At 37.1% G+C, this 57671-nt stretch carries 51 protein-coding genes and 1 other annotated feature (2 of these 52 only partly in view); of the genes, 44 read left to right on the top strand and 7 right to left on the bottom strand.

The features are described 5' to 3' along the window. The 7 genes from IGJ93_RS10475 to IGJ93_RS10445 all read left to right on the top strand — a co-directional run. Positions 1–927, top strand: the 3' portion of a protein-coding gene (locus IGJ93_RS10475; protein ID WP_067482684.1) for a PTS sugar transporter subunit IIC. 417 nt of this gene lie to the left of the window's left edge; 927 of the gene's 1344 nt are visible here — the last part of the coding sequence; the start codon falls outside the window, past its left edge; it ends in the stop codon at positions 925–927. A gap of 70 nt (positions 928–997) precedes the next feature. Continuing rightward, positions 998–1261 (top strand): hypothetical protein, encoded by a 264-nt coding sequence (locus IGJ93_RS10470; protein WP_067482682.1) that lies wholly within the window; start codon positions 998–1000, stop codon positions 1259–1261. Next, positions 1258–2346: a DUF871 domain-containing protein gene (locus IGJ93_RS10465; protein ID WP_071868833.1), complete on the top strand. Its 1089-nt coding sequence runs from the start codon at positions 1258–1260 to the stop codon at positions 2344–2346. The genes IGJ93_RS10470 and IGJ93_RS10465 overlap by 4 nt, the downstream gene beginning before the upstream one ends. A gap of 9 nt (positions 2347–2355) precedes the next feature. Then, positions 2356–3468: an amidohydrolase/deacetylase family metallohydrolase gene (locus tag IGJ93_RS10460; RefSeq protein WP_067482678.1), complete on the top strand. Its 1113-nt coding sequence runs from the start codon at positions 2356–2358 to the stop codon at positions 3466–3468. Continuing rightward, positions 3452–4546 (top strand): DgaE family pyridoxal phosphate-dependent ammonia lyase, encoded by a 1095-nt coding sequence (locus IGJ93_RS10455; protein WP_067482676.1) that lies wholly within the window; start codon positions 3452–3454, stop codon positions 4544–4546. Before IGJ93_RS10460 ends, IGJ93_RS10455 begins: the two co-directional genes overlap by 17 nt. A 24-nt stretch (positions 4547–4570) precedes the next feature. Continuing rightward, on the top strand, positions 4571–5311 hold the full coding sequence (gene dagF / locus IGJ93_RS10450) for a 2-dehydro-3-deoxy-phosphogluconate aldolase (RefSeq protein WP_071868834.1): 741 nt from the start codon (positions 4571–4573) through the stop codon (positions 5309–5311). Between the two features lie 10 nt (positions 5312–5321). Continuing rightward, positions 5322–6329 carry a sugar kinase gene (locus IGJ93_RS10445; RefSeq protein ID WP_067483112.1) on the top strand — a complete coding sequence of 336 codons (1008 nt, stop codon included), beginning with the start codon at positions 5322–5324 and terminating at the stop codon, positions 6327–6329. Positions 6330–6911: 582 nt separating this feature from the next. Here the strand turns inward: IGJ93_RS10445 and IGJ93_RS10440 are convergent. Next, on the bottom strand, positions 6912–7682 hold the full coding sequence (locus IGJ93_RS10440) for a hypothetical protein (protein WP_075491997.1): 771 nt from the start codon (positions 7680–7682) through the stop codon (positions 6912–6914). A 158-nt stretch (positions 7683–7840) separates the two neighbouring features. Between IGJ93_RS10440 and IGJ93_RS10435 the strand changes: the two genes are divergently transcribed. Then, positions 7841–8452 (top strand): metallophosphoesterase family protein, encoded by a 612-nt coding sequence (locus tag IGJ93_RS10435; protein WP_071868836.1) that lies wholly within the window; start codon positions 7841–7843, stop codon positions 8450–8452. A gap of 185 nt (positions 8453–8637) precedes the next feature. Continuing rightward, entirely contained in the window at positions 8638–9759 is a 1122-nt protein-coding gene (mnmA, locus tag IGJ93_RS10430) for a tRNA 2-thiouridine(34) synthase MnmA (protein ID WP_067482668.1), read from the top strand. A gap of 480 nt (positions 9760–10239) precedes the next feature. On the opposite strand, the gene IGJ93_RS10425 is transcribed toward mnmA, so the two are convergent. Beyond that, positions 10240–11538, bottom strand: a complete 1299-nt coding sequence (locus IGJ93_RS10425; protein ID WP_071868837.1) for a multidrug efflux MFS transporter — start codon at positions 11536–11538, stop codon at positions 10240–10242. A gap of 151 nt (positions 11539–11689) precedes the next feature. On the opposite strand from IGJ93_RS10425, the gene IGJ93_RS10420 reads away from it, so the two are divergent. The 3 genes from IGJ93_RS10420 to IGJ93_RS10410 all read left to right on the top strand — a co-directional run bounded on the left by IGJ93_RS10420 (position 11690) and on the right by IGJ93_RS10410 (position 14783). Then, positions 11690–12271, top strand: a complete 582-nt coding sequence (locus IGJ93_RS10420) for a TetR/AcrR family transcriptional regulator (RefSeq protein WP_071868838.1) — start codon at positions 11690–11692, stop codon at positions 12269–12271. Between the two features lie 129 nt (positions 12272–12400). Beyond that, a complete protein-coding gene (locus tag IGJ93_RS10415; RefSeq protein WP_067482663.1) occupies positions 12401–12778 on the top strand; it encodes a DUF1033 family protein in 378 nt (125 codons plus the stop codon). After that, entirely contained in the window at positions 12711–14783 is a 2073-nt protein-coding gene (locus tag IGJ93_RS10410; protein ID WP_285701583.1) for a DNA topoisomerase III, read from the top strand. Before IGJ93_RS10415 ends, IGJ93_RS10410 begins: the two co-directional genes overlap by 68 nt. Positions 14784–15622: 839 nt before the next feature. Here IGJ93_RS10410 and IGJ93_RS10405 read toward each other — a convergent pair. Continuing rightward, a complete protein-coding gene (locus tag IGJ93_RS10405; protein WP_095803803.1) occupies positions 15623–16108 on the bottom strand; it encodes a prolyl-tRNA synthetase associated domain-containing protein in 486 nt (161 codons plus the stop codon). A gap of 93 nt (positions 16109–16201) precedes the next feature. Next, positions 16202–16435, top strand: a binding site (T-box leader). A 157-nt stretch (positions 16436–16592) separates the two neighbouring features. Between IGJ93_RS10405 and IGJ93_RS10400 the strand changes: the two genes are divergently transcribed. The 19 genes from IGJ93_RS10400 to IGJ93_RS10310 all read left to right on the top strand — a co-directional run bounded on the left by IGJ93_RS10400 (position 16593) and on the right by IGJ93_RS10310 (position 37695). Next, complete coding sequence (locus IGJ93_RS10400) at positions 16593–17234, top strand: amino acid ABC transporter permease (protein WP_067482655.1); 642 nt, start codon at positions 16593–16595, stop codon at positions 17232–17234. Positions 17235–17245: 11 nt separating this feature from the next. Then, on the top strand, positions 17246–17881 hold the full coding sequence (locus IGJ93_RS10395) for an amino acid ABC transporter ATP-binding protein (protein ID WP_067482653.1): 636 nt from the start codon (positions 17246–17248) through the stop codon (positions 17879–17881). Positions 17882–17901: 20 nt separating this feature from the next. Then, positions 17902–18714 (top strand): amino acid ABC transporter substrate-binding protein, encoded by an 813-nt coding sequence (locus IGJ93_RS10390; protein ID WP_285701580.1) that lies wholly within the window; start codon positions 17902–17904, stop codon positions 18712–18714. A gap of 227 nt (positions 18715–18941) precedes the next feature. Continuing rightward, positions 18942–20264 (top strand): C39 family peptidase, encoded by a 1323-nt coding sequence (locus tag IGJ93_RS10385; protein ID WP_285701578.1) that lies wholly within the window; start codon positions 18942–18944, stop codon positions 20262–20264. A gap of 367 nt (positions 20265–20631) precedes the next feature. Continuing rightward, positions 20632–23403: a sigma 54-interacting transcriptional regulator gene (locus tag IGJ93_RS10380; protein WP_285701576.1), complete on the top strand. Its 2772-nt coding sequence runs from the start codon at positions 20632–20634 to the stop codon at positions 23401–23403. A gap of 78 nt (positions 23404–23481) precedes the next feature. Beyond that, positions 23482–23898: a PTS sugar transporter subunit IIA gene (locus IGJ93_RS10375; RefSeq protein ID WP_071868844.1), complete on the top strand. Its 417-nt coding sequence runs from the start codon at positions 23482–23484 to the stop codon at positions 23896–23898. A 26-nt stretch (positions 23899–23924) separates the two neighbouring features. After that, complete coding sequence (locus IGJ93_RS10370; RefSeq protein ID WP_071868845.1) at positions 23925–24395, top strand: PTS sugar transporter subunit IIB; 471 nt, start codon at positions 23925–23927, stop codon at positions 24393–24395. 18 nt (positions 24396–24413) lie between these two features. Beyond that, a complete protein-coding gene (locus tag IGJ93_RS10365; RefSeq protein WP_086270720.1) occupies positions 24414–25199 on the top strand; it encodes a PTS mannose/fructose/sorbose/N-acetylgalactosamine transporter subunit IIC in 786 nt (261 codons plus the stop codon). Next, positions 25186–26010 carry a PTS system mannose/fructose/sorbose family transporter subunit IID gene (locus tag IGJ93_RS10360; RefSeq protein WP_373270170.1) on the top strand — a complete coding sequence of 275 codons (825 nt, stop codon included), beginning with the start codon at positions 25186–25188 and terminating at the stop codon, positions 26008–26010. Before IGJ93_RS10365 ends, IGJ93_RS10360 begins: the two co-directional genes overlap by 14 nt. Positions 26011–26025: 15 nt before the next feature. After that, complete coding sequence (locus IGJ93_RS10355) at positions 26026–27099, top strand: SIS domain-containing protein (protein ID WP_071868847.1); 1074 nt, start codon at positions 26026–26028, stop codon at positions 27097–27099. Between the two features lie 2 nt (positions 27100–27101). After that, positions 27102–28106 (top strand): SIS domain-containing protein, encoded by a 1005-nt coding sequence (locus IGJ93_RS10350; RefSeq protein WP_430596937.1) that lies wholly within the window; start codon positions 27102–27104, stop codon positions 28104–28106. 749 nt (positions 28107–28855) lie between these two features. Then, positions 28856–30049: an MFS transporter gene (locus tag IGJ93_RS10345; protein WP_067482647.1), complete on the top strand. Its 1194-nt coding sequence runs from the start codon at positions 28856–28858 to the stop codon at positions 30047–30049. A gap of 654 nt (positions 30050–30703) precedes the next feature. Further along, a complete protein-coding gene (locus IGJ93_RS10340) occupies positions 30704–30916 on the top strand; it encodes a hypothetical protein (protein WP_071868849.1) in 213 nt (70 codons plus the stop codon). A gap of 33 nt (positions 30917–30949) precedes the next feature. Further along, positions 30950–31228, top strand: a complete 279-nt coding sequence (locus tag IGJ93_RS10335; RefSeq protein ID WP_071868850.1) for an LPXTG cell wall anchor domain-containing protein — start codon at positions 30950–30952, stop codon at positions 31226–31228. Next, entirely contained in the window at positions 31228–31905 is a 678-nt protein-coding gene (locus IGJ93_RS10330) for a WxL domain-containing protein (protein ID WP_270346532.1), read from the top strand. Before IGJ93_RS10335 ends, IGJ93_RS10330 begins: the two co-directional genes overlap by 1 nt. 89 nt (positions 31906–31994) lie before the next feature. Further along, positions 31995–32660 carry a WxL domain-containing protein gene (locus tag IGJ93_RS10325; protein WP_218657927.1) on the top strand — a complete coding sequence of 222 codons (666 nt, stop codon included), beginning with the start codon at positions 31995–31997 and terminating at the stop codon, positions 32658–32660. 104 nt (positions 32661–32764) lie between these two features. Continuing rightward, positions 32765–33763 carry a DUF916 and DUF3324 domain-containing protein gene (locus IGJ93_RS10320; RefSeq protein ID WP_270492840.1) on the top strand — a complete coding sequence of 333 codons (999 nt, stop codon included), beginning with the start codon at positions 32765–32767 and terminating at the stop codon, positions 33761–33763. 8 nt (positions 33764–33771) lie between these two features. Next, positions 33772–34929 carry a leucine-rich repeat domain-containing protein gene (locus tag IGJ93_RS10315; protein ID WP_071868854.1) on the top strand — a complete coding sequence of 386 codons (1158 nt, stop codon included), beginning with the start codon at positions 33772–33774 and terminating at the stop codon, positions 34927–34929. Positions 34930–35028: 99 nt separating this feature from the next. Beyond that, positions 35029–37695 (top strand): non-contractile tail sheath protein, encoded by a 2667-nt coding sequence (locus tag IGJ93_RS10310; protein ID WP_176694889.1) that lies wholly within the window; start codon positions 35029–35031, stop codon positions 37693–37695. A gap of 753 nt (positions 37696–38448) precedes the next feature. On the opposite strand, the gene IGJ93_RS10305 is transcribed toward IGJ93_RS10310, so the two are convergent. Beyond that, positions 38449–39648 (bottom strand): amidohydrolase family protein, encoded by a 1200-nt coding sequence (locus tag IGJ93_RS10305; protein WP_075491668.1) that lies wholly within the window; start codon positions 39646–39648, stop codon positions 38449–38451. 408 nt (positions 39649–40056) lie between these two features. On the opposite strand from IGJ93_RS10305, the gene IGJ93_RS10300 reads away from it, so the two are divergent. The 7 genes from IGJ93_RS10300 to IGJ93_RS10270 all read left to right on the top strand — a co-directional run bounded on the left by IGJ93_RS10300 (position 40057) and on the right by IGJ93_RS10270 (position 50233). Beyond that, entirely contained in the window at positions 40057–41385 is a 1329-nt protein-coding gene (locus tag IGJ93_RS10300) for a Y-family DNA polymerase (RefSeq protein ID WP_071868858.1), read from the top strand. Then, on the top strand, positions 41378–41728 hold the full coding sequence (locus IGJ93_RS10295; RefSeq protein ID WP_067482603.1) for a hypothetical protein: 351 nt from the start codon (positions 41378–41380) through the stop codon (positions 41726–41728). The genes IGJ93_RS10300 and IGJ93_RS10295 overlap by 8 nt, the downstream gene beginning before the upstream one ends. 416 nt (positions 41729–42144) lie before the next feature. Beyond that, the gene (locus tag IGJ93_RS10290; RefSeq protein WP_071868860.1) at positions 42145–43584 is read left to right on the top strand and encodes a glycoside hydrolase family 1 protein; all 1440 of its coding nucleotides are present in this window, start codon (positions 42145–42147) and stop codon (positions 43582–43584) included. 259 nt (positions 43585–43843) lie between these two features. Next, the gene (locus IGJ93_RS10285) at positions 43844–46288 is read left to right on the top strand and encodes a DNA translocase FtsK (RefSeq protein WP_067482599.1); all 2445 of its coding nucleotides are present in this window, start codon (positions 43844–43846) and stop codon (positions 46286–46288) included. 191 nt (positions 46289–46479) lie between these two features. Then, positions 46480–47556: a 23S rRNA (adenine(2503)-C(2))-methyltransferase RlmN gene (rlmN, locus tag IGJ93_RS10280; protein ID WP_067482596.1), complete on the top strand. Its 1077-nt coding sequence runs from the start codon at positions 46480–46482 to the stop codon at positions 47554–47556. A gap of 145 nt (positions 47557–47701) precedes the next feature. Beyond that, positions 47702–48247, top strand: a complete 546-nt coding sequence (gene aac(6') / locus IGJ93_RS10275) for an aminoglycoside N-acetyltransferase AAC(6')-Ii (RefSeq protein ID WP_067482595.1) — start codon at positions 47702–47704, stop codon at positions 48245–48247. A gap of 321 nt (positions 48248–48568) precedes the next feature. Next, complete coding sequence (locus IGJ93_RS10270) at positions 48569–50233, top strand: peptide ABC transporter substrate-binding protein (protein ID WP_067482593.1); 1665 nt, start codon at positions 48569–48571, stop codon at positions 50231–50233. Positions 50234–50316: 83 nt separating this feature from the next. Here the strand turns inward: IGJ93_RS10270 and IGJ93_RS10265 are convergent, their stop codons facing one another. Then, entirely contained in the window at positions 50317–50661 is a 345-nt protein-coding gene (locus IGJ93_RS10265; RefSeq protein WP_067482591.1) for a DUF3899 domain-containing protein, read from the bottom strand. An 84-nt stretch (positions 50662–50745) separates the two neighbouring features. On the opposite strand from IGJ93_RS10265, the gene opp3b reads away from it, so the two are divergent. From opp3b to IGJ93_RS10240, 5 genes are read left to right on the top strand one after another with little or no spacing between them, the layout of a single operon-like run. Next, on the top strand, positions 50746–51687 hold the full coding sequence (gene opp3b, locus IGJ93_RS10260) for an oligopeptide ABC transporter permease (protein WP_067482589.1): 942 nt from the start codon (positions 50746–50748) through the stop codon (positions 51685–51687). Continuing rightward, complete coding sequence (locus IGJ93_RS10255; RefSeq protein WP_067482587.1) at positions 51688–52731, top strand: ABC transporter permease; 1044 nt, start codon at positions 51688–51690, stop codon at positions 52729–52731. It abuts the gene before it with no gap. 5 nt (positions 52732–52736) lie between these two features. Further along, positions 52737–53813, top strand: coding sequence for an ABC transporter ATP-binding protein (locus IGJ93_RS10250; RefSeq protein WP_067482585.1), 1077 nt, complete (start codon positions 52737–52739; stop codon positions 53811–53813). Beyond that, positions 53788–54741, top strand: a complete 954-nt coding sequence (locus IGJ93_RS10245; RefSeq protein ID WP_067482583.1) for an ABC transporter ATP-binding protein — start codon at positions 53788–53790, stop codon at positions 54739–54741. The genes IGJ93_RS10250 and IGJ93_RS10245 overlap by 26 nt, the downstream gene beginning before the upstream one ends. A gap of 13 nt (positions 54742–54754) precedes the next feature. Then, complete coding sequence (locus tag IGJ93_RS10240) at positions 54755–55765, top strand: RNA-guided endonuclease TnpB family protein (protein WP_067482581.1); 1011 nt, start codon at positions 54755–54757, stop codon at positions 55763–55765. Between the two features lie 172 nt (positions 55766–55937). On the opposite strand, the gene IGJ93_RS10235 is transcribed toward IGJ93_RS10240, so the two are convergent. Next, positions 55938–56771 carry an NUDIX domain-containing protein gene (locus IGJ93_RS10235; protein ID WP_071868865.1) on the bottom strand — a complete coding sequence of 278 codons (834 nt, stop codon included), beginning with the start codon at positions 56769–56771 and terminating at the stop codon, positions 55938–55940. Between the two features lie 93 nt (positions 56772–56864). Continuing rightward, positions 56865–57143, bottom strand: a complete 279-nt coding sequence (locus IGJ93_RS10230; RefSeq protein WP_067482577.1) for a hypothetical protein — start codon at positions 57141–57143, stop codon at positions 56865–56867. 259 nt (positions 57144–57402) lie between these two features. Between IGJ93_RS10230 and metG the strand changes: the two genes are divergently transcribed. Then, a protein-coding gene (gene metG / locus IGJ93_RS10225; protein WP_071868866.1) for a methionine--tRNA ligase crosses the window boundary here: on the top strand, positions 57403–57671 show its start. The gene runs 1741 nt beyond the window's last position; only the first 269 of its 2010 coding nucleotides appear in the window; it begins with the start codon at positions 57403–57405; its stop codon lies off the right edge, out of view.

Genomic DNA, 57671 nt, shown 5'->3' with positions numbered 1-57671 from the left:
TCAGGGTCATTATTTGGTGCAATCGTAACTGCAATTATTTCTGTAGAAATTTATCGCTTTTTTATTGAAAAGAAAATTACCATCAAAATGCCAGATGGCGTGCCACCTGAAGTCACCAATTCATTTGTCGCTTTGATCCCAGGTGCAGTAATCTTGATTTTCTTCTGGGTTATTCGTCATATGCTAGGATTCGATTTGAATGGATTCTTAAGTCAAATTTTGATGCCTCTAAAAGGAATTTTAGCTGGAAATAGCTTGTTTGGTGGTTTACTAACTGTTTTCTTAATCTGCTTCTTCTGGGTTTTAGGGATTCATGGGCCAGCAATCATGGGACCTGTTATCCGTCCGTTTTGGGATATTTCAATTGCTGAAAACATTGATGCATTCAATGCTGGAGCAAGTGCACAAAACATGCCAAATATTTTCACAGAACAATTTTTACAATGGTTCATTTGGATTGGTGGCGCTGGAACAACCCTTGCTTTAGTCGTGTTGTTCATGTTCTCAAAATCAAAATATTTGAAGAGTTTAGGACGATTATCCATTCTCCCTGGCTTATTTAACATCAATGAACCAGTGATTTTCGGGGCTCCAATCGTGATGAATCCTGTTTTAGGTATTCCATTTATCGTAGCACCGTTGATTACAACAACTTTATCTTATGTCTTAACAATCAGCGGAGTTGTACCGATGATGGTCGCACGCTTACCATTTGCAATGCCTGCACCAATCGCTGCTTGGATGAGCACGAATTGGAGCGTAGCCGCAGGAATCTTAGTTGTGGTGAACTTCTTCATTACGTTAGGAATTTACTATCCATTCTTTAAAGTATTTGAAAAACAACAGCTAGCAAGAGAAGCTGAAGAACAGGCACAAGAACAAGCAACACAAGAAGTATTGAATACTGGGATCACGCAAGAACAATAAACAACGAAGGGCGGGATGCAGTCCTGCCCTTTATTGAATTGAATCAGTAAAAGTGAATGGTGGTGAAAAAATGGAACTGATCGTTGGCATAGTTGTGTTAATTGCAGCACATACTTATTTGGAAAAAAGAGGATTACCTCCAAAAATGGAGCAGATGAAATTACGTTATTTTCTAGTTATTGCAATCATTGGTATTTCAACTGTGATTATTTTGAGTGGACTTTTTGCTGGTTTACACCAACTTGTAGGAATTGTGACCATTCTTTTTGCCACAAGTATTGCTTATAAGTACCGAAAAAAATTTGAAAAAATGGAACGAGGAGAAGAAGTATGAAGAGAGTTTTAGGTATTTCAGTTTATCCAGACCACAGTGATAGTGAGACAGATCGTGCTTATATTGAACTGGCACATCGTTATGGTTTCCGTCGAATTTTTATGAGTATGTTAGAAATCAATGAAGATAGTGAAGTTGTCAAAGAAAAATTCAAAAATTTGATTTTTTTCGCCAAATCACTTGGTTACGAAACGATTTTAGATGTTGCACCAACGATTTTTGAACAGCTTGGCATTTCGTATGATGATTTGAGTTTTTTCAACGAATTAGGTGCGGATGGCATTCGTTTAGATTTAGGTTTTGATGGAAATAAGGAAGCAATGCTAACATACAATCCTTATGAATTAGCAATCGAATTAAATATGAGTAATGATGTTGCTTACTTAGATAACATTTTGACTTATCAAGCAAATACACCATTTTTATATGGTTGTCATAATTTTTATCCCCAAGAAGGCACGGCTTTACCTTTTGAATTTTTTGAAAAATGTAGCCAACGCTTTAAACGTCAAGGTATTCGCACAGCGGCATTCATTACTTCACAAGTTGGAGAAATTGGCCCTTGGGACATCAACGATGGGTTACCAACATTAGAAATGCATCGCCATTTACCTGTTGATGTTGCTGCAAAACATTTATTTGCGACAGACTTGATTGATGACGTTATTATCGGAAATGCATATGCTTCAGAAGAAGAGCTAGAAGCTTTAGGCAAGATTGATCGTTATCAAACTGTTTTTGCGATTGAATTTGTACCAGAAGTAAATGAAGTAGAGCGTCAAATCGTATTGAATGAGCAACATGTTCGTCGTGGAGATATTACCAACCAAGTGATTCGTTCAACTGAAGTACGAAAAAAATATAAAAATGTAGACAATCCTGTCCATGATGCAAGTTTTGAATTTCAGGTGGGTGACGTTGTGATTGGCAATGATCAATTTGGCAAATACAAAAATGAACTTCAAGTCGTTTTAGAGCCTCATAGTGATTCAAGAAAAAATAAAGTAGGAACAATTCGTGAAGAAGAGCTTATTTTATTGCCATTTATTCATCCTTGGTCAAAATTTAAATTTATTGAAAAGTAGGGTGTCGCCATGTTTGATTTAGTAATAAAAAATGCAAAAGAACTTAAAGGTCCGTCCTTTGAAATTGGTATTGAAAATGGGAAAATCAGCCAAATTGCACCCAAAATTACGGGAGAGACAAAAGAAACGTTGACCTTATCCTCACAGCAATATTTATCAGCTGGCTGGATTGATGATCATGTACATTGTTTTGAAGAAATGACGCTTTATTATGATTATCCGGATAAAATTGGCGTTGAAAAAGGTGTGACGACCGTTATTGATGCCGGAACAACTGGCGCAGAAAATATCGAAACGTTTTATCGTTACGCCAAGCAAGCAAAAACGAATGTCTATGCGCTACTGAATATCTCTAAATGGGGAATTGTCACGCAAGATGAGTTAGCTGATTTAAGTAAAGTGCAAGAAACATTAGTGAAACAAAAAATGAATGAACTTCCTGAATTCATTGTTGGAATCAAGGCACGAATGAGTAAAACTGTGGTAGGAAAAAATGGCATCACACCACTAGATTTAGCTAAAAAAATCCAAAATGAGAATCAGCATCTACCTTTAATGGTTCATATTGGTTCTGCGCCACCAGAATTAGCCGAAGTTTTAGCTAGAATGGAAAAGGGAGATGTCTTGACTCACTGTTTCAATGGAAAAAGTAATGGTATCCTTGATTCAGAAACAAATGAAATCAAATTGATTGCTAAAGAAGCCTTTGCGAAAGGAATCATTTTTGATATTGGTCATGGGACAGATAGTTTCAATTTTCATGTGGCAGAAGTCGCAAAACAAGCAAATATCAAAGCATCATCAATTAGTACGGATATCTATATTCGTAATCGTGAAAATGGACCAGTTTATGATTTAGCAACCACGATGGAAAAGTTACATGTCGTTGGTTATTCTTGGGAAGAAATTATTGAAAAAGTAACAAAGGCACCTGCGGAAAACTTTCATCTAGCCAATAAAGGGCAGTTGAAAGAACGATTTGATGCAGATTTAACGATTTTTGAATTTTTAGAAGAACCAAAAGTGTTAACAGATTCCAATGGTTTTACTCGGACGACGGATAGTCAGATCAAACCAGTCAAAACCATTATTGGAGGGGAAATTTATGACTGTCAGTTATGAAAAATTTCACTTAAAAGAAGTCATCAACGCTTCTGGAAAAATGACCATTCTAGGTGTATCAAAGGTTTCAGAAAAAGTGCTGGAAGCGCAGCGTTTTGGCGGTGAACACTTTTTTGAAATGAGTGAATTAGTGAAAGAAACAGGGAGCTACTTGGCTGGGCTACTTCAAGTCGAAGATACTCAAATCGTTTCGAGTGCCTCAGCTGGAATTGCACAGTCAGTTGCTGGCATTATTGGGCAAGGAAGTGCCTATCACGTGTATCACCCTTATACCAAAAAAATCACCAAGCGAGAAATCATTTTACCTAAGGGTCATAATGTGGATTATGGTACGCCTGTTGAAGTGATGGTTGAACAAGGTGGTGGACAAGTTGTCGAGGCAGGATATGCCAATATGTGTACACCTGATCACCTAGAAATGATGATTACGGAAGAAACAGCAGCAATTTTATATATTAAAAGTCATCACACCGTTCAAAAAAGTATGCTGAGTGTCCAAGAAGCTGCAGCAGTGGCACATCAACATGATCTTCCTTTAATTGTTGATGCAGCCGCAGAAGAAGATTTGTTTACTTATAGTCAACTTGGTGCCGACTTAGTAATTTACTCTGGCGCGAAAGCAATTGAAGGCCCTAGTGCTGGCTTAGTGATTGGCAAGAAAACGTATGTGGAATGGGTTCGTTTGCAAAGCAAAGGAATCGGACGTGCGATGAAAATCGGCAAAGATAATTTACTAGGCTTTACTCAAGCCGTTGAGGACTATTTACTTACAGGAAGTGAAACTGGGGAATCAATGAAAAAAAGATTACTTCCTTTTGTTGAGGCGATGAACCAACTACCAAATATTGAAGCAAAAATCGTGCAGGATGGTGCTGGTCGGGATATTTATCGGGCAAGCATCAAAGTTTCAGGTGAAAAGTCAGCTAAAGAAGTGATTACTGAGTTGAAAGAAAAAGATCCTGCCATCTATACAAGAGAATATCAGGCAAACAATGGTGTGATCGAATTTGATATTCGGTCAGTCACAGAAGCCGAAATGAAAAAAATTATTACACGATTAGCAGAAATTTTAAACTAAAACCAATTGATGAGGAGAATGAAGATGTCACTTAGTCCAAATTATTTAGCCGATCGAATTTGTCTAAACGTTTTAGCAAACTCTGTCGAAAATGCAAAAGCATGTTATGAAGCAGCCAATGGTCATATTGTTTTAGGTGTTCTTTCAAAAAATTACGAAACAGATGAAGCAGCAATTACTGATATGAAAAAATATCAAGAAGCAACGAATAATGCTTTGTCCGTTGGTTTGGGTGCGGGCGATCCCAATCAAAGCCAAATGGTCTCAAGACTGTCGGCTGTTTTGCAACCACAACATGTGAACCAAGTATTTACGGGAGTAGGTGCTTCACGAGCATTACTACAACAAGAAGAAACAGTTGTCAATGGTCTTGTGTCACCGACTGGAAAAGTGGGCTATGTCAATATCGCAACTGGGCCATTAAGTTCACAAGCACCTGCAGCTGAAGTACCAATTGAAACAGCTATTCAGTTGTTAAAAGACATGGGCGGGACATCCATTAAATATTTCCCTATGAAGGGACTTGCGCACAAAGAAGAATATCAAGCAGTCGCAAAAGCTTGTGCGGAATTCGCTTTTGCGTTGGAGCCAACTGGTGGCATTGATTTGGCGAATTTCGAAGAGATCGTGCAGATTGCCGTTGATGCTGGTGTGAAAAAAATCATTCCCCATGTTTATAGCTCAATTATTGATTCAGAAACAGGAGATACAAAAGTTGAAGATGTTAAAACGTTATTGGAAATGATGGAGAAGCTGGTGAAGTAAAGTGAAAAAAATGAAGATTGGTGCATATGGTGAAGTGATGTTACGCTTGACGCCCCCTGAACATTTGCAATTGGAACAAACACATACTTTGCGAATGGCGTATACGGGAACAGGTGTGAATCTGGTTGGAAATTTAGCACATTTTGAAATAGAAAGTTATCTGTTGACGGCGTTACCCGATAATCGTTTGGGGAAAGCTGCGTTAGCTAATTTAAAAAGTTTAGGTATTCAAACAGCGTATATCGTTCAACAACATCAACATATTGGTACGTACTTTGCGGAGATGGGATTTGGTGCAAGACCAACCGAAGTGACTTACCAAAACCGAAAAAGTAGTTCGTTTAGTTTGTCTCCAATCGAAGCTTATGACGTGAAACAATTCATTGAGCAAGTGGATATGCTTCATATCTGCGGAATTAGTTTAAGTTTGACTGAAATTACAGCACAAACGGCGATTACGTTGGCAAAAGAGGCACATGCTGCGGGGAAAATCGTTTGTTTTGATTTTAATTTTCGCCCAAGTTTAAACCAAGAACCAGGGAAAAAAGAGCAAATGAAACAGCGTTACGAAGAAATATTGCCTTATTGTACGATAGTTTTTGGTTCCACCCGAGATTTGGTGGAGTTGATGCAATGGAAAACAGAAGTCTCCGTTTCAGAAAATGAAACAGCCTTTATCCAATCCTTTTTAGCACATTATGATATTACGTGGTTTGCTGGTACAAAACGCCAAGTGATTAATCACGAAAAATTTTTGAGCGGTTATTTGATAACGCCGACAGACGCATTTGAAATACCCAAACAACGATTAGAGGTTTTAGATCGGATTGGTGCTGGAGATGCGTATGCCGCAGGAATCCTACTTGGTTTTGCAGAAGGCTGGTCATTGGAAGAAACTGTTGCATTTGCTATTGCCAATGCACGACTTGCGCATGCGATTCAAGGGGATGTACCATTGACAACGCGAAAACAAGTCAAGCAATTATTGGAACATCCAGACACAGATTTGATTCGTTAAGAAAAAGGCTGTGGCTCAAAGTGGTTAGCTTTAAGTAATAAGGAATTTTTTCTAAAAATAGTTTCTCATGTTTTTATGAAAAAAAGACTTATTACCGAAGAAGCTACTTTGTGAACACCGTGAATAAAAGCTGTGGCTCAAAACGCTCAGCTCTAATAAATAAGAATAAATTTTCAGAAATTGCTTCTAAAATTTTTGTGAAATTTATTCTTATTTTGAAGGAGTTACTTCTTGAGTACCGAGGAAAAGGTTGTGGCGCAAAACGTTTAGCTCCGACAAGATAGCGAGCTGGCACTCAAAATAGCCTTTCATATTTTGAAGTGGATGCAAGCTATTGCGAGGAGTTGTTTTGGGAACACCGAGGAAAAAAGGTTGTAGCTCCAAGCGGTCAGCTTCACGCAATAAGAAATTTTTCTAAAAATAGTTCCTCATATTTTTATGAAAAGAGGACTTGTTGCCGAAAAAGCTGATTTGGGAAATATCGCCTATTAAGAAACAGGAGCTATGACAATCATTTTGTCACAGCTCCTGTTTTACTATGTTTGATGCTACTTTTTTTTGTTTGAATTTTTTATCAATTAATTAGTCTACTCTAGTCCATTCATCTAGACTTTTCCCATTCTCATCCAGAATTTCAAGCCAACTGTTTGTCCCGCCAAAGTAAAGGAACAGACTCACTTCATTGACACTTTTCAAAATAATATCAGCAGTTGTTTTATTACCAGAAATGTTTTCTTGATGATCGGCACGTAATTTGTCACCATACTTTGCGGCGTAACTCACGGAACCGTCTTTATTAAGCGGAGCTTCCTCCATCATAATAGCGCCTTTTTTAACTAGCATTTCATTTCGACTTTTCCAATAAAGGGTGGCTTTACTGCCACGAAAATGAACAGTGAATGGAATCTCACTGACTTCTTTTGTCCAACGATGACGTGCTTTGGCTGGTTTCTTTTTCTTTGTTTCTGCTGGCAAGAAGAAGTAACCGATTGTTGTCAGTATACGCAAAAATTGTTCGCGTGTTTCCTCGATTTTCGGTAAAACATTTGTAGGGATCTGCTTGGCAATTTCTTCTGGTTTCGAAATGGTTAAGTTGTTTTCTTCTGCGAGTACTAAAAAGGAGTGACTTAAATAATTTGCTTCTATTTCCCAAGGGAGCGTTACCAAAATAAGCGTATCGAAGTCTTTAGGTACGGAATCAATTCCAACACAGTGGCGATTTTGGAAGTATAATTCAAAAGAGTTGTCCATAGGTTCTACTTTCTTAGTTGAAATGGTTAAGGTTCCTTGGCTCTCAGCTAACTCGATAATTGTTTGGTCTGGTTTGATTGTTCCAGTAAATGAGATTGTCATAATGTTTTCCCTTCTCTCTCGTTTAGTTTAAGCAATAGCTACGTTCAGTTTAGCATGAATGAAAAACAACTTCCCTTTATTTGGCTTTAACTTTAGTGATTTTAGCAAAAGAACGCTAAAATAAAGAGAACTTGATAAGTTTAGAAAGAGGCGAGAACATGAATTATTTTATTAGTGATCTTCATTTTTTTCATGAGGCTCTATTAGGACAAAATGATTTTGCTCCACGTTTATTTAAAACAGTTGATGAAATGAATGCTCAACTTATCGATAGCTGGAATGCTATTGTAAAAGAGCAAGATACCGTTTATCACTTAGGTGATCTTGCCATGCATCCTCAGTATGAAAAGGGGAGTCAGGAAATACTTGAACAAGTGAAACAACTAAATGGGGAAATCCATTTTATTAAAGGCAACCATGATAGCCGTGCCTTTTTTCGTTATTTAGAAAAAAATGATCCTGGAATGATGAATCAAGACAAGAAGTTTTATTTTCATGATGTCGGTGCAATCGTTAAATTTAATCACCATCAATATTACTTAACGCATTATCCTTTATTGTTGGGGCAAAATGATGCCGTTCGTAATTTGCACGGTCACATCCATAATTATAGTGTTCCAATCGGCAATGATGTAAATGTGGGTGTAGATGCGCCGGAAAGGAAATTATTAGCCAAAACCTTACCATTCGGATCGCCATTATCAGAAGCAAACATTGATGAAATTTTTCAAGCAAAGCAAGAAGAATTAGCAAAAATTAACCGATTATGAACAAACTTCATCTTATATAAAACGGTGATTTTTTGGTTATAAATTATTGAAATTATTTTTGGTAAAATCTTAAGAACAAAGAGATGAAATTTTCAAAAAAATGACGTATAATGGAAAGCACTGAAAAGTTGCGACCTTCAACTCGTAGATGTTTCAGAAAATCTAATTGAAATGATGGTGATAGTATGACAGACAACAGCAAAACACGCGTTGTCGTAGGGATGAGTGGCGGAGTTGACTCATCAGTAACAGCACTTTTACTAAAGGAACAAGGGTATGATGTCGTTGGTATCTTCATGAAAAATTGGGACGATACTGACGAAAATGGCGTATGTACAGCGACGGAAGACTACAAAGATGTTGCAAAAGTTGCAGCGCAAATTGGAATTCCTTATTACTCTGTGAATTTTGAAAAAGAATATTGGGATCGAGTGTTTGAATATTTCTTAGCAGAATACCGTGCAGGACGGACACCAAATCCAGATGTGATGTGTAATAAAGAAATCAAGTTTAAGGCATTTTTAGATTACGCAATGGATTTAGGTGCAGAATATGTAGCAACTGGGCATTATGCACAAGTTTCTCGTGATGAAAATGGTGTGGTTCACATGCTTCGTGGTGTGGACAATAACAAGGATCAAACCTATTTCTTGAGCCAATTGTCACAAGAACAATTAGCAAAAACAATGTTCCCACTAGGCGGTATGGAAAAATCAGAAGTACGTGCCATTGCTGAACGTGCTGGCTTAGCGACAGCAAAGAAAAAAGACTCAACTGGGATCTGTTTTATTGGAGAAAAGAATTTCAAACAATTTTTAAGCAATTACTTACCAGCAAAAAAAGGAAACATGGTGACGCTTGATGGTGAAGTCATGGGACAACATGCTGGTTTAATGTATTACACAATCGGTCAACGCCAAGGATTAGGAATTGGTGGTGGCGGAAAGACACAAGAACCATGGTTTGTTGTTGGAAAAGACTTAACAACAAACACGTTATATGTTGGACAAGGATTTAATCATCCTGCCTTGTATGCAACAAGTCTTGAAGCAAGTGAAATTCATTTCACAACCAACAATGAAATGCCGAAAGAATTCAAATGCACAGCGAAATTCCGTTATCGTCAACAAGATGTTCCTGTAACGGTTCGCTTACTTCCTGGAAATCGTGCAGAAGTCATTTTTGATGAACCAGTACGTGCGATCACACCAGGGCAAGCAGTTGTCTTTTATGATGGAATGGAATGTTTGGGTGGCGGTTTAATTGATAATGCCTTCCAAGAAGCAAAAGTGTTGCAATATATCTAAAGGTTGCGGCCCAAATCGTTTAACTCCGAGAAGATAAGGAGTGATGTTCAAAAACAGTTGCCATCGTTTGGAACAATCAAGAGTTATCACAAGGAGTTGATTTGAGAGCACCGAATATCAAAGGTTGCGGCCCAAATCGTTTAACTCCGAGAAGATAAGGAGTGATGTTCAAAAACAGTTGTCATCGTTTGGAACAATCAAGAGTTATCACAAGGAGTTGATTTGAGAGCACCGAATATCAAAGGTTGCAGCCCAAATCGTTTAACTCCGAGAAGATAAGGAATGATGTTCAAAAGCAGTTGTCATCGTTTAGAACAAACATTAATGATTATTTTAAGTAACGCAAGTAACAAAAAATAAATAAAAAAATAGCTGCTCCTAATTGGGAGTAGCTATTTTTTTATTTACTAGCAGATAAGTTAAGAGAAATTGGTGTAAAAAAGGCTGGCTGACATGGCAACCAACCTTTTCATTTTTTAGTTAATGTAATTGTTTTTTTTTCAAAGAATGCTCTGTTAATGCTGAATCATCTAAAGAAACTGACTTTTCAACAACGGGTTCATGGATTTCTTGTGTATTATGACGGACTAATAAAAAATTAACCATAACGAGTAACGAGGTTGAGAGAAACACGCCCCGATAACCAAAAGCACTTGAAACGCTTGAACCAATCATTGGACCAATCACATTCCCTGTCGCTTGGAAAGATTGATTGTAACTAAAAATTCTACCAGCAGCGTGATGTGGTGAATATTTCGTGATCAATGCTTGAACCGCTGGAAGAAGACAAGCATCCGAGATCCCAACTAAAAAACGCAAACCAGCAAGCTGCCAAACATTTGTGACAAATGCCATTGGAATATAAACTAAGACGGCAAAGCCTAAGCCGATTGCTAGAATTCGTTCACTACCGATTCGATCACCAAGCCGTCCAAAACGAGGTGCTGCAATCAAAGTTGCTATCCCAGGAATCGATGCAATAATTCCGCTAACTAAAGTCACGTCTCCATGTCCATTCAATAACTGACGAATATACAAACTAATGATTGGACTAATTGAATTATTAGATGCTTGGATAATCATTGTAGTGATAAACATTCCCAAGACAACTTGAGGATACTTAAGCTCTCGAAAAATTTGTTTAGCAGAAACCATGTTTTCTTTTTTCACAGGTATAAATTCTTCATGAACAAAAAATAGACTAAGTAGAAAAACCAAAAATAAAATAATTCCAGTAATGAAAAATGTTGGACGATAGCCAAAGGTTGAAGCAGAAATACCACCTAACAGCGGACCGAGTAATGTTCCAGTAACTGATCCAGTAGCCAGTGTTCCAAGAACTTGACCACTTTTTTCTTTAGGAGTACCTGTCGCAACGAGAGCGGTGGCATTACTGATGTAGCCCGAAAAGATACCTTGCAAAAGACGTAAGCCAACAAGTTGATAAACATTGCTGACGCAACCCATTAAGGCAATCACAACTGCCATCCCAAGAGAAGCACGTAACAGCATCAATTTTCGCCCTTTTTGATCGGCAAGTTTTCCCCACCATGGGGAGATAATCGTCGTTACCAAAAAAGTAGAAGAAAAGGTTAAGCCACTCCAAAAATTCAACTGAGCGGTACTATAATGACCTAACGTATCTATGTAAAGTGACATAAATGGCATGACCAGACTGAACCCAATACCAGCCATAAAAGTTCCAAACCATAAAACGAGTAGATTGCGTTCCCAAACTTCTCTTCTTCTAAATATTTTTCTTTTTATTTCCGTAGTCAAGCAAAATCCTTCTTTCTGAAAATTTTCATCTACAGTCGATTATTATAAACTACAACTTGTAGTTTATCAACAAAACTTCCTTTTTTATCCGAGTTTTTCATGTTAAACTATGAATGTTAAGGATTTTTTTACTTATGAGGAGATTAAAGAAATGAAAAAGAGAAATCTGTCTCAAGAAAAAATCATCGACTGTTTTCGTGAGTTAGCAGAAGAAATGGATGTGCAACAACTTACTTTTCAACATTTAGCAAAACGTTTAGACATCAAGTCGCCTTCACTCTATAACTATTTTAAAAATATTCGTGAGGTGAAAACGGCGTTGACTGCGCAGCTTTTACGTGAACTGAATGACCAATTGTTACGAGCATTAGTTGGGAAAAGTGGTGCTGAGGCACTCCGAATATACGCAAAAACTTATCAAGAATTTGCTTTTGCCAATCGCGCAGTCTATGAGTTATTGATTAGTATTCCCCACACGAATGAAGAAATTTTACTCGATGGGATCCATGAAACGAATCAAATCATCTTGCAGATTTTTGAAGTATTTGAATTAACAAATGAAGAAAAAGTTCATCGCAGCCGTGAGCTAAGAAGTCTGATCCATGGGTATTTATCTTTACGTTTTTTAGGCTATTTTACTCGTGAACCACAAGTGGATCCAGAAGAAAGCTATCGCTGGATGATTGAAGATTTTATTGCGACATTGTCATCTAAAAAAGGTTTGGATAAATGAAAATTAAAATAGATTGATTTTCGTAAGAGTGATTTCTTGCAACTTTTTTGAAAAGTGACTAAGATGTAGCTATTGTGAAACGAGCAGAACAAAATGCTTACGTCTAAGTTGAAAAGAGGGAACGCAAATATGTATCAAGTAATAACCATGTTTGGTGATAATGAGCCATGGTGGTTTTTCGAGAATTGGGAAGAAGATATTCAAGATGAGAAAATCTTTGATTCTTTTGAAGAAGCCAAAGCTGAGTATGAAAAACAATGGATCGCAATCCATCAAAAATATGAATATATCAATGCGAAGAGCAACTTTCTAAGCGCCTTTTGGAATGAAGGAGAAGAGCGCTGGTGTGAAGAATGTGATGATGATCTCCAACAATATAAAGGTTTAGCTTTATTAAAAGAAAATCAACCACTCAGCGTAGAAAGTGGAAAGGAATTTTATGAAACAACTAATTCTAGCGGAAAAACCAAGCGTTGCCAAAGACCTAAGCAAGGTGCTTGGAGCTAATCAAAAACATAAAAATTATTACGAAGGACCCAAGGTGATTGTGACCTGGGCCCTTGGTCATTTATTGGGACTGAAAATGCCAGAAGACTTGAACAAAGAATGGCAGAGTTGGCAGATGGAAACATTACCGATGATTCCCAAAAATCTAGGAATCAAACCACTACCAAAAACTGGGCATCAATTAAAGGCAATCAAGCAATTAGCAACCCGAAAAGATGTGGATGAAGTTGTCATTGCAACGGATGCTGGAAGAGAAGGCGAGTTAGTCGCGCGCTGGATTTTAGAATACGTACATTTTAATAAACCAGTAAAACGTTTATGGATTTCTTCTCAAACAGATAAAGCAATCAAAGATGGATTTAAGCACCTCAAGCCAGCCAAAGAATACGATGCACTTTATGCGTCTGCTTTGGCAAGAGCAAAAGCAGACTGGTTAGTCGGTTTAAATGTGACACGAGCATTGACGGTTAAATATCAGGATAATTTATCTGCAGGCCGTGTGCAAACACCAACTTTAGCTTTAGTACGTGATCAAGAAAAGAAGATTGAACAATTTCGACCACAGACTTATTTTACAATCCATTTAGCGGTTGCTAACGAACAAGCGAAAATGATTCAAAAAAATCAATTTGCGTTGAAAAAAATAGAAGAAGCACAAGCACTTGTGAAAACATTAAGTCAGTCGAATGGTACGGTAACAGAGATTCAAGAAAAGCTAAAGACTGAACCTGCTCCGTTGCCTTATGATTTGACAGAAATCCAGCGTGAAGCGAACCAACGACATGGTTATTCAGCGAAAAAAACATTAAGTTTAGTTCAAAGTTTGTATGAAACACACAAAATCGTGACTTATCCGCGTACAGATAGTAAGTATTTGACAAATGATATGAAAAGCACGATGAAAGAGCGTCTACAAGCTGTTAGTGATTTTGCACCAGAAGTGAAACTTTACTTGAAAAATGGCGCAGTGGTGAAACAAACAAAAGTTTTTCAAGATAGCAAAGTAACTGATCATCATGCGCTGTTACCAACGGAAAATCGTCCACGTTATGAAAAATTGAGCAACGAGGAACAAAAAATTTATCAAATGATCGTCACACGTTTCTTAACGTTATTTGCTGAACCACATAAAGTGAGCCAGACAAAAATCACCGTAAATTTTGGAAAAGAAATATTTGTTTTTCGTCAAAATCGAGTGGTTCAAGCTGGCTGGAAGAAATCAGCGGAAGAAACGGTTAACGAAGTTGAATGGAAAAAAGGGCAGCGCATTACGCCAAACTTTACTATCAAAAAAGAACTTTCTGCACCGCCAAAGCCATTAACTGAAGCAAGTTTACTTGGATTTATGGAGAAGTATAGTTTGGGCACACCAGCGACTCGTGCGGAGATTATTGAAAAATTGATTAAATCAGAATTAATGGAGCGGACACCAGCTGGTCTACAAGTTTCGCCGAAAGGTAAGCAATTACTTGAGTTAGTTAATCCTTCATTAGTTACACCGGAATTGACTGAAAGTTGGGAAAAAGATCTGGAAGCCATTGCCGCAGGAAAAAAACAGGCGGGTCAATTTTTACAAGGAATTGAAAAGGAAACGAAACGTTTAGTTCAAGAAATCAAAACAAGCAAGCAATCTTATCAAGATTTTTCAATTACACAAAAGAAATGTCCTGAATGTGGTTCAAATTTACGAGAAAAAAATACGCGTGACGGTAAAATCTATGTCTGTACGAATGCGGACTGTAGTTATCGTCGACGAAAAGATCCTAAGGTGTCGAACCATCGTTGCCCACAATGTCATCGAAAAATGGAAATCATTGAGGGGAAAAATGGCGCTTATTTCCGTTGTAAATATGATGGAACGACAGAAAAAATGTTAGGGAAAAAAGAGCAAAAGAAAAAGATGACGAAGCATGAAGAGCGTCGTCTGATGAAAAAATATTCACAGCCGGAAGAGCCGGAAGAAAGTCCTTTGGCAGCTGCTTTAAAAGCTGCGATGAAAGAGTAGTAGAAAAAGGATGTGGTGCAAAACGCTTAGCTCCGACAAGATAGTGAGCAAACACGCAAAATAGCTTTTCATATTTTGCCGTGGATGCAAATTATCTGGAGGAGTTGTTTTAGGAACACCGTGAATAAAGGATGTGGCGCAAAGCGTGTAGCTTCAAGCAATAAGGAGTTTTTTCTAAAAATAGTTTCTCATGTTTTTATGAAAAAAGACTTATTGCCGAAGAAGTTGTTTTGGGAACACCGTGAATAAAGGATGTGGCGCAAAGCGTGTAGCTTCAAGCAATAAGGAGTTTTTTCTAAAAATAGTTTCTCATGTTTTTATGAAAAAAAGACTTATTGCCGAAGAAGTTGCTTTGGGAACACCGTGAAAAAGGTTGTGAAAGAAGTGCGCTGCTCCAATAAACAAGAATAAATTTTCGAAAATTGCTTTTCAAATTTTTGTGAAATTTGGACTTATTTGGAAGGAGTTATTTCTTGAATAACGTGAATAAAGATTGTGGCGCAAAACGCTTAGCTCCGACAAGATAGTGAGCAAACACGCAAAATAGCTTTTCATATTTTGCCGTGGATGCAAACTATCTGGAGGAGTTGTTTTGGGAACACCGTGAATAGAGGTTGTGGCACAAAACGTCTTGCTTCAAACAAGTAAGAACACTTTTCTAAAAATAATAGCTCAAAATTAGTTAAACAACTAAAGAATAAAAGAAAATCAAAAAAGCCACGCAAACTTCTACATGAGAAGCTGCGTGGCTTTTTATAAGATTTCTGCTATTTTTCAGCAGATTGTTTGATATGAATAAAGAAAATTTGAACCAGACTTATTTACTTAATTTCAAATGCCTATAAACTTTCAAAAATTGGCGGATGATTTAAATACTTTAGAATTTTTTGGAAATCTACAAAATCGATAATTAATGTTGTTGTATTTATGTTTGGGTGAAAGCCAACTGTGTCTTTTTGGTCGATTGCCGCATCAATAACTACTTGAATTTGATTTTCGGTATCGTGCATAAGGGCTAAAGGCGTGAGGGTGCCAGCAGGAACGCCTAATAATTGGGTCATTTGTTCTTCTGATAAAAAAGAAAGACGCTTCTCGGCTAATTCATCGGCTAACTTTTTTAAATCAGCATGTTTTTCATCAGGCAAGATAACAAGATAAATTTGCTTGCCTTTTTTTGATTTCAACAATAAATTTTTAACTTGAGGACCAGGTAAATCAAATGTCAAATTTTTAACAGATGTAATTGCTGGATGGTCCACTTTTTGATAAGAAATTCCTAGGTGAGAAAGTAGCTCGTACGCTTCTTGTTCAGTTGCTTGTGGCATATTTCATTCGACCTCCTTCATTTATTTTTATTTTAACAGGTAAAAAAAATTTGACAAATGAAAATTAATCCTGTAAATTACACGTAAGTAAATGAAATGACATCGAAAAGAAGAGTAGCCATTAGCAGTTTTTAGAGAGTCTCTGGTTGGTGCGAAGAGATAGCAACTAATTGTGAAACACATCTTGGAGTCGGTTTTTTGAAATTGAGAAGTAGGAGAACCCGGGTAGCCCGTTATAGCTGCGGTCATTGTTTGATGACCAGATGAGGTTGGCTGACTGTGAAGTGCCAACAAAAAAAGGTGGAACCACGTTTATTCGTCCTTTGGTCATAATGACCAAAGGCTTTTTTTTTCACCAATTTCTGGAAACAAGACCGCTAGAGGTTTTTTCTGCAAGGAAAAAGCAAACAGAGGTGGAACCACGTGTAAACGTCCTCTTGGCATCAAGCCAAGAGGGCTTTTTTTATTTAAAGGAGGAAAAACAATGAAAGATTTAATTGAAGTTATGCCGCAATTATTAGTTGGAGCACTGACAACCTTGAAATTATTTTGTTTGACATTAGTCGGCTCACTACCACTCGGATTGATTTTAGCGTTAGGATTATCGCTCAACTTTAAGCCAATTCGTTATCTTCTTCAAACGTATGTCTGGGTTATGCGAGGAACACCATTACTTTTACAATTGATTTTTGTTTTTTATGGGTTACCAACGATTGGGATTGTCTTCGATCGTTTTGAAGCAGCTTTACTAGCTTTTGTATTAAATTATGCGGCATACTTTGCCGAAATCTTTCGCGGGGGAATCCAATCTATTCCACAAGGACAGTATGAAGCAGCACAAGTTTTACAATTTAGTCCTTTTCAAACAGTGACGAAAATCGTGATCCCACAGGTAATAAAAATTGTTCTTCCTTCTGTAGGAAATGAAGTCATCAATTTGGTGAAAGATTCTTCATTAGTTTATATTTTAGGTTTAGGGGACGTTATGCGTGCAGGAAAAATTGCCATGGAACGGGATGCTAGTTTATTACCATTACTAGGTGTGGCAGGAATTTATCTTGCACTGACAGGAATCTTGACATTGATTATGAAACAAGTAGAAGAGAAGTTGAACTATTATCGCTAGGAGGAAAAAAGATGATCGAATTAAAAAAAGTAAGTAAAACATTTGGTAAAAAACAAGTAATCAAAGAGTTAGATTTAGTCATTCCTGATGGTAAGACATTAGCTATCGTTGGTCCTTCTGGTGGTGGGAAGACAACCCTCCTTCGTGTATTAGCTGGACTTGAAAAAGCAGATAGTGGTGAGTTTTATTTAGATCAAGAACCATTTAACCCAGCGGAACTAAAAAATCGGGAACAAGTGGTAGGCGTTGTATTCCAAGATTTTCAATTATTCCCACATTTAAGTATTTTCGATAACATCACTTTAGCGCCTAAGAATGTGTTAAAACAGCCAAAAGAAGTGTATACCAAAAAGGCAAAAGAGCTGGCAGAGTCTTTAGGTATCAGTGATTTATTAGACAGCTATCCTTTCCAATTGTCAGGTGGGCAAAAGCAACGTGTTGCAATCGCACGCGCGTTAGCTATGAATCCCAGAGTGTTAGCTTACGATGAGCCAACAAGTGCACTAGACCCTGAGTTGCGTCAACAAGTTGAAAAGTTGATTGTATCTCTGAAAGAAGAAGGTGTAACTCAAATTATCGTGACCCATGATTTAGTTTTTGCAGAAAATGTGAGCGATCAGTTATTAAAAGTAACACCAAACCAGTAAAAGAAAGGGAGAAAAAATAGATGAAAAAATTTACTCAGGCATTATTTTTAGTTCTTTTTATTTTACTCGGACTTTCTGGTTGTGGACAAAAGCCAACAGAAGACAGTTGGGCGACAATCAATCAAGAAAAAGAAATCACGATTGGCTTAGACGATACGTTTGTTCCGATGGGGTTTCGTGATAAAGATGGTAAGTTAACTGGCTTTGATATCGAGTTAGCTAAAGCTGTGTTTAAAGAATATGGAATCAAGGTCAACTTTCAACCGATTGACTGGTCGATGAAGGAGTTTGAGTTGACTAATGGAACGATTGATCTGATTTGGAATGGCTATTCCAAAACCCCTGCACGTGAAAAAAAAGTACAGTTTACACAACCTTACATGGAAAACCTGCAAGTTTTAATAACGCCTAAAAGTTCTAAAATCACAAGTTTTGCAGACATGAAGGGGAAGATTCTAGGTGCTCAAAATGGTTCATCAGGTTACGATGTCTTTACGAAGCAACCGGAAGTCCTAAAAGATTATGTTAAAAACCAGGAAGCTGTTCTATATGATAGCTTTAATGAAGCATTGATTGATTTGAGAAGTGGTCGAATTGATGGTTTATTAATGGATCGTGTGTATGCAAATTATTATTTGAAACAAAAAAATCAATTGCAAGATTATCACATTTTAACTGGAGATTATGCAAGCGAGGATTTTGCAGTAGGGGCGAGAAAATCAGATCAGACATTAGTGACAAAAATCAATCAGGCGTTTGATCAACTAGAAGCCTCAGGTGAGTTTCAGAAACTGTCACAGCGATGGTTTGGGGAAGATGTGACGCCAAAATGACTAAATGAAAGATAGTTTAAGAAATCAGTAACGGGGTTTCTTGAGCTATTTTTTATTTAAGTAAGTAAATATAAAGAAACAGAAGAGAAGGTTACCCTATAAAAAAGGAACACTGGTATGTGAAGATAAGAGCAGGTATGCGTCCGTTTGGATCACTCATGTTTTTTTATAAATGTAAAAAAGAATGTTATCATAAATGAGACATATTTTTACGGAGGAACAGTTTAATGAAAAAGGGTGTAGGGTATTTAGTATGTGTGACGTTGCTGTCAACAATGATGTTAGCAACGACAAGTGTTCTTGCTGAAGAAACAATTGATACAACGACGAATACAACAATGAATAAGCAGACGATAATGTCTACTTATACGGAGGAACAAACGAAAAGTAGTACAGTTACAGAGGAACACCAAGTGAATGAAGAAGTACAGACAACTATTGTCAATGGGGAACAAGTAACTGTTGAACCACCAGTCAAAGAAGGTCAAGCTGAGGCAGAGGCAACGGAGGCACCAAAAGAAGAGTTGCAAGAAGGTGGATCAAGTCTTTATGCGCGAAGTGCGATTCAAAGTTCTGTTCAAACATTTCCGATGTATCGTTTATTCAATCCCTATAGTGGGGAACATTTTTACACAAGAGATACTGGTGAGCGTGATAAACTGAGAAAAATTGGCTGGAACTATGAAGGAGTCGGCTGGCAAGCGCCAACAACTGGTGCACCTGTTTATCGTTTGTACAACCGTTACAATGGGGAACATTTTTACACGCTAAATGCGAAAGAGCGCGACAATATCACTAAATATGGTTGGAAGTATGAAGGCATTGGTTGGTACTCTTACACTGGCACAAATGGAATCCCCGTTAGCCGTCTGTATAGTAAACGGGTCAACTTGCATCATTACACGCTAGACGAAAACGAGAAAAATGTGATTAGTAAACAAGGCTGGAACTATGAAGGTGTAGGTTGGTATGCGGTAGGGAATGGCCAACAAACGAATGATGACTATAAGCTTCTTGGTGTAAAAAATTACAATCAATACGCTTTAGGTGCCCCAAGCGGTTGTGAGGGTGCTTCATTACTGCAAGCTTTACAATACAAAGGAAAAATCACTAACTGGAGCTTAACTCAATTTTTAAATACGATTCCTAAATCTACAAATGGAAATCCAAATACTGGTTTTGTTGGCAGTCCTTTTGTAGAAAATTCTTGGACCTATTCCGCAATCTATCCTGCACCATTAACAACTTGGGGACAAAAGTATGGCAATGTTCAAAACATTTCTGGAAGTTCGATGAATATTCTTTTAAATGAAGTGAAAAGCGGGAACCCAGTTGTTGCTTGGGTAACGATTAATTTCCAACCAATACGCTGGGGTAACTGGAATTTTGGGGTAGCAGCCAATAATAATCACGCAGTAACACTCGATGGCTACAACAAGGGCAGTAATCAAGTTCATGTTTCTGATCCAATCAGTGGCTCATATTGGCTAAGCCGAACAACATTTGAGAATATTTACAATGCAAGAAAATATGCAGTAGTTGTAAAATAAGTAAAAGACAAGACAGGGACAAAATTAAAATCCAGCCGTTCTTAACACATTTTCCAATTTAAAAAACGCCTAAAATTATCGTTTTCAAAACGAATTTTGGGCGTTTTTCTATTTAGGTTACTTTTGTTCCAGTCCAATTCTTTTATGAATTAGCCACCTGATTGAAAATAAAAAAATGAAAATTAAAAGGCAATCTCTTGAAAATGAGCAGGAGAATGGTTATAGTTTGTGGATTTATTTCCAGAAGGGAATAGGAAGGTAACGCATTTGAAGCAACTAATATATGATAATTAGCTACTTTTCTAAAGAAAAACAAGGATTGACTTTGAAGGCTTTTTTTCTATTATAAAGAGAAGGGGGGGAGTACATGAAAGAAGAATTGTTGAATTATTTGAAGAACCAAACGGCATTTCTCAATTTGAATGATTTAAGTGATATCTTCACTGCTTCAAAGTTGGCTGAAATATTTAAAGTGAAACGAAATACAGTTAGCCAATATTTAAATCTTATGACAGAAACTGGTGAGTTAGTGAAGATAAATTCACGCCCAGTTTATTATTTTCACAAAGAAGCATTCGAAAAACAGTTTTTTACTTTGCACACAAACTATTATGAAAGCGCTAAACAAATTTTATCTGAGCAACCCTTGTTTGGTAAAAAACAAGATTTATTTTCTCTTCTAATCGGTCACGATAAGAGTTTGCATCAAGTAATTGAACAAATCAAAGCAGCGCTTAACTATCCTGATGGTGGATTACCTGTCCTGATTAATGGAGAAAGTGGTACAGGAAAAAGCTATTTGGTTAAATTGATTCATCATTACTGTATCCAAAATGATCTTATCGCAGAAGACGCACCTTTTGTGACATTGAATTGTGCACAATATGCGAATAATCCTGAACTTCTGACTAGTAATCTTTTTGGACATGTGAGAGGGGCTTATACTGGGGCGAATGACGATCGCAAAGGCGCATTTGAATTAGCAAATGGCGGGATTTTATTTTTAGATGAAGTGCATCGCTTGACTGCTGAAGGTCAAGAAAAATTATTTACTTATTTAGATCAGCATTTAATTTATCGAATGGGAGATACAAGTAATCCAATTAATGTTCAAACAAGGTTATTTTTTGCAACAACAGAAGAGCTAACTAGTAATTTCTTAAATACATTTATTCGGCGAATCCCGATCCAAGTGACAATTCCTTCACTACAACAGCGAGAGAAGAATGAACGAGTCGAGTTAATTTATTCTTTTCTGATTAATGAACAAACAAAAATCAAACGCGATCTTTTGATTAGTGGTCAAACACTTGAATTACTGGCTAATGGAAAATTTAAAGGGAATATTGGGGAATTAAAAAATATTATTAAGGTCATGGTGGCTAAAGCTTTCTCTGAATCGATGAAAGAACAGCCAATCAAATTGACCATTTATCAGCTACCAGAAAGATTGTTTTCGCAACATAGTTACAACTTACAAACATCATTTCCAGAAGAAATAGTCATTCATAGTGAATCTAAAGTAGAACATTTAATGATGCCAAATACGCATAATCAAAAAAAAGTGGATGACTTTTTATCAACTATCATTTTAGAATATCAAAAATCTAACGGGCATTTGAACGAGTGCCATTTAAAATTAAAAGAAATAGTTGATCGGTTATTTGACTATTTGCTATTTAAAACAGACCGTAACCAAAAACATGAGACATTGCTATACCTAACGCAATATGTTCGTGAAACTTTTCAACAAATGGAAAATGCTTATCAGATAAAGTTTAACGGAAATAGTGTATACGCAGTTGGCTATTATTTATTTCAACGTGGTGCTAGTCGTTGGATACCTGAGGATCGACAGATTATGGGATTAGTCTATCAACTGGAAGCACAGCTCTTGGAAGCCTATCCAGCAAGCTATCATTATGTTGAAAGAATCCTTGAGTTATGCAAACCAAAGGTCGATATTGAAGTATCAGTAATGGATCGAATCGTTCTGACCCTATATTTAAAAAAAGCAGATTGGACCAAAAAACAGGGAATACCGAAAGCAATTATTGTCGCCCATGGTTATGCGACAGCTAGTAGTATTGCAAATGTTGCGAACCGTTTTTTAGAACATAATATTTTTGAATCATTTGATATGTCTTTAGATGTAACGCCACAGCAAATTGCAGAAGAAATCCTAGTATACAGTGAAAACAATGATATTTCTAATGGACTAGTCATTTTAGTGGATATGGGCAGCCTCAAAGAGATCTATCAGTATTTTCCGAAGCAAATCAATGTACCAATTGTCATTATGAACAATGTGACAACGCCACTAGCGATTTTAGTAGGTGAAAACATTAAGAACCAACGAACTTTAAATGAAATTGCAAGTGAGTCTGTTGATAAAGTACATTTTGATTGGGAGATCATCTATCCAGAGGAAAATCGACCAAAAGCCTTGTTAACCACTTGTCAAACAGGTATCGGAACGGCAACTAAGATTAGTCAGTTATTAGAAAAAAGTTTACCTAATTCCTGCAAACTAAAAATTTTGCCACAAGAATATCGGATTTTAAATGAAAGAAAAGTAAATGAGATTGTTTTTTCTGTTTATGACGTCTTAGGGATTATTGGTACAGATGATCCAGCGATTGAAGGTGTAGCATACCTATCTTTAGAAGAACTGATTTCAGGAGATGAGCATCAGAAATTGAATGAGTGGCTAAGTCAAGTGATGACACCAGAAGAAAAGCAGATTTTTAATACAAACATCGTCCGCAATTTTTCATTAGAAAGAGTGATTGATTCAGTCACGATTCTTGATACGGATAAAGTGATGAGTGAAATTGATTTATTTATACGCGACCTGGAATTAGTTAACTTGATTCAGTTATCAAATGCAAAAAAATTAGCACTATATGTCCATGTTAGCTGTCTGATTGAGCGTTTGATTCGAAATATCCCAATCGAAACTTATGAAGGACCCTTGGTATTTGATCAGTGTCAAAAGGAACGCTTGAAGAGCCTTAAGAAAGCTTTTAGTGTCATTGAACGTGATTATAGTGTCGTGATTCCAGATTCTGAAGTTGCTTATATTTTTGATATCGTCTATAGAAACACGGACACCTCAATGAAAACTGAAGAATTTTAGAAAAGTAAGCAGTACGCCACTAAAGTTGGCACGCTGCTTGCTTTTATTTAACTGTAAAGGACGGAGAGGTGAACATTATTGAAAAGAAAGCTGATTTTAGCATCACATGGAAAGTTAGCATCGGGGATAAAATCTTCTTTGGATTTGATTTGTGGAGAAAAAGAAATTGAAACACTAGATTGCTACTTGAGTGAAGAGTTTAATTTAGAAAAAGAAGTCAAAAAAATAATGGAACGTCACCAAGATCATCAGTTAGTAGTTGTGACGGATTTATTTGGTGGGAGTGTGAACAATGAATTTTTAACGTATATTCAACAAGACAATTTTTATTTAGTTACAGGAATGAATTTACCTTTTTTAATTGAGTTAACTATGCAGTTTCAAATAACAGAATCACTCTCAAGTTTAATTAAAGAAACTTTAGAGAAAACGAAACAAACGATTCTGTTTTGTAATTCATTAATCAGCAACGAAGTAGAGGAAGAAGAGTTTTAAATCATTAAATAAATGGAGGAAAAATAATGATTTTATTAACAAGAGTGGATCACCGTTTATTACATGGACAAGTGGCATTTTCTTGGACACAAGGGTTGGGGGCAGATTGTATTTTGATTGCAAATGATGATGTACCAACAAATGAAATTCGGAAAACGACAATCAAGTTAGCTAAACCACAAGGAGTAAAGTTGGTTATCAAAAATATCGAAGATTCAATTTCAGCATTACAAAGTGGTGTGACAGATAAGTACAAACTTTTTATTGTAGTGGAGTCAATTGCTGATGCCAAGAAATTAGCAGAAGGCTATCCAGAAATCAAAAAAATCAATTTGGGTGGAATCAAAGCAAAAGAAGGAACGCGAAGTCTGGGTAAGGCAGTCAATGTTTTACCGGAAGAAGAAGATCTATTAGCAGAAATGGTCGATAAAGGAATCGAAGTAGAAATACGACAAGTACCATCTGATAAAAAAGTTATTGTTACTGAAGTTCTTTAAAAGAAAGGTTGAAGAAAAATGTTCATTCAAGCAATTTTACTCGGACTCGTTGCATTTATTGCCCAGTCGGAATATGCATTAGGAACATCATTACTGTCACGGCCAATCGTTACAGGTCTATTTACTGGACTAGTATTAGGTGATTTGAAGACTGGAATCGTTATGGGAGCTACTCTAGAATTAGCATTTATCGGTTCATTTTCTGTTGGTGCAGCGATTCCACCAGATGTTGTTACTGGTGGTGTGTTGGGAACAGCTTTCGCAATTACTGCTGATGCGGGACCCGAAACAGCTTTGCTATTGGGCTTACCTATTGCGACATTGACTTTGATTTTAAAGAACGTCTATCTTGGCCTTTTGATTCCAATCATGAACCAAAAAGCGGACAAATACGCTCTAGAAGGAAACTATAAAGGTGTTGAGCGAATGCATTTGACTGCAGGGTTTGGTCTATCATTGATGCTAGGTTTAGTGGTCATGGTTTCATTTGTGGTGGGTAGTAAAACAATCGGTGATTTATTAAACATGATTCCTGATTTCATTCAGCATGGATTATCTGTAGCGACGGGATTGATTCCAGCACTTGGATTTGCTATGCTCGCACGACTTTTAATCAATAAAGAAGTAGCACCGTATTTTTTCCTAGGTTTTGCTTTAGCTGCTTATCTAGAAATTCCAGTTACTGGAATCGCAATTTTTGGCGCTATCGTAGCAGTCGTAGTTGTTAACATTATGAATGTACGTGGTAATCAAGAAAACAGTGCCCAAACTTCAACAGGAGGGATAGTTGATGATGATTTCTAATGAGAATAATGAGTTGAAAATCACTAAGAAAGATCTGAGCAAAGTATTTTGGCGTTCATTTCAGATGGAATTTTCTTGGAATTATGAGCGACAAATGAATCTTGCTTATTGTTATGCAATGATTCCTATTTTGAAAAAACTTTACAAAACTAAGAACGAAATGGCCAATGCTTTGAGACGTCATTTGGAGTTTTTCAATACAACACCACACATTGTTACGCTGATTTTAGGAATCAATGCAGCTATGGAAGAAGAAAATGCCAACGATCCCAATTTTGATGTGTCCACGATTGATAATATCAAAACCTCACTTATGGGACCATTGGCAGGTATCGGCGATTCTTTCTTTTGGGGAACACTACGTTTAATTGCTACTGGTGTAGGTACTTCGTTAGCAATGCAAGGAAATATATTAGGACCTATTCTATTTATACTTATTTTCAACATACCTCATTTACTATTTCGTTATTTTGCAACATCTTGGGGATACAAATTGGGAACAGGGTTCTTAAAGAAAATTCAAGAAAATGGCATGATGGGAAGTTTGACATTGGGAGCGTCGATCATTGGTTTGATGGTAGTGGGAGGAATGACAGCTTCAATGATTGATATCAATATTCCATTAAAAATTGGCACAGGAGAAAATGCAGTAACAGTTCAAAGTATTTTTGACGATATTGTTCCTCAAATTTTATCGCTTGGCGCTTTCGGTGTGGTCTTTTACTTACTTAAAAAGGAAGTCAAAGCATTAACGATTTTATTAGGCTTAGCTATCTTTGGGATTTTTGGTTCATGGGTCGGCTTTTTTTAGAATGGGGGAAATAAAATGGAACCAATGACAATGCTTCACTATATCAATGAGGAACAAAAAGCACTGTCTAAAATTTTAGATGAGTATGATTTTACGTTAGATCCCAGATTGACAAAGCTGAAAACAGTGACAATTTTGGCTACAGGATCTTCGTATAATGCGTGTTTATCCGCTAAAATGGCATTTGAAAAAATAGCTGATGCTACGATTGTGATTGAAGAGCCGTATCATTTTAATCATTATGGACGACTGATAGCGGGAACAGATACGATCATCGGTGTTTCACAAAGCGGGAAAAGTGCTTCTACTGTGGATGCTATCAAAAACTTAAAAAGTAGTGAGATACAACAAATTATTTTAACAAGTGATGTAACAAGTCCCATTGCACAAGTAGCTGATTATGTAATTGATTTGAATATGGGAGTTGAGACAGTAGGGTTTGTGACAAAAGGTTTTTCAGCAACGGTGTTACATCTTATGCTACTTGCCATTCGTGTTGGCGTTTCTAAAAAACAGATTGATAGTCACAGACTAAACGAATTAAAAAAAGAATTATATGAGCTAATCAGTCATTTTCAAGGAGTGATTGACCAGTCGAATGCTTTTTTTGAACAACACGAGAAAATATTGAAACTTGGTGGAAGATTCGTTGCATTAGGTTATGGACCAAATTGGGGAACGGTAAAAGAATTTGAAACGAAATTCACTGAAACAGTTCGTCGTCCTAGCCAAGGATTTGAGCTAGAGTCATACATGCACGGTCCTTATTTGGAGGCAAACTGGGAACATACACTGTTTTTTGTTGAAACGCCAAGTTGTAACAAAAGTCGGTCATACGCATTAGCAAATTATATGGCTAATTATGTTGGTAAATTGTTCAAGATTACAACAGAGGACAGCCCTGATAGTGATACTCTGGCATTGAATATTGCTGTTTCTGAGGAGTTTTCTCCACTACTACTAGTTATTCCGTTTCAAGTATTAGCTTATCGGATAGCCACAACCAAAGGGATAGATTTAAGCAAACGAATTTTTAATGATTTTGATTCAGTATTAAAAAGTAAAATAGAAAAAGTTGAGGAGAGTTAAAAATGTTGAAATTTAATGAACAAAAACAAGTTGATGATATTCAAGGTGCATTAAACTTACGTCCACACGTAGAGCAAATCGTAGATAAGATTTGCGAAAAAGGATATGATAACATTTTTTATTTAGGAATTGGAGGAACATACGCTTCAGCACTACAAGCGGAAACGTACATTAAGGGACATAGTAATTTACCGGTTTACGTTCAACATGCTGCCGAATATTATACGACAGGAAATCGGAGATTAACGAAAGATTCACTTGTGATTTTGTCATCTGTTACAGGAACAACGGAAGAAGTTGTTAAAGCAGTTAATGAAATCAAAAAAGTTGGGGCAACATTAGTAGGATTTATTGATACGAAAGATACATCACTTGCTGAAAGCTGTGACTATGTAATCATTTATCCTGCACCTGGTACAGAACAAATCAAATTCTTTATGGTAGCTGATCGACTAATGAATAACAATGGTGATTTTCCTGACTATGAAGAATATTATGCGGAACTAGAAGGTCATTTAGCCAAAGGATTAGTTGAGGCAGAAAAGCAGGCAGATACTTTTGGTCAAGCGTTCGCGGAAAAACATCGCCACGATGCAATGCATTATTTCATTGGTGCTGGTAATCAATGGGGAGGCGTATATTCGTATGCAATGTGTTATTGGGAAGAACAAAGTTGGTTGCGATCCAAGTCAATTCATGCAGCTGAATTTTTACATGGCACATTAGAAATCGTTGATGAAACAACACCAGTAACTTTATTCCTAGGCGAAGATGAGCAACGGCCACTAGCTGAACGCGTAAAAAAACTATTACCGCGTATCTGTGGAAATTATACGTTTATTGATTCAAAAGACTATTCTATCGAAGGAATTAGTGAAAAAAATAGAGGGAGAGTATTATCTCATTTATTGATGCACTGCGTGACACAACGAATTGATGCTCACGTTGAAAAACTAAATTGTCATCCACTAGATATTCGTCGTTATTATCGTCAATTTGAATATTAATTAAGAAAATAATGAATCTCTTTTGTGTGAGCAAAAGAGATTCAGACTGTAGACAAACACGCTCAACACTCTATTATTTTAATGATGTATTTTGTATCTAAGATTAATAGTTAGTGATATAGCAGGTGAAAATAGCAATACAGTTAGAATTAGAATGTAGAATCACGAGAAATAATCGGACAATTTTTGAGGTGATTAATGATGTAGATCCTGAAAAAAACTAAACTGGGAAAATTTGCTTAGCCAATTCGATTGCAGGATTTGAAATTTTGATTCTAAATGCCGAAGTTAGTGATGGAAAACTTCATTTTATTTAAAAGATGTTTCTTTGCAAAGTTATGTAGATTTAAGGACAACTATCGCTGGTGATGAAGGTGTAAAATCACCAGCTAAGATTAGCAGTTTACCGCAATATATAATGAGAAAATGAGTATGGTTGAATTACGCAACAGTTAATTCAACCATACTCATTTATTTAATAGAATAATCAGTTAGGAGAGGAGGAACCTTCAAGTGAAAAGCTTTTTTTTATTTGAAATCACTATACCGACAAGCTTGCAACAATTCATTGACTATTTAGTCAGTTAAAGCACTAATTAGCGACAGTTATGAGTGAGTCGTTTATTCATAATACTTGGATTGCTGAAATTATACTCAATTTAAAATTCAAAAGTACTTGCATTTTCTTTCGTTTATATGTATAATTTCGATAATTTAGGGTTATTTTTCAGGAAAAGGGGTAAGGTGAAATGTCAAAGTATCAACGGAAAGTTTTATTGTCAACATCAGCGGGAATCGCATTAGAAAATATGGATATCATGTTTTTAGCTTTTTCTTTATCTTCAATGATTGCAACTTTTCATATTAGTGGAACACAGGCGGGAATGATCGCTACAATCACTAATTTGGGGATGCTCGTTGGAGGTATTTTTTTTGGGCTCATGGCAGATAAATATGGACGAGTAAAAGTATTCTCACAAACAGTCATTTTATTCTCAATTGCTTCATTATTGATGTTTTTTGCTTCAAATATCTATCTCGTTTATCTTTTTCGTTTTATCGCAGGGATTGGTGCAGGAGGAGAATATGGCGCATGTATGTCCTTAATTTCTGAAAGCTTTTCGAAAAAACAAATTGGAAGAGCTTCTTCGATTGCAGGAATTGGCGCTCAGGTAGGGGCTGCTTTAGCAGCTATTTTAGCAGCTCTCGTTATTCCTTTGCTAGGTTGGAAAATGTTGTATGTTATTGGGGTACTGCCAGTACTAATGGTTTTATTTATACGTCGAGGATTGAAGGAACCAGAGGAATTCCAGAAAAAGCGAGTGACTGGTAAACCAACGAAACTGATTAATCTATTTGAAACAAAGAAACTAGCCTGGCAAACAATTGGTCTAAGTATCATGGTGACAGTGCAAATTGCTGGTTACTTTGGTTTGATGAATTGGTTACCTTCCATTATGCAGAAACAATTAGGTTTATCTGTCTCAGGTTCTTCAATATGGATGGTTAGTACGATTGCAGGGATGTCACTAGGAATGTTGACTTTTGGTATCATTATGGACAAATTAGGACCTAGAACTGCATTTACGTTATTTTTGATTTGTTCTTCATTGTCAGTATTCCTACTGGTAATGGCTCACAGTCAGTGGAGTTTAATCGCAGCTGCAGTTGTCGTTGGCTATTTTATCAACGGCATGTATGGCGGGTACGGTGCAATTATTAGTAGTTTATATCCAACTGAAATTAGAGCAACTGCGAATAATTTCATTATGAACTTAGGACGTGCAGTTGGTGGTTTTTCTTCTATTATTATTGGTTTTTTGATGGATCATTATGATTTGACCGCAGTTATCATTTTTTTAAGTAGTATTTATCTAGTTAGTTTGCTGGTTTTGATGACACTTACTGAGGTTAAAGCTTTAAAGGTAAGTTTGCAAGAATAGATGGTGTTGAAAGAGCTTAGCTGATTTAGATGCTAAGCTCTTTATTTATTACGTGATAAAAGGGACTACCTTCAATAGATAGTCCCTCAGACTGTAGACAAATACGTTCAACATTTAGAAAATAGAGAGTTGAACGTATTTTTTGTCTTAGTATCAAAGTAAAAAAAAGAAAGATGAAGGCTTTTCTTTTAGCCCCGTATGCACTGTGACTTTTCCCAACAAGGAAACCATCATGTATTGATTTATTTCATTCATTGAGTGTTTTGACATGTTTCTTCCGTATTTATTTAAAACGCTTTCGTGTATTGAGTGTAAAATAAAAAAACTGTAGATGTCACCCCTTTTTTGGGACTTTATTTATAGTCTGGAACCTCTTTTGTGTGAGCAAAAGAGGTTTTTGTTTTATAGAAAAACAAAATGGCTTATCTTACTAGTCCTGACTGAATAAATTTCATTTAAAATCATTTGGCCAGCTATTTAGGAATAAATGGCTGGTTTTGGTCGTTAAAAAAGCAAATTTCCTCCTTGCTACAGAAAAATGGACAATTTCGGACAAAAGAAAAATGCGGAAATTTCGAGTGCTTGCTAACATAAATTATAGAGTTGAGGTACTTGATTCGCCAGCCACCACCATAATGCGAAAGGGGGGATAATATGGGCAGTATGGAAATGAAAAATATTAATGTTTATCGTGTGGGATTTTGTAGTCAAAGAAAAAATGGTGGGATGTTACATGTAGAACGAGCTTTTGCATTTGAGCCAGAAATGACTGAAGCAGAAATCAAAAAAGTTTTGTCTGCTCGTATGGGAAGAATTTTATCGATTGAATATATTGATGAAATTGAGCGAGATGTCATTTGTTGGTAATTAAGTTGCTAAAAAGAAGATGGGAGGAAAACAGTGTGTAAATTTATTCGTTCATGTTTTCTAGCACTTCTTTGTACGCTGAGTTTGGGTTATACCTCAGAGGTAAATGCCAGAACAACGGTCCAAAGAGAATCTGAAGTACGTGTGAGAATCATCAATCCGCAAGATAGTAAGTTGGTCAATAACGAGAACAATTTGCTTCCCAAAACAGGGAGCATTGCAAATAACAAGTTCTTCTTTAGCGGTGTATTACTACTGTTGAGTGGAGCATATTTAATCAAAACTAGAAAAAGAAAGAAGGAACAGGAATAATGAAAAAAATTGGATTAACAGCTGTCGGTATTTTAGCTATTACAGGAGGTAGTGTTGTTGCACAAGCTACAACCGAGTTTCCAGAAGCAGGAAAAGCAGAGAGTTCTGTACGAGTATTGATTGAAGATGATGGAGAAATTGTCATTCCACCGATTGATCCGGAGGTGCCAGAACCACCAATTGACCCAGAAAAGCCAAATCCAGAACCTGGTTTACTAGATGTTTTGTATGTATCTCCTTTAGATTTTGGCACAGTTGTGTTGAATGGTGAAGAACAAGTGATTGATGCTGCAGATGATGTAGATAAAGCAGGACAAGTTTTTTCACCAATGGTTTCCGTTCAAGATCGACGCGCAGATGCGCAACGTCAAGGCTGGGCTTTAACGGTTCGGTACGAAGCTGATTTCTTAGATGGTGCAGAAATCAAAATGAATCCATATGTTCATAGTAGTAATCAAGAAGACTTTGGCATTGAGCCTGGCGGAGAAATTTCATTAAGCACTAATGCAACAACCTTTGCGGAAGCTGGTCAAGTACCGTATGCTCGTCACACGATTTCTATGGGAATGGCACAACCAGATCAAGCTGTTCAATTAGTTATTCCTGGAGAAGATTATGCTTCAGGTGAATATACAACAACGATCATCTGGGAATTAACAGACGGTCCGTTGGGCTAAACATTTGGTAACTCAAGCTAAAACTCCTTATGAAAAAAGTATTTAAAACAACAAACTTAGAAAAATAAAGATTAGAAAGCAGGAAAAAGATGAAATCAATCAAATTAATGAGCACAGCTACCTTAATGGCAATACTAGTAGGAACAGGTGTCCAAGTTTCCGCTACGACTTATGATGGACCTCTTGATGCAAATTCTTCGGTCACAGCAGAGATTACGATTCCACCGGTTGACCCAGAAAAACCAGGGATTCCACCAATTGACCCAGAAAATCCAGAACCACCGATTGATCCAGAAGAAACAAATCCGGAGCGTGGTGATGGATTATCTATCCGATATGTTTCATCACTTGATTTTGGAAGCACAGAGTTCTCAACGGAAGCACAACGGTTGACTGCACATCTGGATTCCGGCATGGAAGGACAAGAATTTGAAAACATGGTCACGGTAGAAGATATTCGTGGGGAACGAGACGGTTGGACATTGACGGTTCGTCAAGCAACAGCATTCATGGACGGCTCTGTTATGATGCTGAATCCACATGTGGCAAACAATGACTATGGTGTTACGACTGCTTCAGGTGGACTAATTATCAATACAGAAGATGAAGTTTTTGCACAAGCAGATAATCAAGAGGCCGATGCTGGTGTGATTTCCATGGGGATGGGGAATGTCACACTAGATGTACCCGCACGTGCAGGTGTAGGGGCATACGAAACAAGTTTGATGTGGAATTTGACAAACGGACCTGAGTAAGTCAAGACAAAAAAGCAAAAAAGAATGAACAACAGAAAAGGGTACTTATTCCCTTTTCTTGTTCATAACTAAAAAAAAGTCAAAAAAGAAAGGAAGATGCATACGTGCGACGAGTAGTAGTGGGATTGATTTGTTTTGCCTCTGTAGTAGGTTTGTTTTTTACGGGAGGCAGTTTAGTAGAAGCAAGTTCACCTGATTTTAGTGTACAAGCAGTGTTGCCCGAAAGCCAAACAAATGAAGGCGTTTCGTATTTTGATATTAACTTAGAACCAAAACAGGAAGAGACATTGGCAGTTCAAGTTACAAACAATTCGGAAGAAGAAATGACCCTTGACATAGGTGTGAATACTGCAACAACCAATAGTAATGGTGTGATTAACTATGGATTTAGTGAAGCAGAACCAGATGATACCTTACCAGTTAATTTTGCTGAAATCGTTGAGCTTGAAGACCAATCAATCACACTAGCTGCAAGCGAAACGCGCACGATTGAAGCGAAAGTGATAATGCCGGAACAATCTTTTGATGGCATCTTACTGGGTGGAATCACGATTTCTGAACAAGTACCAGAAAGTGAGAGCCAAATCACAAACCGCTTTTCCTATTCCTTAGCTGTGGTCATTAACCAAACGGATCAAGAAATTTCACCTGTGGTAGACCTCACACAAGTAAACGTAGACCAACGAAACCGTCGAAGTTTTGTGATTGGTTCGATTCAAAATCAAGCAGCAATGATTTTGAATGACGTACAGGTAGAAGCACAAGTGTTTGAAAAAGGAAACGAGACACCGATTTATACAGAAGCACGAGGCGATATGCGCATGGCACCTAATTCGACTTTACCTTTTGGGATTAGTACAGGGACGAAACCATTACAGGCTGGCGACTATCGATTAAAAATGGTTGTTGCTTCTGGCGAGGAAGAGTGGCAATTCGAAAAAAACTTTACCATCACCGCAAAAGAAGCCAGAGAACTAAATGAGAAAGCGGTGAATTTAGAAACGAATCGAACCGGTCTTTACTTGGCAATTGCTAGTGGTGTGGTCGTGTTGTTATTATTAGTGATTGCTTGGTTAGTGTATTCAAAACGAAAAAAGAAGTAGGTGAAAACATGAAACAGAAAATTTGGCAGAAGTTTTCCGTCCTCTGTATGGTTTTAGCTTTGATGATGCCAAGTATCGTACAAGCAACAGAAATCGTCGCCACAAGTGAGGCGGAAGTAAGCACTGATAAAATGGCAGAAGAAACTTCTGAAAAAGCAGAAGTGTCTAGCGAAAAACTGCCCGTCGAAGATGAAAATCAGCACAACAAAGAACATTTACCTACTGAGTTTTTAGAATCAGAAATCCCTGAATTAGAAGAAAATCGTTTATATGAGAATGAAATTCTAGAAAATAAGATTGGAGACGAATCTGATGAGTTAGAGTCAGGAATTGAGCCAAGCTGGATAATTATAGATGATATAATCTTTCGGTTTGAGGGAACGGACGGCAATTCATCAGCAACTGTGACCGGTTATTTGGGACCAGGAGGACATGTAGAAATTCCTTCGAAAGTTACTAATCAATTAGCTGGGTGGGTAAATCCCTCGCCAGTGACTCTTATTGGATCTCACGCGTTTCAAGGGGATAGTATTACAAGTGTGACAATCCCTGATACAATGGTTGGAATAGGAACATATGCTTTTTCTGACAACCAACTTACAAGCCTAATAATTCCTAATAGTGTGACAACCATCGACCCCTATGCCTTTATAAGAAATCGGCTTAATAGTATACAGATTTCCGAGAACCTTCAATCCCTATCTGTCGGTGTTTTTGGTTCAAACCGCTTATCAGATATAACGTTTCCGAGCAGTGTACAGTGGATAGGCCAAGGTGCTTTTGATAGTAATCTGTTAACAAGTTTAGTGCTACCAGAGAAAATTGGATATATAGGCGAGCGTGCGTTTAGTCGGAATTTAATTTCGCATGTAAAGTTTCTAGGTATGGGGGGCACTATACAGAGATGGATATTTGAAGGGAATCCAGTGCGTTATATAGAAACTAAACTCGAATACCTAGAAACAGTACGGAATTCATTGGAAGCACACTTGGTCATGTCTGGAGTTTCCGAACAAACGATACTTCGTTCATTGGCGTATATAGAGGGGACTCAGAGTAATCTTACGGTGGGCTATGGAGAAGATGTCAGTTATGAAATTTCACAGCAATATCGACTACAAACAAATTTTATGGGAACCATATACACCAGAGGTTCAGTGGTTTAAGGATGAAGCTGAATTATCTAGTCAAACAGAGCCAATACTTCATCTTGAATTGGAGGAACTACTCAATATTTAGATGATTCTTATCCTTTTGCTATGAGTATGACGAACTGGAAAGTTACAGGGGACACCTTTCTTGGCAATGAAACAGTAGCCGCTTCTCCTGGAGTAATCAGAATGTGTGATGATTATGATGATAGTTATAATTTAACACCTGAGCGGATTATTGATAGCTATCTCCAATTAGGTTATACCAAAATTGTGAACTTTTACATTGGTGCCTCCCATTACTATGATAAAAAAATTGTAGATGGTACTGGGATTTTACTCGAAGATAAATTGTTCAATCAGGCATTTGAAGCTTGGTATAAAGACTATGTAAGACGATTAGCTGATAACCAAATGGCTATTATTCATTCAATTTCCATGGAAAATGTAGATGCGAAAGAAGGATGGTGGCAACGAACATATGATGGAACACCAGGGACAAGTGGTTGGACACCTACCCCGCATTTTTTAAGTTTCACAAATGCAGAAGTTCAAGCATTTTATCAACGACTAGCAGTTGGCCTAGCTGACATTTCCAATCAATTTGGCTTAACGCCTATCGTGCAATTAGGAGAACCTTGGTGGTGGCATCAAGATGAATTAACTCCTTGTTTTTATGACCAAGCCACTAGAAATCTTTATAAAGCAGAAACTGGATTAGATATGCATGAATTTCATACAGTTAACGAATCAATCGTTGGTCATGAATCAATGCTTTCATGGTTGCAAACAAAAATTGGTTCCTTTACATTAATGTTGCGTGACGCAGTCAAAGCAAATTATTCAAATGCACAGTTCACAGTATTATTCTTCCCACCTTCTGTTATGGATAAGACTCGAACACCGATGATGATGGGAATGGTAAATTTTCCTAAAGTAGAGTGGGCATATCCAAATCTTGATTTCTTTATGCTGGAAGATTATGATTACTTGATTAAGAATCAGATGCGTGAACATCAAGATGTATTAGAATTCATTCAAAATAATTTGGGCTATCCTTCGGAAAAAATTCATTACTTTACGGGATTTGTACTTGATCCGGAAAAGGACGCACATGTCTGGAAAAGAATTCATCAAGCGATTATGGATGGCGTGAATGTTGGAATGGGCGAAACTTATATTTGGGCGTATGCGCAAGTCAAAAGGGATAATTGGTTACAACCAAAAGTGATTTATGCATCGCATAAATCTGGAAATTATACCCAACCATTTAATTTATCCTTTAACTACACTGGGGATAAATTAATCTATACAACAAATGGCTTGAACCCGACATTAGAGAATGGCACGGTGTATTCTGGGCCTATAAAAATCGATAAGTCGGTCACGTTTAAAGTCGCTCAAGTGATTGGAGACACAATATCTGAAATTTCTCAATTTAGTTATACGATGTACATGTCTAAAAAATTAAAAACGACGATTAGCTCAACGGGGGATTTTTCTGAGTGGGTAACAGTTAAGTCTCTAGCTATGGGTTCAGGTAAAATTTTTGATTTGAGTGCAGCCGAAGATAGTAAAAATCTTTATATTTATGTACGAGGATATGAGCTAGATACCTCTAGCAATTTTTACTTAGATACAGGTGCTGGAGCTGGAATGGACGTTTGGGCTTGGCCAAATGCAAAGATGAATCGGATGATTCAAAATGATAAAATTTATCGTTATACAGGGACAGGTTCTGATTTTTCTTGGGAGGAAATAGGACAAGCAAAAATCATCAAAAAAAGTAACTTTATTGAAGTGACAGCTAAATTAAGTGACCTAGGGATTGGTTCGCCAAAAGAAATAAAGCTTGGTTATGGTCGAAACTTCGAAGATTTTGCGCCTATTCCTGGTCGAAACGCAGCAGTCGTCAATACACAAGTAACTAATTACGAGAACGATCAAAATAATTTTATTGCGTTTGTTCAAAAAGTGGAAGATCTAGCTAAAGAGTATAAGCCTTTGTATTTACCACTTCATCGAGCACATTTAGTTGCAGATTATTTTAGACACGAGGTATATTCAGGGTACATTTGGGAATCCGTTGCGGGGAAAATTGATGATAACTTTGTAGCACTTGTTCATTCGAAAGTACCTGAAAATGAACGATATTTTGATTATATTGATCCTAGCAGTGACGATACTATTGGTGGCGCACATTGTTTCGCTGCTATTGCAGGTTATTTACAGCATGGGTTACCTGATATTAACGGAGCAAACCTTGGCGATGGCTGTGGCTGGTTGGGTGATTTAGATACTTTCCTAATTGATTATTGGAATAAAAAAGATATAATTGAATCTGTTTATAACTTTAGCTATGATTGGATTGGTGGTACGGGTGAAAATGCCAAGAGCTTCTTTTCAAGAGAAGACTTGATTTCTGATGTTGATGCATGGAATATGGCTTACCAAGTACTTAAAAATGAACGATCACTTGCTAGTGCTTTTACAGATTACTTAGGAGAACCTAGTTTATATGGTTATCGTTATACGAATTTTATTGCTACAAGATATGGTGCCACTGAAGATTATATGTTAGAAAGTGCAAAAGAAGCACTGTTAAGTTCAGCCGTAGAACATCCAATTATTTATGGATTTAGAATCGGGTTACTTACCCTGTTTGGGGGCTCAGATGCAGCCCTTGGTATTGAACAGGGCGAAGAATCAGTAGAAGCGAAGAAAGATATCTGTAAAGCATTTAAAGATAAACTTTTGGCTTTAGCAAAAGAAGAAATGTGACAACAGTAGAAACCAAAGAAGCGGAGATGAACAGAGAATGATGGAACTTAGTTATGCATTAATACTATTTTCAACCGTATTTTTTATGGTAATTAATCCATGGATAAGAACGATTTTTTTGTTCATAGGCATATTAACTTGGAATAGCTTCTTTTTTAGTCAATTTTTAGCAATGTTTCAGCAGACGATAACTACCAGTTTCTTGCTAACAATAATGAATTTTTTTGTTTTTCCTCTCTTTTTTCTTGTGATAGGTATACAGATGCTTATCATGGGAATGATTAAAAAAAATTGGAAGAACCTCTTACTGGCGATAACATTATTGATCTTCCTTATTTATACGTATAAACATCCTGAAGTAAGTATTCATTTTAATTTGGTAGATAGCGTGATAAGACTTAGTATTTTAGTAGCGCTATTTTTGAAAGGAAAACTTTTTTTTAAAAATACCAGTAAAAGTGAAATCAGCTAGCTAAATTAGTTAGAACGGTGATGATCGTTTACTCTTATAAATTGTGTTCACTTTTTCAAAATAAGAACCATATCTGGTATAGATGTGGTTCTTATTTGCTTTTTTTAAGAGAAAAAAGATGAGACAAGGTCAACAGGTCTGTCTTAACCAATGTCCGTACAGGTCATAGATATAAGAAAAGGTAAGTAATGAAAATTCGTTACGTTAATCAGGATTTGCGATTGATTTTCAAATGACATATGGAAAAGCCATTGCTCTTAAATAGAGCAATGGCTTTTTTGTTAATCAATTGTTACTTTCTTTCCTTTATAATAGCTAGCTGAAATAGGGATTTTTCGTGCTACAAATTCAGCAGTGGAAGTTGCATCAACTAATGTGAAATTTGCGGGCATGCCGATTTTTACCCAACCATCTGGCTCAATTAGCGGCTGATTCGTCACTAATTCGAGACTTTCAGTAAGTGCTTGCTGACTCGTCAAATTAAAAATTTCGGCATAACGATTTAGTTTATCTAGCACGTCACCATTACCGAAAGGAGACCAGCAATCATAAATATTGTCACAGCCAATGAATGTTTTTACCCCAGCAGCCCTTAATTCTGTTAACGGTGGAATCACGGGATTTAATGGAATGCTTGAGATAATCGTGATGTTATTTTCTGCTAAACGTGGAAACAGTTCTTTTCGTTCACTAGCAGATAAATCTTTCAGCCCATAAGCATGACTGACAGTTACTTTGCCAGCCCAGCCACTTTCTTCAGTTAATGCAATGATCTTTGCAAAAGTTTGGCGAACGTTGTCACCGCGTTCATGCAGGTGAAGGTCGATGGGCGCATCAAATTGTGTAGCCAAATCAAATGTGGTTGTTAATGATTTCTCCAAGTTACCATCAAGACTGAGTGGATCAACTCCGCCGACCAAGCTTGCACCATTTTGCAAAGCTTTTTTCATTTCATCGTAAGCATTTGAACGAAGTAATCCATGTTGAGGAAAGGCAACTAATTCGTACGCCAGTTTATCTGTATACTCAGTTAAAACTTTTTGTGCCCCTTCTAAATAACGTTGACCGACTAAGGGATGAACATCAATATGCGAACGAAAATGCGTGGCGCCATGAAGCAATTCCAAATTGAGTAAATTTTTCATTCGTTCGTCAAAAGAAAGTGGTGCGGATTCTAAATAGTCATACTCTCGAGTAAACCGCTCGACAATAGTTGCTGCCGGCTCGATGGGTGTCCAAGGAATACCCAGTTTACTTTTATCAAAATGACAGTGCATTTCTCTTAATTGGGGCAGAAAAAGTGCATTTTTGCCATCGATGACCTGTCGATTTTTGTCGGGTGTTTCGCCAGCAGTTCGAACAGAAACGATCGTGTCTTGGTTGAATAAAATATCGACTGTTCTCGTTTCCGTTCCATACGTATAATTTCCAGCTGTTAAGTAATTTGTTTCAACACGCACGTTTTTTAACAAAGTTTCCATTTTTGCACCTCCAAGTATGTATGATTACCATACCTAATTTTTGGAAAAGATACGAATTTTTGGCTTTTGATTAGCTTCTTGGATAAAACGAACACATCCACCAAAAGCACCAACTGATATGCATAAACTAGTTTCAAGCATTTCGGTAACACATTTAGCTATACTTTTTGAAAAAAAGAGGGTCTTGGAAACAAAGTGTGAAGAAAAGTTTTGATTCGTTAGAAATTTTGTCATTTTATTTTCGAAACTAAAAAAGGATTTTTTGTTTGGCAAAGACTATACACGAAAAAGAAAAATCAATCTGGAAACCTTTCTTTCCTGTGTTCTTTTTTTGAAAAACTTGGGACAATCAGTTTACAAAGGGAACGTATGTTTGTATAATAAGGGCGTGAAGTGAGGTGTAACGACGTGTTAGACTATTCAAATGAACCAGTGAATGACTATTTCATGATTGATATAAAGAGTTTCTATGCCTCAGTTGAATGTGTTGAACGTGGACTGGATCCCTTAGCAACAGAACTGGTTGTAATGAGCCAAGCTGACAATACTGGTTCAGGACTTATTTTGGCTTCATCACCGATGGCTAAGAAACATTACGGAATCTCCAATGTAAGTCGTCCAAGAGATCTGCCTTCGCCTTTTCCTGATAGCCTAGTTATTGCCGCACCTAGAATGAATTTATACATCAAGAGAAACATGGAAGTGAATGATATTTTTAGGCAGTATGTAACTGATGAAGATTTGTTAATCTATTCAATTGATGAATCTATTTTGAAAGTCACTAAGTCGATGAAGTTATTTACGACAGAAGGAAAAAGTCGGAGTAAGCAGCGAAAACAATTAGCTAGAAAAATTCAACGACATGTTTATCAGAAAATGGGTTTGATCGCAACTGTTGGAATTGGGGACAATCCCTTGCTTGCGAAACTGGCATTAGACAACGAAGCCAAAAAAAATAACGGGTTTATCGCTGAATGGACATATCAAGATATCTCTAAGAAAGTTTGGAACATAGCAGAAATGACCGATTTTTGGGGGATTGGTTCACGAACGAAAAAAAGATTACATCAGATGGGCATTATGTCCATCGAAAATTTAGCTAATTGGAAACCTGATTTACTTAAGAATAAATTTGGTGTGATAGGTCTGCAATTATATTTTCATGCAAATGGTATAGATCGAACCGATATCGCAGTTGCGCCACCACCAACCAAAGAAAAAAGCTATGGCAATTCTCAAATATTACCAAGAGATTATACTAGAAGAAATGAGATTGAGATTGTCGTGAAAGAAATGGCTGAGCAAGTAGCCATTAGAATTCGAAAGCACGGCTGTAAAACAAGTTGTATTCATGTAGGTATTGGCACATCTATATTAGAAGAGAAAGAAGGCTTTTCTCGCCAAATGAAAATACCTTTGACTGATAATACGAAACAGCTACAAATGTATTGCGTGTATTTATTTAATAAATTTTATAATGGTCAAGAAGTTCGCAAAGTCTCCATCTCCTATAGCAAGTTAGTTTATACAGAGTCGATGCAATTGGATTTGTTTAGCAATCCAGAAAAACAAATCAAAGAGGAAAATTTGGATCGAATTATTGATAAAATTCGAGAAAAATATGGTTTTAGCTCAATTGTTCATGCATCTTCTTATCTTGAAGGTGCAAGAAGTATTGACCGAAGTCATTTGGTTGGTGGACACGCTGGTGGAAATGGAGGAATCAATCATGGTTGATTATGAAGATCGTGGAATAATCAAGTGGCAAGGGATGTATTTGTCTGACCATACTGAAAAAATTGCTTGCCAAGCGAAAGAAAAAAGGACAATCAATTTGGCAAAGGTGAAAATGACAAACGAAGAAATCGCTCGAGTCTTAAACAAAGCAATCATCAAAAATAAAGCAGTCGCGATCCAAAAAGAAGAAATGGATGTGGAAGGTCACTATTCTGATGAACTTATCGGACAGATTGATGGTCATGATGAATTAGGGATTTACATTCATTCAAATAAAGTGAATTATGACGAGATCAGGCATGTCGAATTATATACCCCAAAAAAATGGAGTGCGTTAGACTAGGTTTATTTTTGAAAGAATTCGAAAGCCTAGCCATGGTCAGAATATTCTTTCCTGAGTAAGTAAAGCTGTGATTGCTGAAGAAGTATTTTATTTATGAAAGAAGTTGAAAAATAGTTTTGAATTTTTTTCAATCGATTTAAAATAACCTATTATGGTAAGCAATGAAAACAAGCAAATAATGGCTATTTTCACACTGAAGCTCATTGATTTGATTATTCCTGAAATTGAATTTTTACTAGGGATATTTTATTACTACACAAATTATTTGTTTGAATCAGCCTTAATGCCAATAAAACTGAAACACTATCCTTATTTTAAAATGTCTAGTCTTTTTCGATAAAACTCTTTGAACTGAAAGGGGTTTCGTGTTATTCTAAGGTTGTAAGGATTGAATGAAGGAAGAGAGGAAGTAGACAATGGAACATCAAACATTAACTTCATTTCCAAATGATTTTTTATGGGGATCTGCCTCAGCTGCTTACCAAGTCGAAGGTGCTTGGCAAGAAGATGGTAAAGGAGAATCTGTCTGGGATCGGTTTGTCCGAATTCCGGGTAAAACATTTAAAGGTACCAATGGTGATTTAGCGGTCGATCATTATCATCGCTTTCAAGAAGATATTGCTTTAATGAAGGAACAGGGATTGAAAGCTTATCGTTTTTCAATTGCCTGGACTCGAATTTTCCCAACAGGTCGTGGGGAAGTCAATCAAGCTGGGTTAGCCTTTTATCAGGAACTAGTAGACGAGTTGATTAAAAACGACATTGAACCAATGGTTACTTTGTATCATTGGGACTTGCCACAAGCATTGCAAGATGAATACAATGGGTGGGAATCACGCCAAATTATTGAAGACTTTACGAAGTATGCTGAAACTTTATTTGAAGCTTTTCGTGGAAAAGTTCATTATTGGATTAGTTTAAATGAGCAAAATGTCTTCACTTCATTAGGCTACTTACTGGCTGTTCATCCACCAGGTGTAACCGATCCAAAAAGAATGTATGCAGTGAATCACATCGCGAATTTAGCGAATGCTTCTGTAATCAATAAATTCCATGAATTAAAAATGCCAGGAAAAATTGGTCCAAGTTTTGCGTATACGCCAAATTATCCAATCAATAGCGATCCAAAAAATATTTTGGCTGCTGAAAATGCCGAAGATTTAATGGCAAATTATTGGATGGACGTCTACATGTGGGGCAAGTATCCAATTGCTGCAATGAAGTTTTTAGAGGAGCAAGGTTGGGCACCAACGATTGAAGCGGGCGATGAAGAACTGCTAGAATCAGCAAAGCCTGACTTTTTAGGTATCAATTATTATCAGACAGCAACGAATGCATTTAACCCCTTAGATGGCGTTGGCGCAGGTAAAATGAACACAACTGGTAAAAAAGGTTCTTCTGAAGAAACCGGTGTACCGGGAATGTACAAAAAAGTTGAAAATCCTTTTGTGGAACGCACAAATTGGGACTGGGAAATCGATCCTGAAGGGTTAAGAATTGCTCTTCGTCGAATTACCAGCCGTTATCGAACACCTATTTTGATTACCGAAAATGGATTAGGTGAATATGATAAGTTAACTGACGACAAAAAAATCCATGATGAGTATCGAATTAATTATTTGGCGAGTCATGTGAAAGCCATCAAAGAAGCAATCTCTGATGGTGCGACGGTTTTAGGTTACTGCACATGGTCCTATACAGATTTGTTAAGTTGGTTGAATGGCTACCAAAAACGTTATGGCTTTGTTTATGTGGATCAAGATGAAACACAAGAAGGATCGCTTGAACGTTACAAAAAAGACAGCTATTATTGGTATCAATCAGTCATTAAAGAAAATGGCGAATCAATCGAATAATAAAAAATGAAGTCGAAAAGTTGAAACGATAGCTACGTAGCTGTTGTTTCAACTTTTTTGCGAGCAAAGGTTTAACTGAAAAATTCATTCTTGATAATAAAAAAATAAAGCATTCACTTCTTCCATTGTTATAATCAAATTTCTTTCGCATTTTTATGAAAAAATGACGAAATGAAAAGAAAGAGACGAGTTCTTTGAAACAAAACTTTAGTTCCCTTCTTTTTTTTTGTATAATGGGGAATGAAATGAGGGATAAATAATGGCGCAGAAAAAACGTCCTGCAAAGAAAAAGAAAAAGACGAAAAAGCAAAAGCAGCAACAAGAGCAACTCTTGACGATTTTTGTCGGTTTTGCACTTATTTTATTTGCTGCATTTGGTTTTTTAAGATTAGGGTTCTTAGGAACTTTAGTTGCTAATGGTTTTCGAATCTTTGCAGGTAACACTTATCCAATTCTTTGTTTGTTATTAGCCATCACAGGATTCTGGATCATTATCAAGAATACGGAATTAAAGATTGGCAAACCTCGACGTTTGGTAGGAGGTATTTTCTTTTATTTAGGAATATTACTTTTCTTCCACGCTCATTTATTTGGGAAGCTCCACAGTGGAGAACCGAATATTCTTGGCACTACTTGGGATTTATTAGCAAGTGATATTAAGCAAAGTCAAGTCAGTAGTAATGTAGGTGGTGGGATGGTTGGAGCACTGTTGTATCATTTCACTTACTTTTTGATTGCTCAACCAGGTAGCTATCTGGTCGCTGTTTTACTATTGATTGTCGGCGCGTTTTTATTTAGCAATCTTGAAGGGTATCAATTACTAGAGGGCATCCAAACATTAGGGGAGAGACTGCAAGGATTGTTGGAAGGTGACCCAGCAAAACAAGCAAAAAAACAAGCTGAAAAAGCAGAGAGAAAAGAACAACGAGCACAAGCAAGAGAAGCAAAACGTTTGGCTGCTCAAGAAGCAGCTGAGGCAGAAATCGCCGAAATGGAAAAAAATCGGGAACGTCAACAAACAAGAAACGACGAACCAGATGAATTACCAGCGACAGAAACAAACGAACCGAGTTTTGTGCCAATCAATAGCTTCCAAGAACAAATGCAGACGAAGCCACCGATTGAACATACACCTACACAAACAACGTTGCCGATTGATGCGCATGAAGGGCTTGAAGAAGAAGTTCCTGAAGATGACGGCTCTGTTTTAGAGTTTGAGATTGCCGCTGAAGAAGAAAATCATGCGTATGAATTACCGTCTGTTGATTTGCTCGATTCGATTCCAGCAGTGGACCAAAGTGATGAGTATAAGAAAATCGAAAAAAATATTGGTGTGCTAGAACAAACTTTCCAAAGTTTTGGCGTAGATGCCAAAGTAGTGAAAGCGAGTCTTGGTCCTTCCGTTACGAAATTCGAAGTACAGCCTGCCGTTGGTGTAAAGGTAAGCAAAATTGTTAACTTAACTGATGATATTGCCTTAGCTTTGGCAGCAAAAGATGTGCGGATGGAAGCGCCAATTCCAGGTAAATCTTTGATTGGGATTGAGGTTCCTAATGGCAAAATCAGTATGGTTTCGTTTAGAGAAGTAATTGAAGCACAGCCAAAACATCCGGATAAACTTTTGGAAGTACCATTAGGTCGTGATGTTTCTGGTCGCGTACAAACAGCTGATTTAAGCAAAATGCCTCACTTACTTGTGGCAGGTTCCACCGGTAGTGGGAAGTCTGTTGCAATCAATGGTATTATCACAAGTATCTTGATGCAGGCAAAACCACATGAGGTCAAATTAATGATGATTGATCCGAAAATGGTTGAGTTGAATATGTACAATGGGATTCCGCATCTTTTAACGCCCGTTGTAACAAATCCAAGAAAAGCAGCACAAGCTTTACAAAAAGTTGTTCAAGAAATGGAAGAACGTTACGAAAAATTTGCCGCTACAGGAGTCAGAAATATTTCTGGGTACAATGAATTTGTACAACAAAAGAATTTAGAAGATGGCACGAAGCATCCGACATTACCGTTTATTGTGGTAATCGTTGATGAATTAGCAGACTTGATGATGGTTGCCAGTAATGAAGTTGAGGATGCAATCATTCGTTTGGCACAAATGGCTCGGGCTGCTGGGATCCATATGATTCTAGCAACACAACGCCCTAGTGTGGATGTTATCACAGGGATTATCAAAGCTAATGTTCCTTCGCGAATGGCTTTTGCAGTTTCTAGTGGGACTGACTCTCGTACGATCATTGATTCAAATGGGGCAGAAAAATTACTTGGACGTGGTGATATGCTCTTCTTACCAATGGGAGAAAATAAACCAATCCGTGTTCAAGGCGCCTTCATCTCTGATCATGAAGTCGAACGCGTCGTAAGTTTTGTAACAGCACAACAAGAAGCACGTTATGAAGAAAAAATGATGCCAACAGATGAGGTCGAGACCACTGGTACTCCAGAACAACCACAAGATGAGTTATATGAAGAAGCGAAAGCTTTGGTTGTTGAGATGCAAACGGCAAGTATTTCTTTATTGCAAAGAAGATTTAGAATTGGCTACAATCGTGCAGCACGTCTAGTAGATGAACTAGAAACGCATGGTGTGGTAGGCCCCTCAGAAGGAAGCAAGCCAAGAAAAGTCTTTATTGAACAATTAGAAGATTCAATGAATGATTTACCAGAAGGACAGCCAGAGGATCATCTATAATTAATAGAAACAAAAAATTATATGTGTGTAAAAAAAAACAGCCAACACAGAGAATACTCCGTGCTGGCTGGTTTTTTTAGTTGGACTTCACTACGAAAGAACAAGTGAAGGATCTCGCAAACTTTCTTGCATTCCCAGATAGAATCAGTTATAGTATGTAGCGAAACTTTGAGAAAAAGAGGGAAATAATTTTGGAAAAAACGTCCATTTATGGCTTGACGAATGAAGAACTAACAAATTGGTTTATCAACAATGGCGAAAAGAAATTCCGTGCAGCCCAAGTTTGGGAATGGCTTTATCAAAAACGGGTGACAGCGTTTTCAGAAATGACCAATTTATCAAAAAATTTGATTGAAAAACTAACAGAAAACTTTGTGATTAATCCATTAAAACAAATGGTTGTGCAAGAAGCAGCTGACGGAACAGTCAAATATTTATTTGAATTACCGGATAAGAATATGATTGAGACTGTCTTGATGCGTCAAGAGTATGGTCTGTCCGTTTGTGTTACAACTCAGGTTGGCTGTAATATTGGCTGTACCTTCTGTGCTAGCGGATTACTGAAAAAAAATCGTGATTTAACTGCAGGAGAAATCGTTGCTCAAATCATGATGGTTCAACATTATTTTGATGAACGCGGAGAAGGTGAACGAGTATCTCACGTTGTTGTAATGGGGATTGGTGAACCATTTGATAACTATGATAACGTGATGGATTTCTTGCATATTATCAACGATGCGAAAGGTCTAGCAATCGGGGCACGTCACATCACTGTGTCAACGAGTGGCTTAGCAAATAAAATCAAAGAATTTGCCGATAATGGGCTGCAAGTAAACTTAGCAATCTCCTTACATGCACCCAATAATGAAGTTCGTACGTCAATCATGCGAATCAATCGAAGCTTTCCAATCGAAAAATTGATGGAAGCAGTTGATGAATACCTTGAGAAAACGAATCGTCGAATCACGTTTGAATACATTATGTTGAACAACGTGAATGATCGGCCAGAACACGCACAGCAGTTAGCAGATTTGTTACAGGATAAGAAAAAATTAGCATATGTCAATCTGATTCCATACAACCCAGTAAGTGAACATGACCAGTATTCACGTAGCCCTAAGGCAGATGTTTTGAAATTTTATGATGTCTTGAAGAAAAATGGGGTCAACTGTGTCGTTCGTAAAGAACACGGGACAGATATTGATGCAGCTTGTGGTCAATTGCGTAGCAAGCAGATGAAGAAAGAGAAAAAAGTAGCAGGTAAGTAAGAAACTGCTGTTTATTATTAGAAGACGTGACTTGTTCACGTCTTCTTTTTTATCTAAAATGATCGATCATTTTTTAAACGTCAAGAAGAAATCTTTGGGTTTTTCCACAATCATTGCTAAAATAAGTTGGAACGGGGGGAAACAAATGATTATTACTGAATTCGATCGTGACGATCTCGATCTGCGAGACCAACTTGCAGATTTATTGAGATTAACTTGGCCAGAAGAATATGGTACCGATGCGACAAAAGAAGTTGACCAGTTGATGGAACCAGATCGCATTGCTGTTTCTGCCTTAGATGGAGATACGCTGATTGGTTTTGTTGGAGCGATTCCTCAATACCGATTGACAGGCTGGGAATTGCATCCCTTAGTAGTAGAGAGCACTCGAAGGAGAAATCAAATTGGTACCAGACTTGTGACATACCTAGAAAAAGAAGTAACATCAAAAGGTGGAATCACGATGTACTTAGGTACAGATGATCTGGATCATGGAACAACGTTAAGTTATGAGAATTTATTTGAGCATACTTTTGATAAAGCAAAAGCCATTCAAAATTTGAAAAGTCATCCTTATGAGTTTTATGAGAAAATGGGGTATCAAATTGTTGGCGTGATTCCAGATGCAAATGGCTGGAATAAACCTGATATTTGGATGGCAAAAGGTCTTGTGCCAAGACCAACCACATAAAAAGAAGAAAAAAATGAGAAAGAGCCGTGCAAGAAAATGACTTGTACGGCTCTTTTTTTGAGCAAAAACCGAACATTAAAACCTTTTTTTAAGAAATCAAATCTTTTTTGCGTATTATTTTATTGAAAATAAAAAATTGTTATTTTCTTTATAAATAAAGGGAATTTTCTGAAAAATCTAACGAAAAATACTGATTAAAGAGATTATTTTAAGAAAAAAGAGAAAAAAGTAGTTGCTTTTTTAATAATTATTCATTAAACTCTTAAACAACTTCAGAAATATTTAATTATTCTGAAAATTCCGATAAAAGGGGTACGAAAGATGAAAAAGAAAGTAACTTTTGGTTTTGTTGCGGTTTGTGGCCTTGTCCTTGCTGGCTGTTATGGTGGCAGCTCAGATACAGGGAGCAGTAATACAAAAAGCAGTGGTTCTGCTAGTGGAGGCGGCGTATTTAATTTAGTTGTACCTCAAGAAATGCCAACAGCTGATTTATCTGTTGCGACAGATACAATTAGTTTTACAGCGTTGAACAACGTATATGAAGGAATTTATCGTCTTGATAAAGATAGTAAACCACAACCTGCAGGTGCAAGTGAGTTGGCAGACGTCAGCGAAGATGGTTTAACTTATAAAATCAAATTACGTGAAGATGCAAAATGGTCGAACGGTGAACCAGTAACAGCAGCAGATTATGTTTATGGCTGGCAACGTACGGTTGATCCAAAAACAGCATCTGAATATGCGTATCTATTTGAACCAGTTGCTAATGCAGCAGACATCACAGCTGGTAAAAAAGATAAATCAGAGTTAGGCATCAAAGCGAATGGTGATCACGAATTAGAAATCACACTAACAAAACAAACACCTTATTTCCAATATTTACTCGCTTTCCCATCTTTCTTCCCGCAAAGTCAAGCTGTTGTTGAAGAAAACGGTGATGCTTATGCTTCAGCAAGTGACAAAGCAGTATACAATGGTCCATTCACATTAGAAGACTTTGATGGTCCAGGAACGGATACAGAATGGACATACAAGAAAAATGATGAATACTGGGATAAGGACGAAGTGAAATTATCAGAAGTCAAAGTCAGTGTAGTAAAAGAATCTTCTACTTCATTGAATCTCTTTAAAGATGGTCAAGCAGATGATGTTATTTTATCAGGTGAGTTAGCACAACAAAATGCAAATGATCCAGCGTATACATCTGTGAAAGAAGCTCGTACAAGTTATATCGAGTTTAACCAACGTGAAGAAGACTCTCCATTCAACAATGCTGATTTGCGAAAAGCGATTTCTTACTCAATCAATCGCGATGCATTAGTAAAACAAGTTATGGGGGATGGCTCGGTTGCATCAACTGGCTTAATTCCAGCAGACATGACAAAAAATCCTGATACAAACGAAGACTTTGCCAAAGAAGCTGGTGATTTAGTTTCTTATGATAAAGACAAAGCAAAAGAACATTGGGAAAAAGCGAAGAAAGAGCTAGGTATTGATTCACTCGAATTTGAGTTGATGGCATCAGATGATGACTCAACGAAAAAAGTAATTGAATATATCCAAAACTCAATTCAAGAAAATTTAGATGGTGTGAAAGTTAAACCAGTTCCAGTACCGTTCTCTGTTCGTTTGGATCGTTCATCATCAGGTGATTTTGACACAGTATTAGGTGGTTGGGGTGCTGACTACGCAGATCCAAGTAGCTTTACTGATCTGTTCGTAACAGGAAACTCTTATAACCGTGGACAATGGAGTAATGAAGAGTATGACAAAGTAGTGAAAGCATCTTCTTCAACTGATGCCGGCGATGAAAAAGCGCGTTGGGATGATTTGCAAGAAGCAAACAAAATCATTGCTGATGATATGGGTGTAGCACCAGTTTACCAAAAGGCTGAAGGTCATTTAGTTAATGAAAAAGTTAAAGGAATCGTGCATCACGCAGCTGGGGCTTCATGGGATTACAAGTGGACATATATCGAAGAATAACCACTTTTATTCGTTAACAATTGAAGATGAGAAAAAACAGGGTAGGTCATTGATCCAACGACACACCCTGTTCTCATCAACAATTATAAAAGAGCGAATAGCATGAAGAGAATTGAAAAAATAAGTAAAATCCCGGCAATAATCAGCCAAAAGCTGTACATACCATGGCTGGCAGATGAAAGCAGCGAGAACTCTGGTTTTTTCTTCCGGTTTCTTGTTCGAGCTAGGTGAATCGATCGTTGAAAATGATCAAAGAAACCCGAGGAAAAAACCCATAAAAATCCGCCGATAATCAAAAACGGCAACGCGCATAAGAAAGAATCATTTGATAATTGTAGAAAAGTTAATTGATTGGTTAAAAAATTTTTTATCAAAATGAGGACCATCAACAAAATGGAAATGGCATAGGGAAGATACTTTTTGTTCATTTTTTTGCTCCTTTATCAGTTGGTTCATTACTTAATAATGTAGCGAAACATTTGTCAGAAGTCAAAAGCTAGGGGGAAACATCTGTGAATAGTTATATCAAATATGTTTTAAAACGTGTCTTCTTCATGATGATCACGCTGTGGCTGATTGCCACCATCACTTTTTTCTTAATGCAGTTATTACCAGGAACACCTTATACCAATCAGGAACGCTTGAGTCCTGAAACGATTGAAATGTTGAATAAACAAGTAGGTTTAGATAAGCCGGTACTTGTTCAATATGGCATTTATCTTTCTAATCTACTTCAAGGTGACTTTGGTATTTCTTTCCAATTTAAAAATCAACCTGTGGCTAATTTATTAGCAGGCAGAATTGGACCTTCTTTACAGTTAGGTTTACAAGCAATTATTGTTGGGACATTTGTTGGAACGATTTTAGGAACGATTTCCGCAATGAAGCAAAACACTTGGGTCGACAGTTCGTCAACCTTGATTGCAATCTTAGGACGTTCGATTCCTAACTTTGTGTTTGCGGTATTGCTTCAATATGTGTTTGCAATGAAATTACACATTTTACCAATCGCAAAATGGGATGGATTCGCTTATACCATTTTACCGACAATCGCTTTAGCGATGTCCCCGCTTGCCGATTCCGCCCGCTTTATTCGAACCGAAATGGTTGAAGTTCTTCATAGTGATTATGTTGAATTAGCTAGAGCAAAAGGGCTAAGTCGTTGGGAAATTGCCTTTAAACATGGCTTAAGAAACAGTTTGATTCCATTGATGACTTTATTAGGACCACTGGCAGTTGCTTTGATGACTGGTTCATTAGTGGTTGAAAATATTTTTGCCATTCCTGGAATCGGGGAACAATTTGTTAAATCAATTACCACAAATGACTATCCGACAATCATGGCTGTGACAATTCTTTATTCATTTATGTTGATTTTTGTCATCTTAGTCGTTGATTTATTGTATGGATTAGTTGATCCAAGAATTCGTGTTTCTGAAGGGAGTCGAGGATAGATGGAAATGGTACCAAAACGCTATGAAACAGTTGCGGAGATTCCTGCAGACGAGTTTCTTCCTTTACAAAAAAATACCGAAGCTGAGCGTGAACAGATTTCTGCTCCTTCGCTGAATTTCTTACAAGATTCTTGGCGTCGATTGAAGAAAAATAAAGCGGCAGTGGTTTCAATGGTCTTACTAACGACGATTATTTTGATTTCAATCGTGACAATTTTTGTTTCACCGCATAATCCGACTGCACAAAATGTTGATTATATCAACTTACCGCCACGTATTCCTGGTATCAGTATTGATGGTCTAAACGGAAAAGCGATGGTTGGTGGCGAGTTAGTCGATAAATATGCACAGGCAAATGTTCCAGCAAATGTGAACTTTCTTTTGGGAACAGATGGCCTAGGTCGTGATGTGCTGAGTCGCTTGTTTATGGGCACGAGAATCTCTCTATTAATTGCATTTATCGCAGCTATTCTAGACGTGACGATTGGTGTTGCTTATGGATTGGTTTCTGGTCTTTTAGGTGGACGTGTAGATAATGCAATGCAACGCTTTTTGGAAATCTTATCTGGGATTCCTAACTTAGTTGTAATGATTTTGATGCTGGTTGTATTTGAGCCAGGAATTTTTTCAATCGTAGCAGCGATGGCAATCACGAACTGGATTCCAATGGCACGGATTGTTCGTGCACAGACATTGAAATTGAAAGATCAAGAATATGTTTTAGCTGGTTTGACTTTGGGTGAATCAAAGTTGAAAATCGCGTTCAAACATATCTTACCGAATATCTCAAGTGTGATTATTATTCAAATGATGTTTAGTATCCCATCAGCTATTTTCTTCGAAGCATTCCTAAGTTTCATCGGGCTAGGTTTAACACCACCGTCTGCTTCATTAGGAACAATGCTAAGTGATGGCTACAAAACATTCTTATATCTGCCATATCTATTATGGATTCCGGCAGCAACTTTATCGGTTATCATGATTGGCTTTAACTTATTAGCTGATGGATTACGTGATGCCTTCGATCCTAAAATGAAAGAGTGAGAATTATGACGAAAATTTTAGAAGTGAAAGATTTAGAAATTTCTTTTGACACTTATGCTGGTAAAGTTCGAGCAATTCGCGGTGTTAATTTTCACTTGAATAAAGGAGAAACTTTGGCAATCGTTGGTGAATCTGGGAGTGGAAAATCTGTTACAACTCGGAGTATCATGCGACTTCTGTCAAGTAATGCCAACATTGACGCTGGTCAGATCCTATTTAAAGGAGAAGACATTGTTAACAAATCCGAAAAAGAAATGCAAAAAATTCGCGGAAAAGAAATTGCGATGATTTTCCAAGATCCAATGACATCGTTAGATCCAACGATGACGATTGGAAAGCAAGTAGCGGAATCTTTACGCAAACATAATAAAGTATCAAAAAAAGATGGCGAAAAAGCAGCGCTAGACCTACTAAATTTAGTTGGGATTCCAGAAGCTGAAAAACGAATCAAAAGCTACCCACATCAGTTTTCAGGTGGGCAGCGTCAACGGATCGTGATTGCGATTGCTTTGATTTGTTATCCAGAAATCTTGATTGCAGATGAACCAACAACCGCGTTAGACGTAACAATCCAAGCACAAATTTTAGAATTACTCAAAGAAATTCAAACAAAAATTGATACATCAATTATTTTTATTACCCATGACCTTGGTGTAGTGGCAAATGTCGCTGACCGAGTGGCTGTTATGTATGGTGGGAAAATCATCGAAGTAGGAACTTCGGAAGAAATTTTTTATAATCCACAACATCCTTATACTTGGGGATTACTTGGTTCAATGCCGACGTTGGAAAGTACAAGCAAACAGCTTTATGCGATTCCTGGTTCACCTCCAGATTTGTTGAATCCACCAAAAGGAGACGCATTTTATCCACGTAATGAATATGCTTTGAAAATCGATGCAGAGCAAGAGCCACCATTTTTTGAATTATCTGCAACACACAAAGCAGCAACTTGGTTATTAGCACCACAAGCACCAAAAGTTCTGCCGCCAGAAGAAATTCAACGTCGTTGGGCAATTTTTAAAGAAAAACAAGGGAGCCAAGGGGGAATAGTGGATGAAAAAAAAGCTACTCGAGGTTAAAGGTCTAAAACAATATTTCAACATTGGCAAAAAAAATGAAGTGCATGCGGTTAATGACATCAGTTTTCACATTTATGAAGGGGAAACGTTTGGATTAGTTGGTGAATCTGGGAGTGGAAAGTCGACGACCGGTCGGACAATCATTCGTTTAAATGAGCCAACTGGTGGCGAAATTTTATTTGATGGACAAGATGTGACAAAAATCAAAGGAAAAAAAGAAATGACGAAATTTCGTCATGAAGTCCAAATGATTTTTCAAGATCCATACGCATCCTTAAATCCGAGAATGAAAGTTCGTGACATTATTGCAGAAGGTATTGATGTGAACGGCTTAGCGAAGTCGCCACAGGAGCGTGCGCAAAAAGTCGATGATTTATTAAAAACAGTTGGGTTAAACCCGAGTCACGGAACGCGCTATCCTCATGAATTTTCAGGTGGACAACGTCAACGGATTGGCATTGCTCGAGCGTTAGCAGTCAATCCACGTTTTGTTATTTGTGATGAGCCTATTTCTGCACTAGATGTGTCCATTCAGGCTCAAGTAGTAAATTTATTACAAGACTTACAAGAAGAACAGAATTTAACTTACTTATTTATTGCCCATGATTTATCAATGGTGAAACACATTAGCGATCGCATTGGCGTTATGCACAATGGCTTGTTGTTAGAGATGGGAACAAGTGACGAAATTTATAACTTTGGTGTTCATCCATACACCGAAAGTTTGTTGTCTGCTATTCCATTACCAGATCCAGACCATGAGAGACAGCGCCGTCGAATCAAATACCAGCCAGAACCAGATGATAATCAAGTACGTACATTAAGAGAAATTGCACCAGAACATTTTGTGTACGCAACAGAACAAGAAGTTGCCTACTATGCGAAAAAATTGCAACGAAAAAAAGAAAACTTACTCGTAGCAAACTAGGGGGTAAGTGCTAATGCTCAAAGCCTTTAAATTCCGGATGTATCCCACCGATGAACAAAAAAAGTGGTTAATTCAAAATTTTGGTTGTGTTCGGTTCACCTATAATCATTTATTACTTTCACGACAAGAAACTTACAAGCAACTAGGTGTGATTGATTATTCGTTGACACCAGCTGCTTTGAAAAAACGTTATTCGTTTTTAAAAGAGGCAGATAGTTTGGCATTAGCCAATGCTCAGTTGAATTTGGATCGTGCGTTTCGCAATTATTTTAAAGGACGAGCCAGCTTTCCAAAGTTGAAAAGTAAGAAGAGTATGTGGCAATCTTATACCACAAATAACCAAGGACACACCATTTATTTAGAAGGAAATCAATTAAAATTACCAAAGCAAAAAAAGTTGTTCAACGTGCATGTCCACCGGCCAATCGAAGGAACAATTCGTTCAGCTACGATTTCTTCACGATATAATGAAGAGTTTTATGTTTCATTTTTATGTGAAGTTCCGCTGAATAAAAGACAGAAAACCAATGAATGGGTGGGAATCGCGTATTGCCCCAAAGGCTTAGTCGAAACTTCGCAGAAAATTGAGGTTGTTGCACCTAAACTTTTGGTGACAAATCAAAAAATCGCTGTAGCAGAAAGAAAATTGAGTATTCGAGCAAAAGCAGCTCAACAACGAAAAAAGGCTTTAGAACGAGCAAAAAATTATCAAAAGCAAAAAAGAAAAGTGCTGAATCTGTATCAAAAACAAAAATATCAACGGGAAGACTACTTAGAACAGCTTTCTGCTATTCTGGTGAATAAATTTGATTATTTGTTTATTGAATCATTACCAGATGAAAAGCTTGCTTCTGATTTTTCAGTGCAAGACTGGCACAAACTGTTGACCAAATTGAGGTATAAAGCAGAATGGTATCAAAAAACTTTTATTTTGATTAATACACAAGATATCCACAGTCATTCTGCACAAGAAAAGAGTCGGCTGTTGGAACGAATTGGAAAACAATTACTTTTTGATGTCTAAACTGGTAGGAGCGCCAGAGTTCGCCTTGCTAATAAAAAGTTTTTAAAACTTTTGTTTCTAGGAATTTTCTTTTCGCTTAAAGAGAAAGCTCACTAATTATGAGAAACCAAAAACCAAGGACTGTAACATAAATCAGCAATGATTTTGTGTTACAGTTCTTGGTTTTTACCGATTAATCTTCCATTTTTGGATGGTGTTCAGGTTTTAATTGATAGATTTTTGATGGACGACCGATTCCAACGGGGCGTTCACCGATTTCGTCAAAATATTGCAACATTGCCTTTTTAAAATTTGAGTGGTCGATTGTTTTAAAATCAATTCCTAAAAATTTTGCAAACACTTTGCGAGCTTCAGTAATTGTAAAATCCTTGCCTAATACTTGAAGGACTTGTGGCTCATGTTCCATTTTATTGACGATACGGTTAAAGGCTTTTAACACGATGAAACTGTGGTCAAATGCTAACTTATCTTTTCCAGTTGATTGGCCAGTTGCTAAATCAAGTGCGATTGAGACATCGCCACTGGTCAAGTGGATTTGATTCATTTGTCGTTCTAAAGTGAACCAGCGAACCTCTTTGGCGTCATCTCCGGCAATCAAAGGTTCTTCACCAATAAAGGCAAGATAGCTGACCGTCACGACCCAGCCACGTGGATCACGATCAGGTGTGCTGAATGTATGAAGCTGTTCGATATTTTCCTTAGAAATAATAACTCCAGTTTCTTCTTGTGTTTCGCGTAAGACACTTTCACCAGTTGACTCATCTCGTTGGACAAAGCCACCAGGCAATGCCCAAGAGTTTCGATAAGGATGCCCTTTTCTTTGAATCAAAAGAATTTTTAACTGATCTTCTTCTTTGTTGTAACACATCAAAACGATGTCGACAGTCAAAGAAGGTTTGTCGTATTCAGGGCGTTCTTGTGCTTGATACCAAGTTAAAAAATCTTCTTCGCTGGCTTCTTGTTCATAATATAGTTTTTCTTCTTCTTTAGAAGCAAATTCTTTCATTCTGACACCTCCACTGCCGATAAAAGTACATTTTACTTTATTGTAGCAGACTCTTGGAAAAAACCAAGGACTTCCCGCAAAATTTCGTGGTTATCAAAGATGAAAAATGAATGGTAAAACTAAATTGACTAAAAAGAACAGTAGATAAAAAGGTAAAAACTTCATTTTTTCTTCACGAAGTGCAAAGAACCCGCAAATAATGATAAATAAATCGAATGCGATACGAAAGAGATTCGAAACAAGAAGGAAACTATTCAAGTTACCATTTAAGTTAAAGTAACCATACATCCTTATATAAAAATAACTAAAAAATAAGTGAGCAATTGTGAGTACTGCGATACTAATCATAAAAATCGTGTGTTTTTTCTGCATAATCATTCCTACCTTTGTTCATTGGTTTTTCCCCTTCTATTATACATGATTCATTTTTGGAAAAATAGCGGGGAAAATTTTCCCAAAAAACGTAACTTAATAAACGTACAAAGAATTCTAAGTTTTTCCTTTTTTTCAACTAGGAAGACGAGCATTCCTACCGAATTCCCTTTTCAAAAATTCGCTAACATTAAGATTATTTTGTGGTATACTAGCAAGGAAACGAATTCGCATCATGCGATAAAGGAGGAGGAGCCCCGTGGCAGAAAAGGAAACTTTTTATATTACTACGCCAATCTATTATCCAAGTGGCAAACTGCACATCGGTAACTCGTACACAACGATTGCCTGCGATGCTGTTGCACGTTACAAACGGTTGATGGGCTTTGATGTGTTTTATCTTACTGGAGTGGATGAGCACGGTCAAAAAATCGAAACAAAAGCAGCAGAATTAGGTGTTGAACCACAGGAATATGTGGATAAAATGGCTGCAGACGTGAAAAAATTATGGAAAACACTTGATATCAG

It is taken from the genome of Enterococcus sp. DIV0174 (assembly GCF_050529065.1).
Classification (GTDB): Bacteria; Bacillota; Bacilli; order Lactobacillales; family Enterococcaceae; genus Enterococcus_B; species Enterococcus_B thailandicus.
Note: the sequence above shows the minus strand (reverse complement) of the source record. Positions and strands in the feature narration are given on the sequence as shown.

Coding starts and splice junctions, on each gene's coding strand:
- IGJ93_RS10400 (WP_067482655.1), top strand. CDS start 16,593: ATGAAAGATTTAATTGAAGTTATGCCGCAATTATTAGTTGGAGCACTG.
- IGJ93_RS10310 (WP_176694889.1), top strand. CDS start 35,029: ATGACGAACTGGAAAGTTACAGGGGACACCTTTCTTGGCAATGAAACA.
- IGJ93_RS10455 (WP_067482676.1), top strand. CDS start 3,452: ATGACTGTCAGTTATGAAAAATTTCACTTAAAAGAAGTCATCAACGCT.
- IGJ93_RS10435 (WP_071868836.1), top strand. CDS start 7,841: ATGAATTATTTTATTAGTGATCTTCATTTTTTTCATGAGGCTCTATTA.
- IGJ93_RS10385 (WP_285701578.1), top strand. CDS start 18,942: ATGAAAAAGGGTGTAGGGTATTTAGTATGTGTGACGTTGCTGTCAACA.
- IGJ93_RS10405 (WP_095803803.1), bottom strand. CDS start 16,108: ATGCCACAAGCAACTGAACAAGAAGCGTACGAGCTACTTTCTCACCTA.
- IGJ93_RS10445 (WP_067483112.1), top strand. CDS start 5,322: ATGAAGATTGGTGCATATGGTGAAGTGATGTTACGCTTGACGCCCCCT.
- IGJ93_RS10330 (WP_270346532.1), top strand. CDS start 31,228: ATGAAAAAAATTGGATTAACAGCTGTCGGTATTTTAGCTATTACAGGA.
- IGJ93_RS10380 (WP_285701576.1), top strand. CDS start 20,632: ATGAAAGAAGAATTGTTGAATTATTTGAAGAACCAAACGGCATTTCTC.
- IGJ93_RS10360 (WP_373270170.1), top strand. CDS start 25,186: ATGATGATTTCTAATGAGAATAATGAGTTGAAAATCACTAAGAAAGAT.
- IGJ93_RS10230 (WP_067482577.1), bottom strand. CDS start 57,143: ATGCAGAAAAAACACACGATTTTTATGATTAGTATCGCAGTACTCACA.
- IGJ93_RS10270 (WP_067482593.1), top strand. CDS start 48,569: ATGAAAAAGAAAGTAACTTTTGGTTTTGTTGCGGTTTGTGGCCTTGTC.
- IGJ93_RS10440 (WP_075491997.1), bottom strand. CDS start 7,682: ATGACAATCTCATTTACTGGAACAATCAAACCAGACCAAACAATTATC.
- IGJ93_RS10420 (WP_071868838.1), top strand. CDS start 11,690: ATGAAAAAGAGAAATCTGTCTCAAGAAAAAATCATCGACTGTTTTCGT.
- IGJ93_RS10255 (WP_067482587.1), top strand. CDS start 51,688: ATGGAAATGGTACCAAAACGCTATGAAACAGTTGCGGAGATTCCTGCA.
- IGJ93_RS10460 (WP_067482678.1), top strand. CDS start 2,356: ATGTTTGATTTAGTAATAAAAAATGCAAAAGAACTTAAAGGTCCGTCC.
- IGJ93_RS10355 (WP_071868847.1), top strand. CDS start 26,026: ATGGAACCAATGACAATGCTTCACTATATCAATGAGGAACAAAAAGCA.
- IGJ93_RS10350 (WP_430596937.1), top strand. CDS start 27,102: ATGTTGAAATTTAATGAACAAAAACAAGTTGATGATATTCAAGGTGCA.
- IGJ93_RS10285 (WP_067482599.1), top strand. CDS start 43,844: ATGGCGCAGAAAAAACGTCCTGCAAAGAAAAAGAAAAAGACGAAAAAG.
- IGJ93_RS10470 (WP_067482682.1), top strand. CDS start 998: ATGGAACTGATCGTTGGCATAGTTGTGTTAATTGCAGCACATACTTAT.
- IGJ93_RS10365 (WP_086270720.1), top strand. CDS start 24,414: ATGTTCATTCAAGCAATTTTACTCGGACTCGTTGCATTTATTGCCCAG.
- IGJ93_RS10345 (WP_067482647.1), top strand. CDS start 28,856: ATGTCAAAGTATCAACGGAAAGTTTTATTGTCAACATCAGCGGGAATC.
- IGJ93_RS10415 (WP_067482663.1), top strand. CDS start 12,401: ATGTATCAAGTAATAACCATGTTTGGTGATAATGAGCCATGGTGGTTT.
- IGJ93_RS10245 (WP_067482583.1), top strand. CDS start 53,788: ATGAAAAAAAAGCTACTCGAGGTTAAAGGTCTAAAACAATATTTCAAC.
- IGJ93_RS10235 (WP_071868865.1), bottom strand. CDS start 56,771: ATGAAAGAATTTGCTTCTAAAGAAGAAGAAAAACTATATTATGAACAA.
- mnmA (WP_067482668.1), top strand. CDS start 8,638: ATGACAGACAACAGCAAAACACGCGTTGTCGTAGGGATGAGTGGCGGA.
- IGJ93_RS10250 (WP_067482585.1), top strand. CDS start 52,737: ATGACGAAAATTTTAGAAGTGAAAGATTTAGAAATTTCTTTTGACACT.
- IGJ93_RS10370 (WP_071868845.1), top strand. CDS start 23,925: ATGATTTTATTAACAAGAGTGGATCACCGTTTATTACATGGACAAGTG.
- dagF (WP_071868834.1), top strand. CDS start 4,571: ATGTCACTTAGTCCAAATTATTTAGCCGATCGAATTTGTCTAAACGTT.
- IGJ93_RS10390 (WP_285701580.1), top strand. CDS start 17,902: ATGAAAAAATTTACTCAGGCATTATTTTTAGTTCTTTTTATTTTACTC.
- IGJ93_RS10410 (WP_285701583.1), top strand. CDS start 12,711: ATGAAACAACTAATTCTAGCGGAAAAACCAAGCGTTGCCAAAGACCTA.
- IGJ93_RS10290 (WP_071868860.1), top strand. CDS start 42,145: ATGGAACATCAAACATTAACTTCATTTCCAAATGATTTTTTATGGGGA.
- IGJ93_RS10305 (WP_075491668.1), bottom strand. CDS start 39,648: ATGGAAACTTTGTTAAAAAACGTGCGTGTTGAAACAAATTACTTAACA.
- IGJ93_RS10240 (WP_067482581.1), top strand. CDS start 54,755: ATGCTCAAAGCCTTTAAATTCCGGATGTATCCCACCGATGAACAAAAA.
- IGJ93_RS10395 (WP_067482653.1), top strand. CDS start 17,246: ATGATCGAATTAAAAAAAGTAAGTAAAACATTTGGTAAAAAACAAGTA.
- IGJ93_RS10295 (WP_067482603.1), top strand. CDS start 41,378: ATGGTTGATTATGAAGATCGTGGAATAATCAAGTGGCAAGGGATGTAT.
- IGJ93_RS10465 (WP_071868833.1), top strand. CDS start 1,258: ATGAAGAGAGTTTTAGGTATTTCAGTTTATCCAGACCACAGTGATAGT.
- IGJ93_RS10265 (WP_067482591.1), bottom strand. CDS start 50,661: ATGAACAAAAAGTATCTTCCCTATGCCATTTCCATTTTGTTGATGGTC.
- IGJ93_RS10315 (WP_071868854.1), top strand. CDS start 33,772: ATGAAACAGAAAATTTGGCAGAAGTTTTCCGTCCTCTGTATGGTTTTA.
- IGJ93_RS10325 (WP_218657927.1), top strand. CDS start 31,995: ATGAAATCAATCAAATTAATGAGCACAGCTACCTTAATGGCAATACTA.
- IGJ93_RS10340 (WP_071868849.1), top strand. CDS start 30,704: ATGGGCAGTATGGAAATGAAAAATATTAATGTTTATCGTGTGGGATTT.